Consider the following 52,647-nt stretch of genomic DNA (forward strand, 5'->3'; position numbering starts at 1 on the left):
TTCGCACCGCACGCCGCAAAGAAGGATCAACTGAAACCACCGACACCCGGTTTCTGCACATCTTGACGCACACAACTCTCTCTCACAGTCACCCGCACATACCTTGCGCGATAAGGCGTTGCGGGTAGAAAGCCTCTCGCCCACTCTCGCCTCTACCCGCAAAATTTCACCGTCATATGCGGGTAGAAATGTGGGTAGGGGGTAGAGGTGGCGGGGCGTCAGCTTCATCGATTGGGTGCACTGCAGATCGCGAAAGAAATATCGCCGGGCTATTACGCCGACGGTGGCGGCCTGTATCTTCAAATATCAACAAGCGGTTCACGCTCGTGGATTTATCGCTTCACGATCATGAGTCGCGCTTGAGAGACGTGTGCCGAGATGTCCTCTATGGCGAGGACATGTGTCGCACGGTCATCTCGAACCGTAGGCGAGCGTGCTCGGATTCGTCCGCCCAAATGTCAGGTACCACCCGGCTTTCACGGTCCCAGCCGGAACGAAAACATCGAAATGATTGTTGTTGCTCAAATCATAACGGCGAACACTCCCGATCTCTGTAGTGGAGGGCCCCCCGCCAGAGATGGGGACGAATAGCTTCCCACCAGGGCCAAAGAGAAGGGCCTGGGCATAAACGCGGTGAGCGTCATCGCCTGCGGTATAAAGATTAATTGTATTAACGAGTGAGCCAGGACTCCCATTAGAGGGTCCTTGGAACACGAGAATCTTGTCGCTGTCGGTCTTATCCGCCCGAAAGCTGGTGATATAAAGGTATCCATCAGGCCCGAACACCAAACCCTCGGGCCGGTTCAGGTCATTGCTGCTGTCAATGAAGACATCCTTGAAGGCTCCTCTGCCGTTAAGCGGATCGAACCTAATTACTTGCCCCCGTAGCCCCGAGCCCGTGCAGGTGTAGCTCGAAATGTAAATCAGGCCATCGGGACCTAGTACAAGTCCGCGCGGATGGAATTGACCTGAAACAGGGTTCCCGGGCGGCGGTACTGCGCATGTGCCGAACGATAAGTTGCTCGGGACAAAAGTGTCGACGAGTTTCCCTTCTGCCGTGTATTTCAGAAGGCGACCCGGAGTCGGCGGTTTGCTAGAATTTGGCTCGGTTGTAAAGTCAGCGACGAAAATAAAGTCTTGTTTGGCCCTGGAATCTCTCCAAAGTATGAGGCCGCGCGACGCAACGGGGGAGTCGGGGTCGTTGTGGACGACGAGTTTCTTCAACAGTTGGCCAGTGGCATCGTATTCGAGTATGTCGCTATTGGCCGACGTCCCCGTATTTTGGTCGGATACAATAAGGTCGCCATTCGCTTTAAAAACGAGTCCCATAGGCCCGTGCAAACCGTTGGTCGACTTGACGAATGTGCCGAGAGATTCCCCCTGCAGCCCGAACCGCTTTACCGTGTTATCGCCGTCGTCCGCGACATATAAAGAGTCAGTAGTTTGCGAAAAACCTGGTGCGCTAAAAATGAATTGTGTTGTTAAGACAACTGCTACGAACTGCGCGGCACGCTTGTTCATATTCATGACATGCTCCTCGCTTTCAGAAGACAGGTTTCGGATCTAACTCCTTGGAAGAGACGGGCGCGGGACTTTCAGAAAGCTATGCGACGGTTCTGCGGATTGCAAGGGAAAAATCTTTGCACATAACTGCGAACGCTTTGCGGTTGAAATTCTTTCACTTTACCCGTCCCATCGGCGTGGCCAAACAGTTCTTTCGCCGACAAGATACGAACCGTCGCCGAATACGGAACCAACGGGCGACGCAACCTTAGCGCGCTCGAATCGGCTCACAGCCGGGCGGCTAATTCAGCTAGGCATGTCGGAATGCTTTGCCGACCAAGTGGTCATAATCGGCGGGGTCGCTCTGAACGATCGTCAAGATCATCCGGCCGAACGCGGTATCGGGTACCAATTCGCTCGCCAATACACGTGCGGTACGCAGCGAGACCACGTTGCGTACGGGCTGCGTATTCAGTTCGTCGCTGATCGAAAATATGAATCGATGAAGCTCGTCCGACTCCGGTTCTACGGCTTCGTGAGCAAGGATCGTTGCGTTCACCTGCATCGTGGCTCCTCTGCGCCCTGAAAAGATTGGCTCAGCCGCAGCATAGACGATTCCTGGACATTCCGCGTTTCGGATGGGCGACTGGTCCATGCGAGCGCTCCACGCGGAACAGTTCGAGATCAACGGCGAGCCGTTGCAGATGGATCTCACACGCGCCTGGACGTTGATCCGCTTCAAGAACGCCGGGACTCTCCGGCTCGCGGGCTGCGCGCGCTGGCGCGGCAGGTTCGTCGCGCACAACGGCATATCGCTGCGTCGACGCTCCTAAAGCCATCCCACTGGTGGCATCCGACCGCTTGAGCGGCTAACGTAAGAATGTCGATCAGGCCGAAAGACGGGGTCCTCTTTCTCGCTGCTATGAACTGCTCGGCGAGCGCCGGTGCAATCCGAAGTCTGCACATCGCGGCGAGTTCTCCATACTTAAAGAGCTTCATCATCATGGGCCGGCTCGCCACCAAGCCACTCAACTTACGCGACGGTACTGCCTGCCGAGGGGTCTCCAATTCGTACTCAATCGATCGGTGAACCGAATCTTTCTACGAAGTTGTTACTTCACAATGCTGCTGCGCGAGCTGCTCGGCCGTCACCGGCCGCTGATAGAGGTACCCTTGTGCGAATGGCACCCCCGCTGCCCGCAAAGCCAGATGCTGAGATTCAGTCTCGACGCCTTCCGCAATGACTTGGAGCCCATAGTGCTTCGCGACTGAGACAATGCCCCTGATCAGTTGGGCGTCCCCTCTGTCAACCTGACTCACGAATTGACGGTCGATTTTCACGTAGTCGAACTGGAAGCGACCGAGTAGTTCGAGATTGCTATGCTGAGTGCCAAAGTCGTCGATGGCAAACTTGACTCCCTTGGCCTTCAGTGCGTTGAAGGTCGCCGCCGTACGCCCGCTCTCGCGAAGAAAAAATCGCTCGGTGAGTTCAAGAACGAGAGTGACACCTGCCGGCAGGCGAGCGGTCAGGGCCTGGACCTGGGCGACGAAGTCTCTGCGTTCCAAATCCCGAGAAGCAACATTGACCGCAATGCGTAATGGGATCGCCACCAATCGCTGCGCCATCTCGGCAACGGCCGTCCTCATCACGAATTGCGTCACTGGTCCCAGCATGTCACTGGACTCGACTTCCTCCATGAAGCTAGCCGGACTTATTGGGCCCCATTTCGGGTGGTGCCACCTCAGTAACGCCTCGACGCCGACCAACGAGCGGTTGGAAGTCTCGATAATCGGCTGGTAGACAACATGAAACTCGTTGCGCTCAAGTGCCTGACGCACTGCCTTCAGCAACAATCGTCGCGGGGCAAACGTGAGCAGGTAGCCCGCTGCGAGCAGCGCGTCAAGTAGCAGGCCGAGCGTCAGGCCCGCGACTCGGTACTTCCAGTGCATGCCCGACACGAAGCCTTCGGAGGGCGATACCAGGACCTCAAACGGCCACTTGAGAGATTCAATGCGCGTCGTGTATGCATCGGGCGGCGCAGAAGCTGGCGTGAACGTCCCACGCGCGTCGAGACGGCCCGTATTCGCGACCGATATCGACACGGTCTGCGCCCCGTACCGGAGACCGTGCGCCAGCGCATTCATGAGGTAATCACCTTCAACAATCGACAGTACACCGGCACCGGGCGCCGTCCGGTTGAAAACGACGAGCACCGGCACGCCTGGCTGGTAGCGCGTTTGGGCGAGAAGACCAATGCTGTCGCCACGGCCTATCGAGAGGGAATAATTCGACAGGGGCACGTCGATGCGTCCAAGCGCGGAAGAGCAGTAAAGACGGTCGCCAGAGACCAGCGCGACGGCGCGGACATATCGCAGATAGGTTTCCAGATCGGCCAGCAACGCCCCGACCTGGCTGCAGGGTTTGCCGGCGAGCGCAGCAAGTTCATTTCGGCGTAGCGAACTGACGCTGTCCAAAATCCGGTCAACGGATTGAACCACATCACGACCGATGATTTGCTCATGGTCGGCTATTTTGACCGTCGCCATATGTTCGCTAAACATGATGGCCGCGAGCATGACTGCGGCGCCGCAGACGACGCACAGGAGCAACGACAAGCGCGCTGGCGTCCGATAGATTCGATCAGGCATAGATTTCACCCGGTTTCTGACCCGGCACGATCTCGGCGGACTCGGCCAGCCGTCGGGCTACCTGCATGATCGCGCGTTGCTGCGGTTCAACCTCCGACAGACGCACCGGCCAGAGCGATGCATCAGTGTGATGTTGTCCGGCTGCATCGGGTCGCGGCTGTTCATCGCGCCCGACTCGGATTTTTCAATAGCCGCTACCACGGGGCGAGCGGGCAATTCAATTGACATGAGTCAAACCCGCCTCCGGGACATCGCCAAGCAGGTGATGCAGTGCGCACAATCGCTGCCGGTCGCCGCCCGTGATGTCGGCGCGGCCCAGCTGCCGCTCGACTTCGGCTCGCCAGTAGTCACGGCGGATCAGCCGTGGCCGGCGGACTAGCGTAAGCACCGTCTTTTCAAGTTCTCCAATCTCGTTGTTAGCCCGAGCCATTGCCTTGTTCTCCCTATGTGTCTCTGCCCACGGTTTGGCGACGCTTGGTCGAAAAACGGAAACTCGTCGCGACGGAGCTTGTGATTGAAGCGGTACGTTAATCCGCAAACCGGAATCGTGTAACGTTTGCTTAACGGCGTCTTTAGCGTTTACTTAAACGTGTAAACCCTAATTTGGTGCATTTGCGGATCACCTAATAACGCGATTGCAGCTCGCGCTCCGTTTACATTCGAGGAAACCGCCGAGGAGAAAAAACTACAAGGAAGAACTCGGTGCCGCTCGTCCGTTTTTCGAGAAGGCTGCCCGGGTCGCGGCAGGTGTGGCGTTTTGTCCCAGCGACACTGCTGATCGCCGCCTCAAGTGACCGGTAACCCCGCCGTAAACTGGTGTTTACCCGATCACGACTATGATGAAAAATATTCCTTTCCGGCTGCGCATGTGGATCCCCTTGGCGATCAGCCTCGTATGCCTCACCACGCTTTCCATTTTCGATGCCTTCCAGATGCGCGAGATCAGACTGGAGGAACGTCGCGCCATGCTCCAGGCGGTCACGGACGCCGCTCTCAATACGGTCAAAGACTATGCGGCCAAGGTCCAGACGGGGCAGCTCACGGAGAATGAGGCGCGCAAGCAAGCCGCCGAGCGCGTGCGTGTGATGCGTTACGGCGGCGGTGGCTATTTCGCGATCATCGATCCCAATGTCACGCTCGTGATGCACTCGACCAAGCCGGACATGGAAGGCAAGAGCGCCAGAGACATCCAAGACAAGGACGGCATCCACATGTGGTCCGATGCGGTGACGCTTGCGCAGCGCGACGGCCAAGGCTTCCTTCGCTATAGCTGGCCCAAGCCCGGTGCGACTGAAAGCGTGCCGAAGCTCAGCTATGTTGCCTCATACAAGCCGTGGCAATGGACGATGTTGACGGGCGTCTACCTTGACGATCTTCAGGCGGACTTCACGCGGTCGGTGTATCGCGCGCTTCTGGTGTTCGCCGGCATCGCAACGCTGCTTGCACTGACTACAGTGCTGCTTAACCGTTCTCTGCGACGTACTCTCGGTGGAGAGCCCGAATATGCGGTTCAAATCGCGGACGGTATCGCGAGCAACGACCTGTCGGTGTCCGTGGTGACCGCGCCGGACGATCGCACGAGCCTTCTGTATTCGATCAGCCGCATGCAGCGGCAATTGAAGCAAACCATCACGGCCATTAAGACGTCCGCGGATTCGATCGCGACTGCGTCCCAGCAGATTTCAGCCGGCAACCTCGATCTGTCACAGCGAACGGAGGAACAGGCGGCATCGCTTCAGCAGACTGCAGCGAGCATGGAAGAACTGACTTCGACAGTGACTAACAATGCGAGTAACGCACACGAGGCCAATCGTCTGGCTTCTGAAGCGGCAGACGTCGCCGACCGCGGCGCGAACGTGGTTTCCGATGTCGTGGCGACGATGGAAGCGATCAACATCGATTCCAAACAGATTGCTGAGATCGCCGGAATCATCGAAGGGATAGCGTTTCAGACGAATATCCTGGCGCTGAATGCCGCCGTCGAAGCCGCGCGAGCGGGCGAGCACGGCCGAGGCTTCGCGGTGGTTGCCTCTGAAGTGCGATCCCTTGCGCAACGGTCGTCAGTAGCATCGAAGGAAGTACGCGAGCTGATCGACCGATCCGTGGATAGAGTGCGCACGGGGAGGAGCCACGTCGAGGATGCCGGTGCAACAATGGCGCAGATTACCGGCGCTATCAAGCGAGTCACTGGGTTGATGAGCGAGATCGCCGCAGCTTCCGAAGAGCAGAGCAAGGGCATCGGGCAGGTCAATCAAGCGGTGTCGCAGATGGATCAGGTGACGCAACAGAATGCGGCGCTCGTCGAGGAGGCCGCGGCTGCGACGACTGCGCTTGAGGCGCAGGCTGGCGATTTGCGGGCGTCGACGGGGGTTTTTGTCGTTTGATGGCGTGCCTCTGACAACGCGAGGCTGTCGAGACGCCGCGGATGGCGCAAAAGCGAGCCGGCTGAATGGAGAGCGTTCGGCTTCGACGTGTGAATGCGTGAGCGCGGATGGTCGTCAGGCAGGCGCCACGCGCCGAGCATGACTTCGGAACGAGCGGTCTCGCGATCGGCGGGTCCCGTTGCCCGCTGTGGTCGCACCCGTCTCCCTTTCGTCGCCGATGCTTTTAGAACTGCTCTGCTCGCTTCAACGCTTCCAGGCTGCGGTGGAGAGCGAACAGCAAGTACCGTGACGTTGAGGCAGCCCTTCCAGCTTTCGTCTGTTGCGTAACCCGGTCCGTTTGGGCCGCAATTTGCCGCTGGCACTCCTCGATGGCCGTCTCGACGGCGTTGTGTTCATGGAACTCGAGTTTCATAAGCGCTCCGGCGAGTTCAACACAGTCAGTAGGCGAGTGACGCCTATAGAGTAGGACGTTCTTTTGCCGGCAAAAGGAGTGCGGAACCGATGTCTTTCGTACAGGCCGCGCATCTTGAATCGCCGGACCGCGCGGTTTAAAACGGTAACGTCTCCTCCAGAGACGACTCTCTCGTTGTACCTCACGCCCGCTTCTGCCCCCGGAAAGCGGGCTTTTTTTAGGGAGCGGGCTTTACGCCGCGTCGTCCTCGAATGTCGACGTACTTCGGGTATGGGCCCGCATCCGCTGCAGCCCGCTCGACCTCCAGCGTGGACGGAAAGGCTCCGACGTTGCCAAGGAGCGCCGTCACGCCGACGAGTCGATTCGCGACAGGGTGCTTCACCTCGGCTTCCTTCCGCCAGACGCCATAGACACTGAGCAGCGAAACTCCGAGTGCGCACCCCGGGTTCGTCGCCAAATGCGCACCGTTATCGGAGAAAAGCGGCGCGCGACGTGCGGAAGTGCGCAGTCGCGCGTGACTCGACGTGTTCAGCGCGTCATCAACAAAGCCCGCGCCTCGTCGCTCGAAAGGAGACCGCGGCCCCGGCGGTTCGCAGCACTCGTCGCATAGACTTCCCCACGCGCGTGCGTGATGCCGAGCGGCGCGAAGCCGTTGGCCGGATTGAACGCCATCTTGTCGATGTTCGCTTCGTCCTCGCGCGAAGGCTGCGACGCGATTTCCAGCTCGCCAATCCGAATGACCGGCGACTTCCAGGCAACCGACGCGTCGTTCACCGGGGTCGTGGCTTCATCGACGAAAAGCTGCACGCCGAGCCACCAGCCGACCGGTCCTTCTTCCAGACGGTTGAACAAATCCGCGCGCAGATAGTTCTCGCCCTCGCCCGTGGCCTGCGTGCCAGAGGGCGTCGAATCGAAATGATGCAGCGAATATTTGATCGCCGCCGGGCCAAGCCGCACGACCGATCCCCAGAAATCCTCCAGGGTGACGCTCGCGACCGGATGCAGCCCGACCTGTTTGACGAGAATCGCGACGCTGTCCACGCCCTCCCCGAGATGGAGCTCGCCGGTCCGAAGCTCGTGTAGCGTCTGCCTGAGACCGCCGGCGACGCCGTCCGCGAGTTTCGCGACGATGATGTCGGATACGGCCATGAACTGTTTCGCGTCGCGCGCATGTGAACGGCCGCCTTCGTTGGTCATCAGGAGATCTGTTTCCACGCCGTCGTCGGTGAAGAACTTGATCGCGATGCCGCGCACGTCAGATTCGGTGTCGGCCTGCGGACAAGGCTGACCGTTCGAAATCCGGCACGCGACGCGGTACAGAATCGGTCCGGCCGAGGCATCGCGCTTCGCGAAGGGGCCGAACCTGACCGTATCGGGGATGTCGTCTGCAATGCGAAGCGTGCCGAAAGCGCCGAGCACCTGTTTCTGATGCTGCGCCCGATCGACTTGTCCGCCCAGACCGGTATGCCGGCTGCGGGCGAGTTTCGCCTGCTGCTCGCCGATTTTCGTGACCAGCTTCGTGATGGTGGTCGCGTCGTCCGGCTTGTCTGTCCAACCTGTTCCGTCATTGCCTGCGCTCATGATTCACCTCCGTTGCGCGCCATGAAGGAAGTCCTGCAATTGAAGTCTAGTCGCGTTCCCGAAGATGCCAAGCGCTTGTCGACGAAGCCCTCATCGGCCGTGCGGCGCCGCGCCGGGCGCGATGCTGCCGTCGGCGCGGCCCGCGAAGTAGCGATAGATCGCGTCGATGCGGTCCGCAACCAGCGGCGTGCCACGATAGGCGGGCATGCCCATCGGCGGATTGCCGTCGAGCACGGCGGCGAGGAAGCGCTCGCGGCCTTGCGTGCGCGCAAAGCCGACGATCGACGGCGCGGCCAGTCCCTCGTGATCCTTGCCGTGACAACGGGCGCAATCGGCGATGCGCACCGCGCGCCATGCATCGTCGAGCGATGCATCGGCGGCGGCATTCGGCTGCGCGTGGGCGTATGCGGCAAAGGAGGCGGCCAGCATGAAGGCCGCGCCGCGCACCAGCGATTTCCGCATGGCGAAGCACTCAGTGCTTGCGATCGGCGAGGCGGCCGACGAACTTCCAGCCCTGATCGCGCATCCACACGTAAGTGAAGCCCGTCGGGCCGTCGATGAACACGGTCATCGGTCGCTCCGCGCCGGACGCCCCCTTGGGCGGCTCAGTGGAAGCGGGCGTGATCCGCGCTTCCGTTGGCTTGAGGCTCGCGTCGCGGTCATCGAGCCGCCAGCCGTCTTCATCGATATAAGTCAGGCGCGACGTTCCGCCGGACGGCGCGAGAAGCGTGAGCGTAAGCGGCCCGCCGCCGTCGACGCCGATCGCGCGGGCGTCGGCCGTGTCCGCGCTGGTCGCCGCGACGCCGGACTCGCAGGCCGCGCCGAACATGAGGATGCCGAGCGCGAGGAGCATCGCGCACTTCGTTTGATGGGCTTTCATTTCGAATACCTCCTTCCTGGCCGCGTCGTGGCGGCCGTCCATGTGCCGAGACACGTGAGGCGCAGCGCGCCTGTGTAGTCATACGGAGAAGAGAGCGTTGCCTCGACGAATGTGAGGCCAAGAGAGCCGCAGGCGCGGGCGTTGATGTTTTCGTTGGCCCTTTCGCTGCAGGATGAGTGTTTGTCGTGTGGAGACACCGCCACGCGTGGCCGTTCGAAGGCCGTCTTGTGATGGCTTCACTATGAAGCGAACGGCCGTTGGAAAAAACCACGCATTCGCGGGGAAAACACCCCGCCAAAGGAGGACTGCGTAATGGACGGCGCCCTTGTGCGGGGCGCAGGCACGGCATGCCACCGCGCTGTTCTTCATCACGCATGATCCCAATGTCGTGGGCCATCTGCGCGATCGGATGCTCGTGTTCAAGTCCGGACGCGGGCGTCAGCCGTGCCGCGTGCCGATCTGCGCAATCGCTATGCGCGCTGCCTTGCGCACTTCGGGATCGCCGTCTTTCAGCGCGGCTTCGAGTACCGGAAGCGCATCGATGTCGCCGAGTTCGCCGAGCGCGAGCGCCGCTTCCTTGCGCACGTTGCTGATCGGATAGGTCAAGAGTTCCGCGACCGCAGGCGTGCTCGTCGCATCGCGCAACCGGCCCAGCGCGCGCGTGGCCTGCAACGTCACTTGCCAGTAGTCGTCGGCAAGCGCGCCTTCGAGCGCGGCGCGCGCCGACAAGAGGCGCAATTTGCCGAGCGTGGCCGCCGCTTCCTCGCGCACGCGCCACTCGCCGTCGTGAAGCGCGGAGGTCAACGTATCGAGCACGGTGTCGTCCGTGGCGAAGCCCAGCGCGCCGATCGCGGCATGCCGCACTTCCGGCGATGCATCGTCGCGCGCAAGCGATGCGAGTCGCGGGAGCGCTTGCGCATGACGAAGCCAGCCGAGCACGCCGACCGCTTCGCGGCGCACATTCGCCGATGCATCCGCCAGCGCTTCCAGTGCGGGCGTTGCCGCCGCCGGAAGACGCAGCTCGCGCACGCCGCGCAGCAACGCGGCGCGTGCGTAAGGTTCGTCATCGGCATCGGTGAGATGGTTCAGGACGCGCGCGCCCGCTGCCGCGTCCTTCAACGCCGTGAGGCTTTCCGCCGCCGCATTACGTACGTTCGCGTCGAGCCGCGCGTCCTTGATGGCGTCGCACAACGCATCGACGACATCCGCGGATTCCCATGCCCCGAGCCGCTGTGCCGCTGTGCGCTGCACTGCGGCGTCCGCATCGTGACGAAGCGCGTGGATCAGTGCGGGCAGCCACGCTTCGTCTTCCAGTTCGGCCGCTTCGATCACGGCGAGGCGGCGCACGGCGGGGTCGGCATCAGCGAGCCGAGCGGCGAGAGCGGCATCGTCGGAATCGGTGAATGAATCGAAGAGAGGCGATGCTTGAGTCATGAGGCGGTCTGCACTGAGCGATTGAAACGAACGCTCGCCGTCGCGTGATCGGCGGCGGGCGACGCGATGGGTTGATGGCGAAGCAGCGCGAGGCAACGGCGCTTGAGCGCGATGAATTCCGGCTCCGTAACGAGATCGCGCGTCTCGCCGCGCTCGCGCGGACGCGCGAACGGCACCTGCAAGTCTTCCAGCACCGTACCGGGGCTCGCGCTCATCACCAGGATGCGATCTGCGAGAAAAAGCGCTTCGTCGATGTCGTGCGTGACGAAGACCACGGTCGGCTTGCGCTCGCTCCAGACATCGAGAAGAAGGGCCTGCATCATCGCGCGCGTTTGCGCGTCGAGCGCGCCGAAGGGCTCGTCCATCAGCAGGACGCGTGGCGCAATCAGCATGGCGCGTGCGATTTCCGCGCGCTGCTGCATGCCGCCTGAAAGTTGCGCGGGATAGCGGTCCGCGAAGGCGCCGAGGCCCACGCGCTCCAGTAAGGCGCGTGCCTGCCGATGCCTTTCGCGCTTGCCGATGCCCTGCATCTTCAGGCCGAACGCCACGTTGTCGAGCGTTTTGCGCCACGGTAGCAAGGTATGCTGCTGGAAGACCATGCCGCGCTCGGGATGCGGCCCGTCGATGCGCTTGCCATCGAGTGTCGCCTGACCCGCACTCGTCGCGACATGTCCTGCGAGCGCCGCGAGCAATGTCGACTTGCCGCAGCCGGACGGCCCGAGTATGCAGACGAATTCGCCGGCCTCGATGGTCATGTTCACATCGCGCACGGCGGTGAACGCCTGCGGTCCATCGCCCAGCGTGAGCGCGACGTGCTCGAGCGTTACCCTGCCTGCGCTGCCTTGCGGATTCCGAGAAGTCATGGACGGCTCCCGCTTGTAAGCCACGGTGTCAGACGCCGGCCCGCCGCGCGAACGAGCGCGCTGCTTCCCATTCCGAGCAGGCCGATCAACAGCATGCCGACGACGACCTGCGGATATTGCTGCACCGTGTACGACTGCCACGTGTAATAGCCGATGCCGAATTGCCCGGAGATCATCTCCGCGGTCACGAGACAGAACCAGGAGGTGCCCATGCCGATGGCAAGGCCGGTGACGATGGCGGGTGCAGCGCCTGGCAATACGACTTCACGAAGAATCGTCAAGTTGCTCGCGCCCAGGCTTTTAGCGGACGATACGAGCCGCGGCTCCACGCCTTCGACGCCGTGTATCGTGCCAAGCAGGATGGGAAAGAACGCGCCGGTGAAGGTGATGAAGATCATCGACATTTCTGACGAAGGGAACATCAGGATCGCCAGCGGAATCCATGCGACGGCGGGAATGGGCCGCAATACCTCGAGCGGCGTGAGCAAGCACAGGCGCGCAAACTGCGAGCGTCCGATCGCGACCCCGAGCACAATGCCGCTTGCCGCCGCCACGCCATAGCCCGCCGCGATGCGCCGCAGGCTGCTCGACAAGTCCGCGAAGAGCTTGGGCGAGTGCGCCAGATCGACGATGGCCGCGATGGTATCGGCTGGCGTCGGCACGTTCGCGAACGTGATGAAGCCGAGGTTCCAGCGATGCGTCGTCGCGAGATGCCAGAGCAGCAACGTCAACGCGAGCGATGCCCACTGCACGCCGGCACGCGTGCCGCGATGGCGAAGCAGGGGAACGGAAGAAACGAGCGTCGCCATGCGCGCCTCAGCGATTCGCAAGTGCGGTCGGCTGCCGCGCGGCGGCGAAATCGAGCACTTGTCCACCGTGCTGCGCCGCCCAGGCTTGCGCGCGATCCTTCAGCAGGAATGCGTTCAGTTGCCCGTCACCGCTTCTCGCGAACCACGCCTGATTGCCGAGCAGCTTGATGCCGCTCTCGCGATCCTGCGCATAAAACGCGCGTACTTGCTTCCCTTCGCTTTCCAGCTTGCCCATCTGCTGCACGGCTTCTTCCGGCGACGCGTAGCTGCGCACCCGCGCTTCGCCGCGCACCCAGATCTGTGCGACGCGCTCCGTCCGCGCGATTGGCTTGCCGGTGCGCGCATCATTCGCAACAAGCGGCGTTTGCGCATAGTTGCGCAAGGCGGCGTCGTAATCGAGATGTTCAGCCTTGAAGGCCGCGCGCAGATAGCTGTCGTCGATGAACGTGTTCGCATTCAGATCGCCGTCGGCTCGCTTGAGCAGCTTCAGCGTATCGAACGATGTCTGCACCGCCTTGCGGTATTCGGGCTTCCATGTGAGATCGCGCGTCTGCAGACCGAGCGGCCCGTGGAACAAGTAATCGACTTCGGGCTCGATGCCCGTCACTTTGGCGATCAGTTCACTGTATCGCTCCGGCTCCGCGGCGAGCAGACGGTTCGCTTCGATTACCGCGCGCAGATAGGCGATAACGACTTCGGGATACTTCTGCGCATAGTCCTTCTCGACAAGCGCGCCATGCAGGGTCGGCGCATTGGCTTGCGAGCCGTCGTAGATCTTGCGCGCGAAGCCTCGATACGGAAACAGTTCGGCGAAGGGCACGAAGTCCGCGTGCGCCTCGATCTTGTGCGTCTGCAACGCCGGTCCGGCTACTTCGGGCGGCTGGGCGACGATGTTCACGTCGCGTTCGGGATCCCAGCCTTGGGCCGCGATCGCCCGCAGCAACATGCCGTGCGAGGTCGAGGCGAACGGCACCGAGATAGTCTTGCCCTTGAGTTCGGAGATCGACTGTACCGGAGAGTCGACCGGCACGACGATCCCGTTGCCGCTGCCGCGCACGCTGCCCGAGAGCACGCTGATGAAGACGCTGCTCTTGCCCGCCTTTTGATTCGCGACGCCGTTGAGCACGCCAGGAAAATCCGCCATCGAGCCGAAATCGAGCTTGCCCGCGACCATTTCGTTCGTGATGGGCGCGCCGCTCGTGAAGTTCTTCCATTGAATGTCGTACTGCGCGTCTTTGTACTTGCCGTCGTGCGGCAAGTACTTGTCGAGCAGATGCAGTTCGCGGATTAGCGCGCCGCCCGCAGCCGTGTTGATGGTCGTGTCCTGCGTGCCGATGGCGACGCGAATGGTTTCCGCCTGCGCATGCGCGCCAAACAGCGCGACGGTCAGCGCGAACAAGAGCGTTCGTTTCATTCTGGATTCCTCATCGAAGAAGATACGGTATATCGACATGCACCGCGTTGGTTGGGCAATCGCGTTCGCAAGGCATGCAGTACCAGCATTCGTCGAACTTCATGAAAGCCTTGCCGGTGTCGGGATCGATCGCCAGCAGATCCATCGGACAGACATCGATGCAGACTGTGCAGCCTTTATCGGCAATGCACTTGTCTTCATCGATCATGACGGGAAGGCTCGTGCGCAAATGCGCCTCACGAGGAACGAGGGCCATGCAGTCTCTCCTTAGGCAGCGACCGGTTGCGCGCTGCGGGCGACGCGCAGGCGCGAGTACGCGCCGCGCTCGGTTTCGTCGATGGGAACCACGTAAGGCTCAACGGCCTTCTTGAACGAGGTCATGCGCCCCGATGCATCCTTCTTCAGATGCGCGTGGCAGAACCAATCGTCATCGTTTCGTTGAGGAAAATCCACGCGATGGTGATAAAGCCCCCATCGGCTTTCCGTGCGATACAGCGATGCGCGGGCAGCCATCTCGGCGCAATCGAGGATTGCGGCGACTTCGGCGGCGCGCATGAGTTCATGTGCATCGGCAGCGCGCAGCTGCGCGATGTCGTCGCGAATCTCCGCGAAGCGTTGCAGTCCGATCTCCATGCGGCGCGTGGCTTTGGGCGGCTGAAGATAGTCGTTCACGAAGCGTCGCAGCTTGTATTCGACTTGCGCGGGTGGAAGGCCGCGTTCGCGTTCGAGCGGCGCGAAGACGCGAGCGCGTTCCGCTTCGACTTGCGATGCATCGAGTGACGGCAGCTCCCTGCCTGCCACGTGCGAAGCAGCGTCCTCTCCCGCGAACCAGCCGTAAGTGAACGCGCCGAGCATGTAGTTGTGCGGTACGGCGGCCATGTCGCCTGCTGCATAGAGTCCTTGCACCGAGGTGCGTGCGCTTTCATCGACCCACACCCCCGATGCGCTGTGTCCGCTGCACAAGCCGATCTCCGAGATGTGCATTTCGATCATGCGCGTCCGATAGTCGTTGCCGCGACGCGCGTGAAAGCGCCCGCGGCTCGGGCGCTCGTTCGTATGCAGAATGGTTTCGATGGTCTGGATAGTTTCCTCGGCGAGATGATCCAGCTTGAGGAACACCGGACCGTTGCCGCTCTGGAGTTCCTGATAGAACTCCCACATCATCTGCCCGCTCCAGTAATCGCATTCGATGAAGCGCTCGCCTTTGCCGTTTGCCGTATAGCCGCCAAGTGGTCCTGTCACATACGCGCATGCAGGACCGTTGTAATCCTTGATCAGTGGATTGATCTGGAAACATTCGAGATTCGCGAGCTCGGCGCCCGCGTGATAAGCCATCGCGTAGCCATCGCCGGCGTTGGTCGGATTTTCGTATGTGCCCATCAGATAGCCGGACGCCGGCAGGCCCAGACGACCAGCCGCGCCGCAGCAGAGAATCACCGCCTTTGCGCGAATGACGTAGAAGTGCGCGGTTCGGCAATCGAAGCCCATCACGCCCGCAATCTCACCGTGGGTCCCGGTCAGAAGACGCGTCGCGACGACGCGATTCGTGATCTCGACACGGGTGCGCTTCAATTGCCGGTAGAGCACTTTCTTGACGTCGTGACCTTCCGGCATTGGCAATACGTATGCGCCCATGTGATGCACCTTGCGCACCGCGTAATCGCCCGTCGGGTCTTTCTCGAACTTGACGCCCCAACGATCGAGCTCTTCGATCGTCTTGAAGCTGTGCTTCGCATACGCATGGATCGTGGCCTGGTTGACGATTCCGTCGTTGGCCACGGTGATCTCCTTCACGTACTGCTCGGGCGTCGCATGTCCGGGGATGATGGCGTTATTCAGGCCGTCCATGCCCATCGAGATTGCGCCGCTGCGTTTGACGTGGGCTTTATCGATGAGCAGGACGCGCAGCTTCGGGTCGCGCTGCTTGGCCTTGATCGCAGCCATCGGGCCGGCTGTGCCGCCGCCGACCACGACGATGTCGTATTCGAGTTCGTGTGTCTGCATGCTCGTAAAGACGTGGCGCCACCGCCAGCAGAAGCGCATCGGCCATCTGGCGCAGCTTGTTATGACAAGTTAGGACCAGATTGTATGAGCCGATGTGCGCAGCGGGAATCAATCGTTTCTGCTTTGCTTTCGCGTGCGCCGAATAACGGCTCAGCGGCGTTCAGACGTGCCGACGGCGGGCGGGACTCGCGGCGCGTGCCCGGTCGATGCGCAGGCGGTATTGGAACGTGTCGCCGCGAAAGTAGAGGTATTCGAAATCCACGGGCCGTCCGTTGGCATCGTGCGTGAGGCGCTCGATGCGCAGCAGCGGTTCACCTGCGGCGATGGCGAGTGCTCGCGCGATGCCGGGTTTTGCCGCGACGGCATCGATGGCGAGATCCGCGCTGCCCAGCGGCAGCGCGCAGTCGTTTTCGAGAATGAGGAAAATGTCGCGTGTGACGAGATCCGCGCGTTCGAGTTGACGCCCGAGCAGTTCCGGCAAGTACGTCATCTCATATGAAACCGGTGATCGATTGAGCAAGCGCACCCGATGAATCTCTGCGACTCGCGTTTGCTCCGGCAGCGAAAGCCGCGCGGCCACTTCCGCTGGCGCCGGTACGAATCGAAACTTCACTACACGGTTGATGATCTCGTGACCGCTGCGCGACATCGCTTCGGCAAAGCCCTGCAAGGACGTGATGTTCTGGAAGGCCTTCGGTTGCGAGACGAAGGAGCCTTTGCCGTGCACCTTGAAAATGAGCCCTTCCTTCTGCAGATCTCCGAGCGCCTGACGAATCGTGATGCGGCTGACGTCGAAGATCGTCTGCAGTTCGCTTTCGGACGGCATGCGACTGTGCGGCGGATAGCGACCATCGAGAATGCCCGAGCGTAGGGCGTCCTTGATCTGAGCGTAAAGCGGAACGTGGGAATCGGGGGAAACTTTGAGACGAGGCGGCATGGAGGGCTGTTGCGCGTCAGCCGGCCGGGCAGGGCGCCGTTTGCAGTTTGAATTGCGGAGGATTATAGCCACGCCTCGGCTAGTCCGACGGCGCGATGGTCGCGCAGTCACCGAGATCATGCCGGTCGGGGTTCTCGCCCGCGTTTAGCCGGGCGGCGGCGTGTTCGGCGGATTCACACCGGCTGTCTCGACGTATCTCGTCCACGTCACGCACGACAAGGCCGCACCCGGCAATTGGAAAAGCGGGCCGTCAGATGCAAGTCCGCGCGGCGTGCGTGATCCGTTGTCGATAAAGCGGCGATCGAAGCGCAGCTTCAGGCGGCATCGGTGAAAAACGTCTCGACAATATCGTCCCGCAACTGCGCGACCTTGCGATCCCCGAGCTTCCGCGGCCTCGGCACCGCGACCTCCACCACTTCCCCGATACGCCCCGGCCGCGCCTGCATCACCACGATCCGGTCCGACAGCAGCACGGCTTCCTCCACGTCATGCGTGACGAGCACCATCGTGATGCGCTCATGCTCCCATATGCGCTGCAATTCGAGCTGCAGGCGGCTACGCGTGAGCGCGTCGAGCGCGCCGAACGGTTCATCGAGCAACAGGAGACGCGGCCGGGTCACGAGCCCGCGCGCAATCGCCACGCGCTGCGCCATGCCGCCCGACAACTGATGCGGGTAATGCCGCTCGTGGCCCTTCAATCCGACGAGTTCAATATGCTCCGCCACCGCGCGCGCCTTCTCGGCCTTCGACAGTGGCGCGTTGCGCAATGCCACCGCGACGTTCTGCGCGACATCGAGCCACGGAAACAGCCGATGATCCTGAAACACGATGCCGCGCGACAGATCCGTCGTCACGACGCGCTCACCGCCGAAATCGATCTCGCCGTCGTAATCGCCATCGAGGCCCGCGATGAGCCGCAGCAACGTCGACTTGCCGCAACCGCTCGCCCCGACGATGCTCACGAACTCGCCGCTCGCGATCGACAGATCGATGCGATCGAGCACCGGCGCTGCCGCATCGCCAGCGAAGCGCTTGCTCACATGCCGCAGCGTCAGGCCGCCGTCCTGCACTATTTGTGTCGTCATTTCCGGATTCTCCTCAAGCCACGCGCGACGCGCCGAGCCAGCGCCGCTGCACGCCGCGCGCGAAGGCATTCAACGCCCACCCCGTCAAACCGACCACGATCACGCCGAACACGACGAGATCCATACGAAACTGTTCGCTGCCATCCACGAGCGTATTGCCGATCCCGCTGCCCGCGACGAGCAGATACTCCGCGCCGAGCGTCGCGAGCCACGAATAGATGAGCGCGAGATAGACGCCCGTGAAGATGGACGGCAACGCGGCGGGCAATACGACATAGGCGAGTGTCTGCAGCCTGCCATAGCGATACGCGCGCGCGACATCGAGCCAGCTCGCGGGCACGGCGCGGATGCCGTCGCTCGTATGCATCACGACGGGCACGAGCGCGGCGAGCGAAAGGAACACGACCTTCGCGACATCGCCCAAGCCGAACCACACGGAAATGAGCGGAATCCACGCGAACAGCGACACTTGCTTGAACGTGTTGAAGCTCGGCGCGATCGCACGATTGGCGAGCTTCGATATGCCGAGCAGCGCGCCGAGCGCAAGCCCGAGACTCGTGCCGATCGCAAAGCCCGTCAACTCGCGCGCAAGCGAGGCGGACAACGCACGCGCGAGCGCCCCGCTGCGGACCTGATCGACGGCCGTATTCCACACCTGTGCGGGCGAAACCATCACGCCGCGCCCCACTTGCGCATCGCGCGACACGTACCACCACACGGCGAGCGCGACTATCGGCAACACGAGTCCGCGCCACGATCCCTTGACTGTTCCCGCTTCCCAATCCAGCGTCGACATGGCTCCTCCTCAATTGGCGCGGCCGCGTTGCAGCTTGCGCTCGAATGCATCGAGCAGGCGATCGGCCGCATAGCCGATTGCACCGACGATGAGCACCGCGGCCAGCACGAGATCGAGCTGAAAGAGCTGTCGTCCATACACGATCAGATAACCCAGCCCTTCCGACGACGCGACGAGCTCCACGACCACGAGCGTCAGCCACGCTTTCGTGAACGCGAGCCGCACGCCCGTCCCGATGACGGGAATCGCGGACGGCAAAGTCACGCGCGTGATGACTTGCCAGCGCGTATAGCGATACACCGACGCGACTTCCTGCAACGCGCGCGGCGTGCCGCGAAAGCCTTGCAGCGTCGAGAGCGTGACGGGCACGAGCGCCGCATGCCCGATCAGCAGATACTTCAGGGGCTCGCCGATGCCGGCGACGATCATCAGAAACGGCAGCCATCCGAGCACGGGCACCTGCACGATCGCGTTGAAGCTCGGCAGCACGTAGGCTTCCAGCGTGCGCGACAGACCGAGCAATCCGCCGAGCACGATGCCGAGCAGCACGCCGCCGCCGAACCCGACAGCGGCGCGCGTCGTGCTTGCCAGCAGGTGCGTCCACAATTCGCCGCTCTTCGCGAGCGCGCCGAGCGTTTCGAAAACGAGCGCGGGCGGCGGCAACACTTGCGCGGAGATCCAGCCGTAGTGCGAGCCGAGCACCCACAGCAACGCGCACACGCTGGGCACGAGCCACGGCAACGCAGTCCAGCCGATCGTGCGCCACGTATCCGTCGATGAAATCCCGCGCGCACGATCCGCAGGCTGAACCACACGCGTCAGTGCATTGGCCATTTACCGGTTCTCCGCAAGACGTTCGCCGGAAGGCTTGCCCGCTGCATCGAAACGCGGCCAGTATGCTTCGAGCTTCAGCGACTTCAGCGCCTGATCGAGATACTTCGGCTCGAACCATCCATTCACGCTGACGGGCTGACGAATCAGATTCAGACGCAATGCGTCATCGGCGACGGCCTGATAGCGCGCGACCAGAAACGGATCGATGAGCGGCGACATGCGGTCCTTCATCGGCTGATTCGCAAACTCGGACGACCACGATTCGACGGGCACGCCGCTCTTCGCCCACAACGCGAAAAGCGCATTGCGATTGGCTTCGTCGGAGGACCATTGCGCGGCCTGCACCACGGCGGTCACCACCTTCTGCACCGTGTCGGGATGCGCGCGCTCGTAGTCTTCGAGCACGAGCAGATGCGCTTGCCGCGTGAACTGCACGCCGTCGTCGCGCGATGCGTAGACGATCTTCGCAAGCCCCTGACGTTGCAGCTTGAAGAGCGAGTAGTCGAGGAACACGGCATCGACGCCCTTCGATGCCAGCGCGGCCTGCGCAGCGGCGGTATCGAGATTGATGACGCGCAGATCGCGTTCGCTGAGGCCGTTTTCCTTCAACACGTTATCGGCGACGAGTTGCAGATTCGTGCCGCGAAAGATGCCGACGCGCTTGCCTTTCAGATCCTTGACGCTCTTGATGCCGGAATCCGGCGGCACCGCGAGATACACGCCCGTGCGCACGTTCGACGCGAGCAGCAGATGCGTCTTCAATCCGTTCGCGCGGCCGAGCACAGAGGGCAGATCGCCCTGATACGCGAAGTCGAGCTGCTTGTTCGCGAGCGCCTCGTTGACCGCGGGCCCCGCGCCTTTGAAGAAGATCCACTCGACCTTGATGTGCTCGGGCTGCAACGCATCTTCCACGCGATGCTGCAATAACGCGGTCGCGGCGGGCGATCCGCCGAACGTCGGCGGATCGCCGGTGCCCTGCTGCGCGACGCCGATGCGCACCACGGCCGGATCGGCGGCATGCGCGGGACCGATGAGCGCGGCGAACAGCGTCGCCGCGCCGACGAAGAGCTTGAATCGTAGTGTCATCGTGCAATGAGAAAGAGTGGATCGCCGGCGATGTCACTCGCCGGTGCATGCGGTATCGCGCGACGCGTCACGCCGTGCGCGTTTCCTGTTTGACGATGCGGCTCTTGCGCCCGTCGATGCCTACGGGCACATCGCCGTGCACGGTCGCGCGGCGCACGACGCGATGCGCGTCGGCGTAATCGGCCACCGCGTAATGCTGGGTCGCGCGGTTGTCCCAGATCGCGACATCGCCTTGCGTCCAGCGCCAGCGCACGGTGTTTTCGAGGCGCGTGACGTGATCGTGAAACAGCTCGGCGAGACGATCCGAATCGCGCTGAGAAAGTCCGATGAAGCGCTGCACGAAGTGACCCAGCACAAGCGTGCGTTCGCCCGTTTCCGGATGCACGCGCACGACCGGATGCTCCGTTTCGTAGAGCGTCGATGTGAACTGCTTGCGATACTCGCGTTCGGATTCCGTATCGGGCACGTTGCGCGTCGCGGCATAGTCGTAGGCGTTCGAATGCAGCGCCCAGAGCTTGTCGGCGAGATCGCGCAGCACTTCCGGCAGGTTTGCATACGCGGCGGCCGTGTTGGCCCATACGGTGTCGCCGCCTGCTGGCGGAATCACGACGCCGCGCAGAATCGAAATCTTCGGATAGGCATCGACGAACGTGACGTCCGTATGCCATGAATTCGCGCGCGTGCCGTGCTTCGAATCGAGCTCGAGCAGACGGCTTCCGCTCGAAAGCGACGGCACGGTCGGATGCGCGACGGTCTCGCCGAAACGCGCGGCGAAGGCTTCCTGCGCGGCGTCGTCGAGATGCGACTGACCGCGGAAGAACAGCACCTTGTGTTCGAGCAGCGCATGGTTGATCGCGGCGACGGCGTCATCGTCGAGATCCGCGGAAAGCGTCACGCCGCGCACTTCGGCGCCGATGCGTCCGCCGATCGGGCGCACCTGGAACGGTTCATTCGACGTGACAGGGGCAAGCGTGGACTCGGCGGCGAGCGTGGGAAGTTCGGGCATCGAAAGTCTCCGTTGGTTTGCGTTGGTCGGATGCAGACCGCATTGAATGTGACGGAAACATTGAAGCATCGTCGCGACGTATTACCAACGAAGCGTTTCGGCTATGCATATCGCTGCAATCCCGCGATGCTTTCCCGCAGTTCCCTGCTGGAGCCGCCGTCGGACTGCCGGAATTCGCTCGCAGCTCTGTCTGCCGGAACGCGGGCAACCAGCCGCGCTCGGGTTTTCCCGCGACAACCCTCTCGTGCTCGATGAAAACGTGCACGAGCTACGCGAGATGGTGCGAATACTGAGCCGAAATACAGAAGAAGGGGCGGCGCGGAGCACTGGCGCGTGGGAGTTGAAAGCGAAGCGCAAGTCGGGGCTTCTTGCTAGACGTTGGGACCGCGCGTGCTAGTGGCAAGCGCGGCTCGGATGACCAGTCAGGCGCTCGGCGAGCCGTCCTTGTGGACGAACCGGCCATCGGCGTTGGCGCTCATCATGTCGACATCGGAACAGATCGTCAGATCTTCGTAGACGCGCGCGCCGACTCTGAGATAGACCGCCAATCGCGACGAGCGGTTGATCATGTGATGACCGTTGCCCGTGCCCTTCGCGTTGCGGCACGTTCGCGACATCGATCCTGGGCATGGCGAAGCCTCGCTTTGAGACGCGCACGATGCGCGTTGGTCGCGGCTAGCCTGGCAGACTTTCACGATGAATCGGGCATAAGGCGCGCGACGCGTTCGGCTATGTACCTCTGAGTTGCACCAGCGAGGCGCGCTGCTGGCGTTGCGAATCGAAGTTGTCGTCGGCGAGCCATCGCTCGAAGGCCTGCCTGATGCGCGGCCAATCCTGATCGATGATCGCGTACCATGCGGTATCGCGATTGCGGCCCTTGTAGACGATCGCCTGTCGGAAGATGCCTTCGAATTCGAAACCGAGCCGTTGCGCGGTCTTGCGCGAAGGCGCGTTGAGGCTGTCGCACTTCCATTCGTAACGGCGATACTTCAGATCGTCGAAGACGTAACGCATCAGCAGATACTGCGCTTCGGTCGAGAGGCGCGTCTTCTTGAGCGACGGCGAGAAGGTCACGCTGCCTACTTCGATCACGCCATGCACGGGTTCGATGCGCATCAGCGCAAAGGTGCCGACCGCCTTGTCGTTCGCGCGATCGATGACCGCATAGTGCAGCGGATCGGTGGATGCCGCCGCTTGCACGAGGTAGCGGTCGAATGACTCGCGATCCCTGAACGGCTCGGCGAACAGGTAGGTCCAGTCGCGGCCATCGGCGGCCTGGCCGTATGCGTCATACAGATCCGCTGCGTGACGTGCGACATCGAGCGGTTCGATGCGGCAATGCGCTCCATCGATGACGATGCGTGCGGGCCGCTCGCGTGGCGTCCATCCGTCCACCGGCTCGCCGATGCTTTGCCCGAATCCGTTGGTTCTCGTCATGTTGTGCGGGTTCCTGTCGTAGTGTGCTGTCATTTATTGCTCAAGTCCACCGCGAATCTTCGGCGATTCATTTCCGAAACATCACTTGGTTGGCTTCTCTCAGTACGCCAACGGATAGATACGCCAAAGGGCCTACAGAACGCCTTTCTTGATCAGTTCGATAAATTCGCGAGTCTGCGCAATGTGCGCCTTCATCGTCTCTCGAGCGTCCAGCATGATAGTGAGCAGTCTTCGCGCATCATCGGTCGATAGACCTTTCTCGTCCAAACGCAGCAAGTGCCCCTCTTGGTCATCGATTCGTCGGTTCGCTTCCGCGAGGTGCTCCAGAGCCTTGCCAAGTTGAACTGTCTCGTATTCGAGGTCCATGTTCGTCTCCGTATGGGTGATGCGCTGCGCGTGCAGTGAATGCACACGCAGCGCCATTCCTTGGAACTCGATTTTACGACCGCGCAACCACCCCTGACTGCTCAGGCAAACGGAATCCGGATGGCCAATCCAAACAACACCACCGCGAAAGAGCAGCGTTGAAACCGCTCGGCACGTGGACTGCGCCGTAGACAGGACGACAGGTGCGACGCGCCGGCGACGCAGGCCAGGTCGAAGGCGATTTCCTGTCAGCACGAGGACGGAGCCGAGTTCAGCCGCTTGAGACGAGACGGGGGCTCGCCTTGGGATTCAGCAGGCTGCATAGCATTCCCGTGGCAACCGACGAGCGCAGCGTCGCTGCAGCAGCGCGTTTTACTGCTTCAATCCCCGAGCAGCTTCGGCAACTCAAGCAACGTCCGATGCGCGCCACCTTGCTCGACCGCATCCGCATATGTCGCGCGCACGGCGGCAGCGATCCCGTCGACGGCGCCGTTGTCACCGGCCATCGTCACGTAATAGCCGAGATCCTTGAGTGCGTTCGACATATGAAACGGCATGCCCGACGGATCGCCTTCGATGAGCGACGGACGCAGCCGCTCCAGCGCCGCACCGCCGCCGCCGCCTTTCGCGAGCACGTCGACGAACGTGCGCGCATCCACGCCCGCGCGTGTCGCGCAGGCCGCCGCTTCCGAGATCAGCGCAATCGTCCCGAGCGACACGAAGTTGTGCAGCAGCTTCATGCTGTGTCCCGCGCCAAGGCCGCCGACGAGCGTCACGTTCTCCGCATAGGTGCGCAGCAACGGCTCGATGCGCGCGAACAGCTCGGCTGACGCGCCGACCAGCAGGTTCAGACGTCCTTCGTGCGCTTCCTTCGCGGTGCGCGTCATCGGCGCATCGACGAAGAAGCCGCCTGCTTCCTCCACGAGCGCTGCCATGCGCCGCGTCGATGCGGGCACGGCCGTCGAGCAGTCGATGACGATCGTTTCCGGCCGCAATCCCGCCAGCACGCCATCGGGCGCGGTCAGCACCGCTTCGACTTCGGGCGAACCCGTCACGCACAGAATGACGATGTCCGATTCCCGCGCGAGCGCCGCGCCGTTCGCGACGGTCTTCACGCCGCCCGCAAGAAGTTCGTCGAGCGGCTGATTGCCGGGATGCTCGACCACCGTGAGCGGATAACCATGCTTCATCACGTTGCGTGCGATGCCGTGCCCCATCAGGCCGATACCGATCATGCCGATTCGTTGCTTCATGCGTGTCTCTTCCGTTGTCGTGTTCGAATTGATTCAGCGGTTGACGAGGCGCTTCGGCAGCATCATGGTGAGCACGATGCCGAGCACGAGGCAGCCGACCATCGAGAAAATCGGCAGCGTCATGCCGCCCGATGCCTGCTTCAGAAATCCGACCGCATACGGGCCGAAGAAGCCGCCGAGATTGCCGAAGGCGCTGATCCATGCAATGCCGACCGCCGCCGCGGCCTGCCCGAGCACCGCAGTCGGCATGCTCCAGAAGAGCGGCGGAAACGACAGCAATCCCGCATTGGCGATGCACAGCGCGATCATGCCGAGCCACAGATTGTCATGCCAGATCACCGAGAGCGACAGGCCGGCCGCGCCCATCAGCAGGAGCGCCGCAACGTGCATGCGCCGTTCGCCGCGCCGGTCCGCGCTGCGGCCGAACATCACCATCACGACGACGGCGACCGCGTTGGGCAATGCCGCGAGCGCGCCGATCGCGAAGTCGCCGGAAATGCCCATCGACTTGATCATGGTCGGGGCCCAGAACGTGTAGCCGTAGATGCCGAACACATCGAGAAAATAGATCAGGCAGAACGCCCACACGAGCGCGCTCGTGAAGAGGCCCTTGTGATTCGATTCCGCCGTCACCGCGCGATCCTCGGCGAGCACGCGCGACAGGAACACGCGATCCGTCTCGCTGAAGCGCGGGCTCTTCGTGACGTCGTCGTCGAGGCCTTTCCACGTGTAGACCGCCGCGATGAACGCGGGCAAGGCCTCCACGATGAAGATCCACTTCCAGCCGGCGAGGTGCATGAGGCCGTCGAAGTACTGCATGATGAAGCCGGTCAGCGGCGAGCCGATGAGACCCGCGAGCGCGAGCGCCGCATAGAACATGCTCAGGATGCGCGCGCGCCGGTTGCGCGGAAACGACTGGCCGATATAGAAGATGATCGCCGGAATGAAGCCCGCCTCCGCGACGCCGAGCAGGCAGCGCATCACGTAGAACTGCATCGGCGTGGCGACGAAGGCGGTCAGCCCCGACACGACGCCCCACGAAAGAATGATGCGCGTGATCCATCGGCGCGCGCCGACGCGCTGAAGGATCATGTTGCTCGGCACTTCGAAAACCACGTAGCCGAGAAAGAAGATGCCCGCGCCGAAGCCGAACACGGCATCGGAGAAACCGAGCTGCTGCGCCATTTGCAGCTTCGCGAAGCTCACGTTCACGCGATCGATATAAGACGTGATGTACGCGAACATCAGGATCGGCAGGACCTGCAGCGCGAGACGCCGGAAAATCCGGTCGGCGGTGGCCGCATCATGTGACGGCGCGGGCGATGCCGCGCCGTGCGGCATGTTGGTCGCATCGATTTCCACGTCTGTCTCCGTCTATGTTTTTTGAGTCCGGCTCGCGCGGGACGCGGCGGGACAGGAGAAATGTAGCGGCTGCAGAGCGCGGGTGATATGCGAAATCGCTGAAGCGGGCTTTCGAATACTTCGAACACGCGCTTTCCGGCACGGCGCGCGCCCCGGTCAGGGTTTTCCTGTACTCAAGCGCGACGCGGCGAGCGTAGGCGAATGCCATACTGCGCGGCATGAACTCTTGAGGGGCATCCGGTTTGTTCGATCTCACGTCGCTGGCTCTCTTTCTGCGCGCCGTCGAAATGGGCAGCTTGTCCAAGGCGGCGCAGCAATCGCACATGTCGCTGTCGACGGCGAGCCGGCGCATCGCGCTGCTCGAGCATCACTTTCGCGTGGGGCTCTTGAACCGCACGTCGGCGGGCGTCGAGCCCACGCCCGCGGGCGAAGCGCTCGCGCGTCACGCCACCGATCTCTTGCTCAAGACCGACGCGATCTATAGCGAGTTGTCCGACTATACGAAAGGGTCGGTCGGCCGGGTGCGCGTGTTCGCCAATATCTCCGCGATCAGCCAGGACTTGCCCGATCATCTGCGTGCATTCTCGCAGCGCTATCAGGACATCAAGCTCCATATCAGCGAACTGCGCAGCCTGGATATTCTTCAGGCCTTGCGCGAAGGGCGCGCGGATGTAGGCGTCGTGACATCGCAGAGCGGCATGGAAGGCATTCGCCTCGCCCCGTATTGCACCGACCGCATCAGCGTGGTCGTGCCGGAAGATCATGTGCTGCGCGGCGAAGAGATCGATTTTGCCGCGCTGCTCGAACACGATATCGTCGGCCTCGACGACAAGGCCGAAGTCACGCGCATGCTCGTCAAGGAAGCCGCGCTCGCGGGCCGCACCATCCGCTTTCGCGTGCAGGTGCAAAGCTTCGAGGGCATGTGCCGGCTGATCGCGGCGGGACAGGGCATCGGCGTGCTGCCCGAAGGCGCGGTGCGGCTCTTTCGCGAGCCGATGCGCCTGCGCTTCATCCGCCTGACGAATCCGTGGGCCGAGCGCGTGATGTCCGTCGGCATACGCTCGGGCGCGGCGCCCTTGCCCGCGCGCAAGCTCTTCGATTATCTGAGCGCACTCGCGCCCGCTACGCTCATCGCGCCGGGGGGCGAGCGCTCCGCCACGTGAAGCCTTGCGCATATTCGAAGACTCCCGTTTCCGCATTCGCACTTCCACCGCTTGCGCGCGTCCGCTAGATTGGCCCTCTGAACAGGCGTCGAAAAGAGGAGACATCGCGCAATGGCAACAACGCATCACATCGCCGTCATTCCGGGCGACGGCATCGGCAAGGAAGTCATGGTCGAAGGCTTGCGCGTGCTGAAGGCGGCCGCCGCGCGCTATGACATCGGACTCGATTTCGACGAATTCGCGTCATGGTGCACCGAGCACTACGTGCAGCACGGCACGATGATGCCCGCCGATTGGGACAGGCAGATCGGCAAGCACGACGCGATCTTCTTCGGCGCGGTCGGCACGCCGGACGTCGTGCCGGATCACACGGCCGTGTGGGAATCGATCATCAGGATTCGCCGGGACTTCGATCAATACGTGAACCTGCGGCCGGTGCGCCTGATGCCCGGCGTGCCTTCGCCGCTCGCGAACCGCAAGCCCGGCGACATCGACTTTCTGGTGGTGCGCGAGAACACCGAAGGGGAGTATTCGTCGGTCGGCGGACGCATGTTCGAAGGCACCGAGCGCGAGTTCGCGACGCAGCAGGCGGTCTTCACGCGCACGGGCGTCGACCGCATTCTCGACTTCGCGTTCCAGCTCGCGCAAAGCCGCCCGAAGAAACAACTGACCGCCGCGACGAAGTCCAACGGCATCTCGATCACGATGCCGTATTGGGACGAGCGCCTGGCCGAAGCGGCGAAGCGATACCCCGACATCGCGACGCGCAAGTTCCACATCGACATTCTGTGCGCGCATTTCGTGCAGCATCCGGATCGTTTCGATGTCGTGGTCGCGTCGAATCTGTTCGGCGACATCCTTTCCGATCTCGGGCCGGCTTGCACGGGCACCATCGGCATCGCGCCTTCGGCGAATCTGAATCCGGAGCGGCGCTTTCCGTCGCTCTTCGAGCCGGTGCATGGCTCGGCGCCCGATATCGCGGGCAAGGGCATCGCCAATCCGATCGGGCAGATATGGTCGGCGGCCCTGATGCTGCAGCATCTCGGGCGCGGCGACGCGCGCTATGAAGCAGCGGCGAAGACGATCGTCTCGGCCATCGAAAGCGTGCTCGAAAACGGCCCGCGCACGCCCGACATGGGCGGCACGGCGAACACCATCGAAGTCGGCACGGCGATCGCCGAAGCCGTCACGGAACACGCACTGATCACGGAGTAAGCATGGAATATCGTCACTTCATCGGCAATGCGTGGAGCGCGGGCAATAACGGCGAATCGCTCGATGTCATCGACCCGAGCACCGGCGAGCCGTTCGCGGCGATCGCACGCGGCAACGCCGCCGATATCGCCACGGCCGTCCACGCAGCCCGCAGCGCAATGGGCGACGCGCTCGACGGTCCGTGGGCGAAGCTCTCGCCTGCCGAGCGCTCGAACCTGCTGTTCGCCTACGCGAAGGCCGTGCTCGATCATGCCGACGAACTCGCGCAACTCGAAGCGCGCGACACGGGCAAGGCGCTCAAGACCGCGCGCACCGATGCGGCCGTGCTCGCGCGCTATCTGCAGTACTACGCCGGCTGCGTCGACAAGCTGCACGGCGAAACGCTGCCCTATGCGACCGGCTTCACCGTGCTGACGGTGCGCGAGCCGATCGGCGTGACGGGCCACATCATTCCGTGGAATTACCCGATGCAGATCTACGGACGCAGCGTCGGCGCATCGCTCGCGGCGGGCAACGCGTGCGTCGTGAAACCCGCGGAGGACGCGAGCCTGTCGATCCTGCGTCTCGCCGAAATCGCCGCCGACATCGGCTTTCCGGCAGGCGCGATCAATGTCGTCACGGGACTCGGCAGCGAAGCGGGCGCGGCGTTGTCGGCGAACGAAGGCATCGGTCATATCTCGTTCACCGGTTCGACGGCGACGGGCGCGCTCGTCGGACGCACGGCGGCGGAACGTCATTGCCCGAGCGTGCTGGAACTCGGCGGCAAGTCGCCGCAACTCGTGTTCGACGATGCCGATCTCGACGAAGCCCTGCCCGTGATCCAGAACGCGATCATCCAGAACGCCGGGCAAACGTGCTCGGCGGGCAGCCGTCTGCTGGTTCAGCGCGGCATCTACGAAACCGTGATCGAACGTCTCGCGCAGCGTTTCGAAGCGCTGCGTTCCGGTCCGCCGGCGATGGACCTCGACATGGGCCCGCTCGTCAACGCGAAGCAACATGCGCGCGTGCGCGGCATCGTCGAGCAGGCAGAAGGCGAGGGCATTCGCGTGGCGGCGCGCGGCAAGATCGTGGTGGAGGCATCGCGTAACGGCTTTTTCCAGGAAGCGGTGCTGTTTCGCGACGTGCCGCCGGAAAGCCGGCTCGCGCAGGAAGAAGTCTTCGGGCCGGTGCTCGCGGTGATGCCCTTCGACGATGAAGCCGAAGCCGTGAAGCTCGCGAACGGCACGAACTACGGTCTCGTCGCGGGCGTATGGACGCGCGACGGATCGCGCGGCCTGCGTCTCGCGCGCAAACTGCAGGCGGGTCAGGTGTTCATCAACAACTACGGCGCGGGCGGCGGCGTGGAGTTGCCGTTCGGCGGCGTGAAGGCGAGCGGGCATGGACGCGAGAAGGGCTTCGAGGCGCTGTACGGTTTCACGAGCCTGAAGACCATCGCGATCAGGCACGGCTAGTTCCGCGCGGGTTCACATCGTCATGGCGACTCTCAACATCATCGGCGCGGGGCGTGTCGGCGCGACGCTCGGCAATCTGATCGTCGCGAACCGCGTGCTCGATATCGGCGATGTATCCGACAGCGATATCGCGCACGCGCGCGAAGCGGTCGATTTCATCGGCGCGGGCCGCGCGCTCGGCGATATCGGCGCGATGCGTCCCGCCGATATCTGGCTGCTCTCGGTGCCCGACGCGCGTATCGCGGACGTGGCGCACGTGCTCGCACGGCATCGAAAGAACGACGCGCCTGCGATTGCCGTGCATTGCAGCGGCGCGCTCGATACCGACACGCTTTCGCCCTTGCGCGCGATCGGCTGGAGCGTGGCGAGCGCGCATCCGATGCTGAGCTTCGCCAAGCCGGGCACCGCCGTGTTCCAGTTCGAAGGCACGCCGTGCGGACTCGAAGGCGATCGCGCCGCGCGTGCGGCATGGAGCGAGATTCTCGCGGCCATCGGCGCGCGCTGCTTCGATATCGAGCCGGGCAGCAAGGCGCTCTATCACGCGGCGGCGGTCGTCGCGTCGAACTTTCTGCCGATTCTCGCGGCAATGTCCGTCGAGATGTGGCAGGCGGCGGGCATTCCGCAAGCGCTCATCGATGACATGATGCATACGCTCACGCGCAATGCCGCCACCAACGTCGTTTCGCTCGGGCCGCAGGATGCGCTGACCGGACCGGCGGCGCGCGGCGATCATGCGGTCGTCGAAGCGCAAGCGCAGGCCATCGGCGCGTGGGACGCGGTATCGCGCGATGCGTACGATGCGCTCTCGACGCTCGCCACGCGGCTTGCGCGCACGGGCAAGGTGCGTGAGGTATCGTCCGCGGATGCCGGTCTTAACGTCGCCCCGTCATCGCTTGGCCGTTGATGTGCGCACTTCCCCGCACTCGAGCCTTGACGCACAACCCGGCGAAACTCCAAAAACGCCCGAGCAATCGAGCGGTTTGTGCACTACGATTGCCTCTGCACGTTCCATACGTTGGGTAAGTCAGCCAGGCAGCACGTAACCCACAACGAAGGAGACGCCAGATGAGTGAGCGAGATGCGCTGTTTTGCGCGTGCTGCGGCAGTGTCGAGCATCGGGCAATGAGTCGCCGTACTTTCATGAGCCTCGTCGCCGGCACCGCTGCCGGACTCGTGGTGCCTCCGGCGTTCGCCGACGCTCAGGCCGTGCCGTCGATTGCTTACGACTCGATTGCCGATCCCGTTCATTTGCCCAAGGACATGTATTTCGGCGAGTGCTCCGGTGTCGCGCTCAACTCGCACGGGCACATCTTCGTGCTGTCACGCGGCAACACGATGGGGCCCGCCTATGGCGCCGCCGCGGCACAACTGCTGGAGTTCGCGCCGGACGGACGCTTCGTCCGCGAGATAGGGCACAACCTATACGCGTGGTCGTTCGCTCATACGGTGAAGGTCGATCGGCAGGACAACATCTGGGTGACGGACAAGGGCTCCGACATGGTGATCAAGTTCACGCCGGAAGGCCGCGTCGCGATGGTGTTCGGCCGCAAGCAGGAAGCCGCCGACGAGGAGACCGGCCCGCTGAAGCATCCGAACCCGCCGCTGCGCGCCGAGCCTGGCCGCTTCCGCCAAGTGACCGACGTCGCGTGGGACGTCGCGGGCAACACCTACATCAGCGACGGCTATATCAACTCGCGCGTCGCGAAGGTCGATCGCGACGGCAACTGGATCAAGTCGTGGGGCGATCGCGGTAGCGGCCCGGGTCAGTTCCATACGCCGCATAGCATCGCGGTCGATGCGAACGACAACGTCTACGTCGCGGACCGCAGCAACCGGCGCATTCAGGTGTTCGACACCGAAGGCAACTTCCAGCGGCAATTCACGATCGACGTTCCCGTGCCGCCGGATGCACGTCCGGCGATTGGCAACATGCCGGATGAAGCGGCCATCGCGGCCGGCACGTTCGCGCCGGGCTCGCCGTGGGCCATCTGCATATCGCCCGGGCCGAATCAGGTGCTCTACAGCGCCGATGCATTCCCGGGCCGCATCTACAAGATGACGCTCGACGGCAAAGTGCTCGGCGTGCTCGGGAAAGCGGGCAAGCAGCCGAAGCAGTTCGGCTGGATTCATCAGATGGCATGCCCTTCGGAGAACGTGCTATTCGTCGCCGAACTGCTGAACTGGCGCGTGCAGAAGCTGGTTCTGCACGCTTGATGAGTCGGCTATCGAGCAAGTCGCGGCGACCTGGCACATCACGCCGGTATGTCGCGCGTAGCGTGCGTATCGAGCGGGCGAGCTTGCAGGTCAGATGACACGGTCGAACGGATCACGGGCCGCAAGCCGATGACCGTGCGCAATTACGTCCTCGAGAATCGCGAGATTTTCACGCCTGCAGCGGGATAAATCGGTCCGTGTGCGGGCGCGTGTTGAACCGGTACAACTCCGCAGGATTATCGGTGAGTATCTTGCGGCGAACGCCGTCGCTTTCCACGAGCCGCATCGTCCAGTCGAGCATGCGGGCGTCGTCCGGCACCGGCTTGACGTTGGGATGCGGCCAGTTCGACGCCCACACGCCGCGCTCGGGAAAACGCGCGGACAGCGTGCGCACGAGCCAGGACACGTCGTCGAAATCCGGCGCGCCGGTGCGGGAGCTTTCATACGGCGCGGACAGCTTGATCCAGCAACGCGGTCCATCGAGCAGGCGGCACAGCGACGCGAATCCTTCGCTTTGCGGCGTGACCGGCGCGAGAAACTTGCCGAGATGATCGATGACGAGATTCGACGGCAGACGCGCGAGCATTGCTTCGTGCTGCGGCAGCGTGTGGCCGTCGAGCTGAAGGTCGATATTCCAGCCGAGCGGTGCGATACGCGCTGACTTATCCGCGAGCGCATCCCACGGCAGCACGCCGCCCGGCAGCATCATGAAGCGCACGCCGCGAATGCCGGCATCGTGCAGGCGCTGGAGTTCGTCATCGCCGATATCCGGCGGCACCACCGCGATGCCGCGCGCGCCGTCGCCCAGTTGCGCGATGGCCGCGAGCGTGCAGCGGTTGTCGAAGCCATAGCCCGTCGGCTGCACGACGATCGCCCGCGAGAAACCGAGCGCGCGCTGCACCTCCCGATACGCCGATGCGGGCGCGGGCGGCGGCGCGAACGTCGCGGTCTTCGCGAGTGGATAGCCTTCTTCGTAGACGTGAATGTGGCAGTCGCAAGCGCCTTCGAGGTTCATCGCGCGTCCGCCTGCATGTCGAAGCCGACGAGACGGAACGCGTGCGCCGCGTTCACCGCGCCTGCGGGAACGACGCCGTCGAAGAGCGCTCGCGTTTGCGCGACCGTTTCCATCGACTGATGCTCGATCGCGCCGGGCGTCAACCCGCCGACATGCGGCGCCGCGATCACGCGCGGATGTGCCGCGAGCGCCGGCGCGGGCATCTGATCCGCCGCGCGTCCGACATCGAGCGCGCATCCCGCGAGATGACCGCGCTCGAGCGCGTCGAGCAGCGCGTCATCGTCGACGAGTTCGCCGCGCGCGGCGTTGATGAAGTACGCGCCGCGCTTCATCGCGGAGAAAGCGCGCGCGTTCATGAGATTCGCCGTCTGCGCATTGGCGGCCGCGAGACACACGACGAAATCCGACTGCGCGAGCAAGTCGTCGAAGCCGGTCTGATGAAGGCGCGTATCGTCGATCGTCGCGAAAGGATCGGACACGACGACGCGCATGCCGAATGCCAGTGCGAGATCGCATAGATAGCGCGAAATCTGTCCGTAGCCGATCACGCCGAACGTGCTGCCGCGCAATTCGCGGCCCATCATCGGCGCGGGCGCTTCATGGCGATGAAAGGCCTCTGCATACGCGGTCGTCCCGCGCGCGAGATCGAGCATCGCGCCGATCACCCACTCCGACACGGACGGCACGAAGCCCGCGCTCGCCTGCGTGACGAGCACGCCGAACTCGCTGGCGGCATCGACATCGACGGTGCGGATATCGACCGCGCAGCGCACGAACGCGGCGAGCTTCGGCAACGCCTCGAACAAGGCGCGCGGCGCGGGCGTCTGACGGTACGCGATGATGACATCGGCATCGCGCGCGGCCTCGATGAGTTCGGCGGTCGTCAGCTCGCGATCTTCGCGGTTGTACGCGACGTCCGCGAACGCCGCGAGCGCAGCCGATGCGCGTGCGCCGAAGTAATGATCCAGCATGTGCCGGGGATGACTCACGAATACCTTGTTCATGTCCTCGTCCTGATTCGTTTCGCGGGCGCGGCGACCGACTCGCGCTCCACCAGCGTGATATTCGTGAACAGCGCCTGCTCCGATGCAGGCATGGGTTCGTCGTGCGGACGCATCGCGCGCTCGACCATCGCGGCGGCCATCGCGGGGACGGGAAGCTGCACGGTCGTGAGCGCGGGGTTCGAGATCGCCGCGAGAAAATGCCCGTCCATGCCGACGATCGATACGTCTTCCGGCACGCGCAGGCCGCACTCGCGCAAACCGGCCATCAAGCCCAGCGCCATCAGATCGTTGACGGCGACGATGCCGGTCGGGCGCGCGTCGTCCTTCGCGAGCAGACGCGCGAGCGCGCGGCCGTTTTCGGCGATCATCGAATCGCCGTATTCGTTCACCGGGCCACTGTCGAGCACGCGCGCCGTCTGCGTGAGACCCGCCTCGTCGGCGGCGGAAAGAAAGCCGTTGATCTTGTCGCGCCGGCTCATCGTCACGCCGGTCAGCGTGGCGAATGCGAGCCGCGTATGGCCGTGCGCGATCAGATGCCGTGTCGCGATGCGCGCCGCTTCGAAGTTGTCCGGCGTGACGTGCTCGACACGCGTCGCTTCGCCTTCGGTCGCGCGGCGGTCGTAACTGACGACGACCATGCCGCGCTCGACCGCGGTTTCCAGATGCCGCTCGTTCGCGAGCGACGAAATGACGATCACGCGGCGCACGCCTTGCGAGAGCAGATCCTCGAAGAACGATGCCTCCTTCGCCGGATCGCGATACGTGTTGCCGATCATCACCCGATAGCCGTAGCGCTCCTGCGCACAGGTTTCGACTTCGCGCGCGATATAGCCGTACATCGGATTGGCGATCGACGGCACCAGCAGTCCGATCAGCGGCGTCTGCCCGGTCTTCAACTGACGCGCGAGCGTGCTCGGACGGTATTGCAGCGCGTTCATCGCGGCCTGCACGCGTGCGAGCGTTTCCTGGCGCATCTGGTCGGTGCGGCCGTTCAACACGTTGGATACCGTGCTCACGGACACGCGGGCCTCGCGGGCGACATCCTGAATGGTGCTCATAAGGTTTGACATCTGCCGGCTACAGGCCGAGCCGGGTCGGCAACCACAACGAAAACGACGGCACGAGAATCAGCGCCACCAGTGCGATGAAAAGCACCAGCAAGTATTTGAGCATAGGGCGTGCGACAGCCTTCATTTCCGTGCCGGTGATGGCGCAGGTCGCGAAGAGCCCGAGCCCGACCGGCGGGGAGAACAGGCCCAGGCCCATCGCGACGACGATCACCGTGCCGAAGTGCAGCGGGCTGATGCCGAGCTGCGTCGCGATCGGCGTGAGGAGCGGCCCGAAGATGATGAGCGCGGGCGCGCCTTCGAGCACCGCGCCGAACACGATCATGATGAGCACGGACAGCAGCAGGAACATCGTGGGGCCGTACTGATGCGCGAACGCGATCATCGAATCGGACACGAGCGCGGGAATCTGCTCGATGGTCAGCGCGAACGACACGCTGGAAGCCGCCGCCACGATGAACAGAATGCTGCTCGCCATCGACGCCGAGCGCACGAACACGCGCACGACCGACTTCAGCGTGAGTTCGCGAAACGCGAGCCATCCGACGATCAACGCATACACCACGGCGAACGCCGACACTTCCGTCGATGTCGCGATGCCCGAAGTCACGCCTTTGCCGATCATCGTGATCATGACGAGCGCGACCAGCGCGCCCCCGGCGAGCGGCAGCCACGCGCGCGGATTCGTGAGCGCATCGGCGAGATTGATGCGCCGGCCGAAGATGACCGCGACGATCGCGAGCGCCACCGCCAGCACCGCCGCCGGCACGACGCCCGCGAGAAACAGACCCGCGATCGATATGTTCGCGACGAAGCCCATGATGATCATGTTCACGCACGGCGGAATGGTCTCCGCCATCACGGCGCTGCAGGCGAGCAACGCCGCCGCCTCGTTCGGATCTTCCTTGCTCTGGCGCACGGCGGGCATGACCACGCCGCCGACCGCCGCGATATCCGCGAGCTTGGAACCGGACACGCCGGAGAAGAACGCCGTCGCCATGATCGTGATGAGGCCGAGTCCGCCGCGCACGCGCCCGAAAATGCGCAGCAGCAGTTCGATCAGGCGCGACGACATGCCGTTGGTTTCCATCAGCAGGCCGGCCAGCACGAAGAACGGAATGGCGAGCAGCACGAAGTGGTCGGTGCCGGCCATCACTTGCTGCGAGTAGACGAGCATCGGCAGCGACGGTTCGGCGAGGAAGTAGAGCAGGGCCGAGAACGCGAGCACGAAGCCGATCGGCACGCCGAGCACGAGTCCGCCGATGAAACCGGCCAGCAGCAGGAAGCCGGGCTTCATCGCGTGAGCGGGCACCAACGCGTTCCACGCGAACACGGCTGCCGCGAGCAGCACGCAGCCGGCGAGCGTGCCGAGCACGATCTTGCGCGCGCCGTTCAGGGCATTGGCAAGCGCGAAGACCGTAATGAACACGCTGCCTATCACGAGCGGATACACGTTGATCCACGCGGGCAGGCCGCTCGGCGTCATCTGGCCATACGAATCGACGAGCAGAAGACACGACGACACGCACAGATTCCCCGCGACGCCCGCGATCACCCAATGCCCGACGTGCACGAGCGCGGGTTGCCAGCGTCCCGGCAACATGCCGCGAAACAGGTCGACGCCGACGTGCTGGCTGCGTCCGAGCACGGTGGCCGCGCCGAAGAACACCAGCACGATCATCAGCGCGCCGGCGACTTCCTCGGCCCAGTCGAACGGATCGTGCAGGAAATAGCGATAGATCACCGAGAGGAACACCACGATCACATCGGCGGCGAGCACGGCCGCGCAGAAGTATTCGATCCAGTGCATGAGGCGCGCGAGGCCGCGCGCAAGCACGGTCTCATGGCCGAATCCGGGCGCGGCGAGTTGCGCCTCCGGTCCGGGCGTCGCGGAGAAAGTGGTCATGGTGTCGGCCTCTTTGACGTCGTTCGCGTGGCTTTAGCCGCGCGCGGCGGCGATGGCGGTGAAGAGCGGCGCGGTCGCCGGATACTGCTTCGCGAAGCTCGCATACAACTGCGACTGCATTTCGGCGCGCGCGGTGTCGCGATCGGCCTTCGACATCGGGTAGAAGGTCATGCCTTTCTTCTTCAGTTCCTGCTCGGCCCCGGCGGCGGTCTGGATGGCCGTGGCGCGCTGCTTCGCGGTCGCGTCCTGCGCCGCTTTCTGGAACGCGGGCCGCAGATTTTCCGGAATCTTCGCGAGCGCGCGGCGGCCCATCACGACGACGAGCGGGCTGAACACGTGCTGCGTCTGCCAGCACGACTTCACGACTTCGTCGTACTTGCTCGCGAGAACCGTCGCGCAGTCGTGCTCGAAGCCATCGACGACGCCGGTCTGCGCGGCCATATACAGTTCGCCGATGGGAATCGGCGTCGGCACCGCGCCCATCAGCCTGAAGGTCTCCATGAAGGCGGGCGTGGGCAGCACGCGCAGCTTCACGCCCTTGATGTCGGCGAGCGATTGCGTGGGCTTCTTGGTGAACACGTTGCGCGCGCCGAAGGAATAGCCCCATGTGAGCACCGAGCAGCCTGCGCGCTGTTGCAGCAGCGTGTCGAACGACTTGCCGACGGTGCCGTCCATCGCGCGGCCGACGTGATCGAAGTTGTCGAACACATAGCCGAGATCGAGCATGCCGAGTTCGGGAAGCGCGGTGGCCCAGATCGACGAGCCCGTGACCATCATGTCGACCGCGCCGACTTTCACCTGCTGCACGACGTCGCTTTCCTTGCCGAGCTGGTTGTTCGGGAAGAAGTCGATGCGAATCTGATCGCCGACGCTCGCCTTCAGGTTCGCGGCGAAGTTCTGGTACCACACGTAGTGCGCGGCGTTTTCGTTCGGCGGCATCGAGGACGACAGCCGCAGCGTCGCGGCGGGCTGGGCGCGCACGATCGCGGGAAAGCCCGCGCCCGCGGCCGCGAGCGTCGTCGCCGAGGCAGCCTGAAGGAACCGTCGGCGGGAAAAGCCTGAAGCGAATTGCATGGTGTTGTCTCCTGGGTGCCGCTCTGAGCGCGGGCGGTTATATGAAGCGCGACAGCATACGAACGACGCGCTGTAACGATTTAGTGTATCGATACAGTAGAACGGAGCGCGCGCGAATCCTATCGACGTAAACCCGGGAGCAAGCAGTGCATTCGACGATAAACATCGTTCGTCACCGTCGCGCCGGCGCTCTCCCGCGATTTGGGACTGTCGGCTGACGAGGCGTCGTCGTCCCATGTCGGTGGACGCGAAGAGCAGGCATGTTGCGGTCAGTGATGCGCCCGTCCGCCGAGGATCTTCACGATGAATGCCGCCGCGCTTCGAACGCGTTTGCGTGTTTTGGATCGATCGATCTAGAATGAAGCGACATTGGCCACGGCACGGAGACAACCTGCATGATCGATTTCTACTTTCACCCTACGCCCAATCCCGCGAAGATCGCACTGTTTCTCGAGGAATCCGGACTGCCTTACGAACTGAAGCCCGTGGATACCAGCAAGGGCGAGCAGCATTCGCCCGAGTTCCGCGCGATCAACCCGAATGGCAAGGTGCCCGCCATCGTGGACAGTGAAGGGCCGGGCGGCAAGCCCGCTTTCGTGTTCGACTCCACCGCGATCCTGCTTTATCTCGCGGACAAGACCGGCCAGTTTCTCGGTGCGCCGGAAGATCGTCCGCAGCTTCTTTCGTGGCTCATGTTCGTCGCGAGTGGTCTCGGGCCGTTTTCGGGGCAGGCGGTGCATTTCCAGTACGCGGCGCCGGAAGGGCTCGACTACGCGGTGAACCGCTATCGGCGAGAAGCGGACCGTCATTATCAAGTGCTCAATGACAGGCTGAAGGGCCGCGAATTCATCGTCGGCGAAAGCTATACGATCGCGGACATGTCGGCGTGGGGCTGGGTCGATCGGGCATCGCGCGTGTTCAAGTCGAGTGAAGATCCGCTCGGGCCGTATCCCGAACTCAAACGCTGGTTCGCGAAGATCGACGCGCGGCCCGCTGTCGAACGCGCGCGCGGCGTGAACAAGAAGCACGCCTTCAAGACGGTGAACGACGACGAGACCAGGCGCGCGCTGTTCCCGTCGAACTATCCGAAGACGGCCTGAAGGGAGTCGCATGCCGCGTCCGCGTGAGTTCGACGAGGAGGCCGTGCTCGATGCGGCCATCGCGCAATTCTGGTCGCATGGTTACGAGGCGACTTCCGTGCGCGATCTCGCCTCGACCATGGGTCTGGCGGCGGCGAGTCTCTACAACACGTTCGGCGACAAGCGTGCGCTCTATGAACGCGCGCTCGAAGCTTACGTGGAGCGCGGCTTTCGCGAGCGGGTGAGGCGTCTCGAACATCACATGCCGCCGCGCGAGGCGATCGCCGCGTTCTTCGACGAAATCATCCGGCTTTCGGTGAACGATCCGCATCGCAAGGGATGCCTCATCGTGAACTCGGCGATAGAACTGGCACCGCACGACAGCCATTTTCATCGTGCCTTGAATGGCGTGCTGAAGGACATGGAAGGGTTCTTCTCGCGTTGCGTGGCGGCGGGTCAGGCGGACGGATCGATTCCATCGGAACTGAACACCTCCGACACGGCCAAGGCGCTCCTCGCCTCGCTGCTGGGCCTGCGCGTGCTCGCGCGTGTCAATCCGAAGCGCGAACTGCTCGAAGGCGCGGCGAGGCCGGTGCTCGCGCTCATCGGCGTGAAACCTCGCGCGCGCCGCAAGTCCTGATTACCGGCGCACGTGGCCGCTTTCGCGAACGGCGCGGCAATACGCTTCTACGACCTCAACGACGTCTATGCAGGCAAGGAGATCGGCCACCCGAGCGACAACATCGCCGCGTGTCTCGCGCAAGCCGAAGCAGAGGGCGCGAGCGGCCGCGATCTCATCGTCGCGATCGCGCTCGCCTACGAGATCGATTGCCGGTTGATGGATGCCGCGTCGATCAGCCAGCACGGCTGGGATCATCCGAACTTCAGCCTTCCCGCCGCCGCGCTGGCAGCGGGCAAGCTCATGAAGCTCGACGAAGCGAGACTCACGCAGGCAGTGAATCTCGCCATCAACGGTCACGTCGCGCTGAATCAGACGCGCGTGCAAACCATCTCCGACTGGAAAGGACTCGCCGATGCCGACGCGGCGCGCAACGGCGTGTTCGCAGCGGCGCTCGCGCGGGAGGGCATCACCGGCCCCTCGCCGATGTTCGAAGGCGATGCGGGCTTCTTCAAGCTGGTTTCAGGGCCTTTCACGCTCGACGTCGCGAAGTTCGGCGGTCGCGGCCGTCCGTTTCGCATCCGCGATTGCTCGGTGAAGTACTACCCGGCGCAGGCGCTCACGCAGACCGCGATCGATGCGGGCATCGACGTGGCGCGGCAAGCCGGTGGCGTCGACAGGATCACCGCGGTCGAGATACGCACGTCGCACGAAGGATGGTTCTCCGCCGGCAAGGATGCGGAAAAGTGGGCGCCGGAAACGAGCGGCACGGCGGACCACAGCCTGCCGTACGTGACTGCGCGCGCCATGTTCGACGGCGACGTCACGCTCGCCAGCTACAGCAAGGATGCGTTGCACGACCCGAAGCTGCGCGCGTTCATGAAGAAGATCAAGGTGATCGACGATCCCGAGATGTCGAAGCTGTATCCGAAATACTGTGCGACCGTCGTCACGGCGACACGCGACGACGGCAAGGCGTTCACGAAGCGCATCGACGACATTCCCGGCTCCGCCACGCGGCCGATGCAGCGCACCGACTTCGCCGCGAAGTTCAGGAAGAACGCAGCGCCGGTGCTGGGTGCATCGGCGGCCGACGAAGCGCTCGGCGTGCTATGGAGTCTCGAACAGCGCGCCCACGTCTCGGATGTTTTCGCGCCGCTCGTGCTGCGCGGCTAGCGCATCCACGCGAAGGCGGCGAGCGCGATCATGACCGTGATCGCGCCGCCGAGTCCGGTCTGCGTCGCGGTGACGATGGCCGCGTGGTTGAGCCCGCGGCCAGCACCGGACTGACGTCGAACCGACGTCGAACTTCACGGCGCCTCAGACGAAGATCAAGAGCGCCGCGCCATACACGATCAAGCCGAGCGCGAACGTCATCACCGTGAAGCCGAGCACGCGCTGCACGCCGACGCCTGCCATCGCGACCACGGGCGCGGCCCAGAACGGCTGCAACATGTTCGAGACCTGCTCGCCCATCGCGACGGCCATCGTGGTGGCGGGGACGGACGCGTGCAGCGCGACCGCGGCGGGCACGACGAACGGTCCCTGAACGGCCCAGTGGCCGCCGCCGCTCGGAATGAAGAAGGTGACGATCAGCGAGCACACGTAGCTCCAGAACGGCAGCGTGTGCGCATTCGAAATGGCGATGAAGAAGTGCGAGATGGTATCGGGCAGGCCGGTCGCGTCCATCATCCCCATGATGCCGCCATAGAGCGGGTACTGGAGCATCATCGAGCCGGTCTGCTTCGCGGCGTTCTTGATGGCGTCCGCATACGCGAGCGGATAGCCATGCAGAATCACGCCCGCGATGAACATCACGAAGATCACCGCGTTCACGCCGGAAAACGGGATCTTCTGGAATTGCGTCAATACGATCAGCGCCACGCCCACCACGCCGATGAACGCGCTGCCGATCCACGAATGCTCGATCCGGCGCGCGAAGCTCTGCTTGCCTTCGGGTCTCTCGCGCATGGGCGCGTCGGGAAACTTCTCCGTGTCGAGCGCGACGACATCTTCGTCGCGCGGCTTGAGCCAGATCAGCACGAAGGGCATCGCGAACAGCATGACGAGCGTCGGCACGAGGTTGAAGCGCGTGAACACGGTTTCGCCGAACGGCAGCACCGCGCCCGTCAGCTTCTGCACGACGTTCATGGAACTGCCGGGCGTCGATTGCGCCAGCGCGATGGAACTGGAAATGCCGCTCGCCCACACGACCCAGCCCGAAAACCCCGCCGCCACGATCCACGCGAAATCGACGCGCAATCGCTTCGCGACTTCACGCGCGAGCAGCGCCGCGACGACGAGACCCATGCCCCAATTGAAGAACGACGTCACCGCGACGAGCACGAAGGTCAGCGTGGCCGCCTGCGCGGGCGTGCGCGCGATCGAGACGAGCGCCTTGAAGATGCGCTGCACCGGCGGCGCATGCGCGAACGCGTGGCCGGTCACGAGAACGAGCGTGATCTGGAAGGCGAACGTGAAGATGTCGAAGAAGCCTTTGTACCAGCCGCCGATCATCTTCGGCACGGTTGCGTGCGGCGCGAAGATGAACGACAGCGCCGCGACGATCGCCGTGATCAGAATCGCCAGCACGAAGGGATCGGGGATAGTGCGCTCGAAAAGCTGAATGGTCGCTTCGGTGAAGCGTCTTTTGCGCACGGGGGGCGGCGCGGCGGCGGTTTTCATGCGGTGTCTCCGGGAAAGTCTTGTTCTTTTAGAGTGCGAAGCCGTAGAGCACGGCGGGATTCGTGACGAGGATGTGTTCGCTGGTCGCGTCGTCCTCGGTCCATTCGGCGAGCAGGTCGAGCAGGAAGGCGTCGTCGGGCTTCTCGGTCTCCGTCACGTGCGGCCAGTCGCTGCCCCACACGAGCCGTTCAGGAGCGGCCTGGACCCATGCGCGCGCCATCGGCGTGACATCCGCGTAGCGGTGCTTCAGCCCGACGGCCGAGTCGAGATAAGGACCGGACAGCTTGACCCACGCGCGGCCCGCATCGGCGAGACGGCGCACGATATCGAACGCCGCGTGATGCTCGCCGGCTTCGAGCGGCAGACGCGCGCGATGATCGAAGACCATCGTTGCGGGCATGCGCTCAAGCATCGCCTGATGCTCGACGATCTGCTCGGCAGTCCAGTGCAATTGCACGTGCCAGCCAAGCTCGGCGACCCGGTGCGCAAGCGGCTCGACCATCTCGAAGCCGACGGCCGCGTTCTTCGCCGTATAGAGCGTGAAGCGGATGCCGCGAATGCCGCCTTGATGCAGCGCGGCCAGTTCTCCGTCGGTGACGTCCGGATTCAGCACGGCGACGCCGCGCGCATTGTCGATGCCGAGCTGACGGATGGCATCGACGGTGACGGCGTTATCCGTGCCGTACACGCGCGGCGTCACGATCACCACGCGCCCGGTGCCGATCTTCGCCTGCACCTTGCGGTAGGCATCGACATCGGCGTTCTCTTGAAAGGCCGCCGCGTCGCCTTGCGTGAGGAACGCGCGGTCATAGATATGGATGTGCGAGTCGCAATTCATCGCTATAAGTCTCCTCCGTTCTTGTGTGCGGTGAGCCGGTCAGAGCACGGCGGCCTTCGCGCGCAATGCTTCGATCTGCATGTCGCTCAAGCCCGCTTCGCGCAGCAGGGCATCGCTGTGCTGCCCGAATGCGGGCGCGGCGAAAGGCTCGGGCAGCGGCGTCGCGCCGAAGCGCACCGGATGCTTGAATCCGCGATATCCGCCGACGCCCGGATAGTCGAACCGCGCGACCATGTCTTCGGCGAGCACTTGAGGATCGTCGAACATGTCCTCGATGCTGCGCGCGGCGGCGCACGGGACGGCATCGCCGAAAAGCGCTTCCCATTCGAGCGCCGAACGCCGTGCGAGCGCCGCGTGCAGCTTCGGCACGATTTCATCGCGATGAATCGCGCGCTTGCGCACGGTGTCATAGCGTTCGTCGGTTGCGAGCGCATCGAGGCCGGTCAGCCCGCAGAGCGACTTCCAGAAGTGCGGCGTATTGGCGGAAAGGTACAGATAGCCTTCGCGCGTCGGATGAATGCCGGTGATGCCGCCCGAGCGCATGTCGCGGCCCACGTCCTTCGGTTCGCTGTCGGCCCAGATCATGCGCGCGGATTGCATCGTGAGCGCGCTGCGCAACAGCGATACGCCGACGTACTGGCCTTCGCCGCTCTTCTCGCGCGCGAACAGCGCCGACGAGACGCTCGACGCCACCAGCGCCGCCGCGTAGTAATCGACCACCGATCCGTAAAGCACTTCGGGCGGACCGCCGGCGGGGCCTTGCAGCGCGCACATGCCGGTCATCGTTTGCAGAACCTGGTCGTAACCGGCCTTGTCCTTGTTCGGACCGGCTTCGCCGTAGCCCGTCACGGCGCAATAGACGAGACGCGGATTCACGTCGCGCAACTGCTCGTACGCGATGCCGAGCCGCGCCGGCACGCTCGGGCGGAAATTGTGGACGAGCACGTCGGCTTCCTTGACGAGCGCCAGCAGCACGTCGAGCGCCTCCGGTTGCTTGAGATCGAGCACGAGGCCGCGCTTGCCGCGATTCACGCCGAGAAACGCGCGGCTTTCGGCTTCGAGCGTCGACGGATACTTGCGCAGATTGTCGCCCGTGGGCGGTTCGATCTTGATGACTTCCGCGCCCTGATCCGCGAGCAGCGTGCAGCCGTACGGCCCGGCGATATAGGCGCTCAGATCGAGCACACGGACGCCCGAAAGCGGTCCGCCCCGTCCTGCCTGTTGTCCCATCTGACTTCTCCTTTCTCAAATGCCTGCGCAGGCGCGCTGTTCTTCCGAGAGCAGGCCGAGCCGCGCCGCGTCCGCGACGAGCGAGCGCGCCCGTTCGACGAACGGCGGATCGATCATCGTTCCATCGACGACATACGCGCCGATGCCTTGCGCGTCCGCGTCGCGCGCCGCCTGCACCACGCGCACGGCATGCGCGATGTCGTCATCGGACGGACGGAACACCTCGTTGGCAATCGCGATCTGGCTCGGATGAATGCAGCTCTTGCCGATGAAGCCGAACGCGCGCGCCATCTGCGCTTCGGCGCGAAAGCCGTCGATGTCCTTGATGTTGGCGAATGCGGTGTCGTAGGCGAACACGCCGGCTTCGCCCGCCGCGACGCGCAGCGCGAACATCGCCTGCTGGATCGCGGCGGTTTCCCGGCGCGCGATCGAAAGCGGCTCGAAGAGATCGCCGAGGCCGAGTTGCAGTCCGGCGACGCGCGGATGCGCGAGCGCCAGTTCCGCCGCGTGGCGCAATGCACGGGGCGATTCGACGTTCAGCAGCAGCCCGATCGGCGCGGTGACGCCGTTCGCGCGCTCCGCCGCTTCGAGCGCGGCAGCGGCGGCGCGGACGTCGTCGGGATGTTCCGGCTTCGGCAGGTTGACGAGCGATACGCCGTTGCGCGCGACCGCTTCGATGTCGGCGGCGAAATACGGTGTCGAGAGCGCATTGACGCGCACGATCAGCGTCTTGCGGCTCGCGCGGGCGTCGTCGGCGGCGAGCAGCGCGCGCAGATCGGTGCGCGCCTGCGGCTTGCGCTCCGGCGAAACGGCGTCTTCCAGATCGAACGACAGGGCGTCGGCGGCGCTGGCGAGCGCCTTGGCGAAGAGTTCCGGGCGCGAGGCCGGGACGAAGAGCTTGCTTCTCATACGTCTCCCTTGCTTTAGTATGCCGGTCAGTCTACGTTCGCTCACGTTTTAGATAAACTATCCGCGTCTATCTTAAAACGAAAGAAAAGCTAGCTTATGGAGACGGCATTCCTGTCCAACCTCCTGCTCGTCGTCGATACAGGTTCGATGGCGGAAGCCGCGCGGCGCGTCGGCGTGACGCCGGCTGCCATTGCACAGCAAATGTCGGCGCTCGAACGCGAGCTGGGTGTCGCGCTCCTGACGCGATCGGGCCGCACGGTGATGCCGACGGAGGCGGGATATCGCGTGATCGAGCGGGCGCGCGGCCTCGTCGCCGATCTCGCGGAATTGAAGGCGCACGCGCTGGAAGGCGAGGCGACGGGGGAATTGCGTATCGGCACCATCACGACGGCGCTTTTGAGCCTGCTGCCCGATGTGCTTGCCAACTTCGCACGCGCGTTCCCGCGCGCGAAGCTGCTGATTCGGGCGGGTACGTCGATGGAGCTATACGACACGCTTCAGCGCGGCGACCTCGATGTCGCCATCTGCCTCCATCCGGCTTTCGCGCTGCCGAAGGCGTACGACTGGCACCTGCTGCGAGAAGAGCCGCTGGTCGTGCTCGCGCCCGCGCGGCTCGCCGGCGAGGACCCGCACGAACTGCTTCAGCGTGAGCCGTTCATCCGCTACGACCGCACGCTCGGCGGCGGCAAGCAGGCGGATCAGTACTTGCGTGCCGCGCGGATCGTGCCGAACGAACTCTTCGAACTGAACTCGCTGATGGCGATTGCGATGATGGTCGATCGCGGACTGGGGGTATCGCTCGTGCCGGATATCGTCTCGCCGATGACGTCCGCGCTGTCGGTCGTGCAGCTCGCGTTGCCGGTCCGGGCGGAGCCGCGCCGCTTCGGCATGGTCTGGCAGCGGGCGTCGCCGCGCGCGCGGCTCATCTACGGCCTGATGCAATGCGCCGATGAAGTGATCGCGGCGAGCGTGGTCAACGGTGGCTGACCGTGGCCTCCCTGGATGCGCCGGCCTGAGAGCCTCGCGCTCAGTTTTCCCGCGCGCCGCTTGCATTTAGTTCGACGATCGCGTCGAGCGCACCGCTCACCATCCCGCGCACGACCGGCTCCACTTTCCGCGCGACCTCGGGCAGATAGTCGAACGGTGCATCCTCGCTCATGTAGGTGGACTGGCACATCTCCAGCTGCACCGCATGCACGCCGTCCTGCGGCGCGCCGGCGTGCCGCGTGATGTAGCCGCCTTTGAAGCGGCCGTTCGCAATCCACGTGAACGGGCTCGCGGCGGCGGCGCGCTGCACCGCTTCCTGCACCGGGGGCGCGGCGGTGCGGCCATCCTGCGTGCCGATGTTCAGATCCGGCAGCTTGCCTTCGAACAGGCGCGGCAGCACGCTCGCGATCGAATGCGCTTCCCACAGCAGCACGTTGCGATGCTGGCTGCGCAGGCGCGTCAGTTCATCGCGAAGGGCGTCGTGATACGGCTGCCAGTACGTGGCCACGCGGCGATCGCGCTCGGCCGCGTCGGGCGCGCAGCCATCGCGATACAGCGGCGCGCCGCGAAACGTTTCGGTCGGGCACAGCGACGTCGTGGTCTGCCCGGGATAGAGGCTCTCGTCGTTCGACGGCCGGTTCAGGTCGATCACGTAGCGCGACACGCGCGCGCCGAGGATCGTCGCGCCGAGCGCGCGGGCGAATCCGTAGAGGCGGTCGAGATGCCAGTCGGTATCCGCGACCGTCAGCGCGACCTCCGTGTACCGGTCGCGCAAAGCGTCGGGAATGTGCTTGCCGAGATGCGGAATGGAGATCATCAGCGGCGCATCGCCGCGTTCGAGTGAGAAGAGATCGGTCATGATGGCTGGGATCGGATGACGGTTGCGTTCAGGCGTCGGCGAGAAGCTGCGCCAGCGCCCGGCGATAGTCCGCGTAATGCCTGGCTTCGTCGCGATGACGGCGCTCGTGGATCACGCGCTCGCCGCCGACGAAGACATCGCGCACCGGCGTTTCGCCGTGTTCGCAGAAGACGGCGGACGAGAGCCAGGTCGCGCTGGTCTGTTCGGCGAGAGCGGGATGGTCGGAATCGAGCACGATCCAGTCCGCCCGCGCGCCTTGTTCGAGCGCGCCGACGGCACGGCCGGCCGCGCGCGCGCCGCCCGCGAGCGCGCCCCGGAACAGGCGGTCGGCGACATGCGAAGTCTGCGGCGAAGCCAGCACGTTGCGCTGACGCCGCGCGAGCCGCTGGCCGTATTCCAGCAGGCGCAGTTCCGCGCGCCAGTCCACGCCGATATGGCTGTCCGAGCCCACGCCGAACGCGCCGCCCGCATCGAGATAATCGAACGCGGGGAACAGGCCGTCGCCGAGATTGGCTTCGGTCGTGAGGCACAGGCCCGCAATCGCGCCGCTCTTCGCGAGCGCGAGCGTTTCGCGTTCGTCGACGTGCGTCGCATGCACGAGGCACCAGCGCGCGTCGACGTCGAAACGATCGAGCAGCCATTGCACGGGCCGCGCGCCGAGCGCCGCGAGGCAGGCATCGACTTCCGCTGTCTGCTCCGCGACGTGGATGTGCACCGGCGCGCCGGGCGACATCGCATCGAGCCCTTCGAGCGCGGCGCGCAACGTCTCCTCCGACACGGCGCGCAACGAATGCGGCGCGATGCCGTAACGCAGCGCGCCGTGCTCCGGACGCGCCGCGCGCAGCGTGGCGAGAAGCTCGAGGAAGGCGTCGGTCGTGTTGATGAAGCGGCGCTGGTCGGCGCGCGGCGGCTCTGCGCCGAAGCCGCTGTACTGGTAGAGCACCGGCAGCATCGTCATGCCGATGCCCGTTTCGCTCGCGGCGTCCACGACGCGCTCCGCCATCTCGGCGGGATGCGCGTGGCGGCTGCCGTCCTGCGCGTGATGAACGTAGTGGAACTCGCACACGGACGTATAGCCCGCCTTGAGCATCTCGACGTACAGCCAGCGCGCAATCGCGCCGAGCGTCTCGGGCGTGATGCGCGCGGCGAAGCGGTACATCAGGTCGCGCCAGCTCCAGAAACTGTCCGTCGGGTTGGCGCGATATTCGGTGAGGCCGGCCATCGCGCGCTGAAACGCGTGCGAGTGCAGGTTCGGCATGCCGGGCATGACCGGCCCCGCCGCACGCGCGGCATCCGGCGGCGCGGCAGGCGTATCGGGCGTGACGGCGACGAGCGTGCCCGCATCGTTCCATTCGAGCAGCACGTTGGTGCGCCAACCGTCCGGCAACAGCGCGTGCGCGGCGAACAGCGATTTCGTGGATGAATTCATGAGTCGGCTTCCGTATCCAGCGACGCGCACACCAGCACGCCGTCTCCTTGTATATCGATCTCGACGGAATGCGCCCCGTCGATGCGCAGCGTGTCGAATCGGCTCAGCGCGATGCGCGTCTCACCGGCCCGCACGTCGAACGAACCCTGAGCGCAAAGCAGCAACGCCGTGTCGGTGCCGAGCGCCCGGCGGCCCGGCGTGCGCAGGCGTTCGACCGAAGCGCGCGCGGCGCCGCGATACGTCATCAGGTTGAACACCCGCACCGGGCCGCTCGCGAGTTGTGCCGCAATTGGCGCGTCGCCGGCGAAGCGGGCAACGTCGAATGCACGCAGCACGCCGTGGCTGCCGAGCGTCACGCCTGCGCCGTCGAGCACCATCAACAGGCGGTCGATGCCGTCGAAGCGGGAGAACGGCCCGTCGCGATCGATATCGGCGATGCTCGCGCGCCAGGCGTTCGCGCGGGACGCGACTTCGCGCGTGACGCCGCCGCCGTTCTTCCACGGCGACGCCACGAGCGCGTCGCCGCGTATCAAGGTCAGGTTCATGCGCGCGACAGCACGGCCTGCAGGAAAGAGCGCGTGCGGGGCTGCGAGGGAGCCGAGAAAATCTGCGCGGGCGGTCCCGCTTCGACGATCTCGCCGCCGTCCATCACGACCACGACATCCGCCACTTCCTTCGCGAAGCCCATCTCGTGCGTGACGACGAGCATGGTCATGCCTTCGGAGGCGAGCAGCTTCATCACCTGCAGCACTTCGCCCACGAGCTCGGGGTCGAGCGCCGAAGTCGGCTCGTCGAAGAGCATGACGCGCGGCTGCATCGCCAAAGCCCGCGCGATGGCGACGCGCTGCTTCTGGCCGCCCGACAGGCTCGCGGGCATGGCATCCGCCTTGTGCTCCAGACCCACCTTCTTGAGCAGCGCGAGCGCGGCGGCTTCCGCGTCGGCTTTCGATGCGCCGCGCAGCATGCGCGGACCCACCGTGATGTTGTGCAGCACCGAGAGATGCGGGAACAGGTTGAACGACTGGAACACCATGCCCACTTCGGTGCGCAGCGCGTTGAGCGAGCGCTCCTTGAGCATCGCGCCGTGATCGACGAGCCGTTGGCCGCAGATATCGATCGTGCCGCGCTCGGGCTGCTCCAACCCGTTGCAGCAGCGCAGGAACGTGCTCTTGCCGGAACCGCTCGGCCCGATCACGACCACGACCTGGCTCGGCTGAATGTCGAAGTCGATGCCGTTCAGCACGCGATGCGGCCCGAACGACTTCGTGAGTTCGCGAATGCTGACGATAGGTTGAGCGCTGCTCATTGCACCATGCCTCCTGCGCGCAGCCGGCGCTCGACGCGATGAAGAATGAAGTTGGTCGCCTGCGTGAGCACGAGGTAGACGAGCGCGATCACGATATAGACCTCCAGCGACCGGTACGACACGCTGATGATCTTCTGGCCTTCGTGCATGAGATCGTGAATGGTCAGGAGCGACACCAGCGCCGAGTTCTTGATGAGCGCGATGAACTCGTTGCCGAGCGGCGGAATCATGCGCACGATGGCCTGCGGCAGAATGATCGCGCGCATGGCCTGTCCCGACGACATGCCGATGGAGCGCGCCGCTTCCATCTGTCCGCGATCCACGGACTGAATCGCGCCGCGCACGATCTCCGACACGTAGGCCGCCGAATACAGCCCGAGCCCGAGCATGCCGCACACGAACGCGGGCAGCAGGATGTCGAATTGCGGCAAGCCGAAGAACAGCAGGAACAACTGCACGAGCAGCGGCGTGCCGCGAAAGAAGATCAGGTAGCCGGTGCAAAAGCCGTAGACGAGCCGCCGCTGCGGATGGAGCCGGCCGATGCCGATCAGGAGGCCGAGCAGGCACGAGAGCACGAGCGCGGCGGCGGTCACTTCCACCGTGACCAGCGCGCCGTGCGCGATATCGGCCCAACCGGCGAAGGCCGGTGTGAAGTCGAGTTGCATGAGTCGGATTCGCCGGATTACTTCGCGCTTGCCGTGGTGCTGGCGCTCGTGCTGAACCACTTCTTGACGATGGTGTCGTAGGTGCCGTCCGCCTTGATCTTCGCGAGCGCGGCATTCATCTGGTCGCGCAGTTGCGGTTCGTCCTTGCGCACCGCGATGCCATACGCTTCGGTCGTCAGCTCCTTGTCGAGCACGCGGAAGCCGGGGCGCGTGCGCACGAACTGGTACGCGGCGGGCTTGCCGGTGACGGCGGCGTCGGCACGGCCGATACCGACGAGATCGAACATCTCCTGGTTCTTTTCCACTTCCACGCGCTGCACTTGCGGATAGTTGTCGCGCAGGAAATTGACCGACTTCGTGCCGACCTGCACGGTCACTTTCTTGCCGTTGAGATCGGCGAGCGTCTTGATCGGCGAGTCCGCCTTGACGAGCGCGGAGAGACCGCCCGCGAAATACGACTGCGTGAAATCGACGACCTGCGCGCGCTCCGGCGTGATGTAGATGCCCGAGATCGCCGCGTCGAAGCGCTTCGCCACGAGACCCGGAATCAGACCCTTGAAGTCGATGTCCGTCCACTGGACCTGCTTGCCCATTGCCTTGGCGAGCGCGTTCATGATGTCGATGTCGAAGCCGGTGCGCTGGCCCTTGTCGACGAATTCCATCGGCGGGAAGGTCGCGTCGGTCGCGACGTTGAGCACGTTCGAATCCTGCGCGGATGCCGTGCCGGGCGCGATCGCCGTCAGCAGCGCCATGCCGAGGCTCGCAGCAGAAAGAAGGCTTTTCAGTTTCATGGTGTGGGCTCCAGAGTGTGTGGTCGTCGTTGAGTGAGTCAGGCGGATTGCAGCCGGGCGGAGATGCTGTTGGCCGTGCGCACGGTCCAGTCGGCGAGTTGCCGCTCGCGGCCCGCGGCGCGCGAGGACGGGGCCATCAGCGTGATCGATGCGGTCGCGCCCGCGCCGCGCGACACGCGGCGGAACACGGGTGCGCTCACGCCCCAGACGCCGGGATCGACTTCGCTGTCGCTCACGGCGTAACCGCGCGCGCGGATGCGCTCCAGTTCCGCTTCGAGCGCGCCGCGCGCGGCGGGGTCGTCGGCGAACTGGCGATCGAGCGCTTCGTTGCGCGTTTTCTCGGACATGAACGCGAGCAGCGACTTGGCGGATGCGCCCGCGCGCAGCGGCACCGCGCGGCCTTTTTCGAACGAGCAGCGCAGCGAGTGGGTGCTCTCGATCATTTCCAGGCAGATCACCTGATCGTTGATGGCGACGATGAGTCCGACGCTCTCCTGCGTCGCGCGCGAGAGCTGCACCATGCCGTCGCGGCTCGCTTCGACCAGCATCGAATTGACGTCGAAGCCGAGCGCGAGCTGCAGGCTCACGGGGCCGGGCGCATAGTAGCCCGCGTCCTCCGTCACGAAGCCCCAGCGCTTGAGCAGCGCGACCTGGCGATAGAGCGTGCTTTGCGCGAGACCGGTCGCGCCGAGCATGTCCTTCACGGACATGGCCTTGCCGTGGCTCGCGAGCGCGGTGAGCACGAGCAGCAGGCGCTCGGCGCCGATAACGGTGGATTCCTGTGTCACGTTGAGTGTTGCCTGAAGGGAAGCGATCGCGATAACGCAGAATGCCACGTCACTCCCGCCGGACAAAAATAGGATTCCCGGCTGGTGAGAATAAGGGGCTAGGGTTTGCACTGATGGTTGTTGGGGGCGTGAGGGGAGAAGCACTTTGGTGAAGCGCGATTGCTTCAAGGGCGACGCTGACTAGACATCGGTGCGCCGCGAGAAGCGGTAATCGGCCATCGCACTGACCTGATTCCAATGTGGAAGCCCGCCGCCGCC

General features: G+C 64.0%; 51 protein-coding genes and 3 pseudogenes. 13 read left to right on the forward strand and 41 right to left on the reverse strand.

Features of this window, described 5'->3' with window-relative positions; all coding sequences use genetic code 11:
• Positions 1–207: 207 nt before the first annotated feature.
• Positions 208–360, forward strand: a pseudogene (locus AWB72_RS29575) (Arm DNA-binding domain-containing protein); the annotation flags it as partial.
• 51 nt (positions 361–411) lie between these two features.
• On the opposite strand, the gene AWB72_RS26520 reads toward AWB72_RS29575, so the two are convergent.
• Both AWB72_RS26520 and AWB72_RS26525 read right to left on the reverse strand, forming a co-directional pair.
• Positions 412–1,527 (reverse strand): NHL repeat-containing protein, encoded by a 1,116-nt coding sequence (locus AWB72_RS26520; RefSeq protein ID WP_208863189.1) that lies wholly within the window; start codon positions 1,525–1,527, stop codon positions 412–414.
• 286 nt (positions 1,528–1,813) lie between these two features.
• Positions 1,814–2,158 (reverse strand): hypothetical protein, encoded by a 345-nt coding sequence (locus tag AWB72_RS26525; RefSeq protein WP_167550982.1) that lies wholly within the window; start codon positions 2,156–2,158, stop codon positions 1,814–1,816.
• Between AWB72_RS26525 and AWB72_RS26530 the strand changes: the two genes are divergently transcribed.
• Positions 2,157–2,336, forward strand: a complete 180-nt coding sequence (locus AWB72_RS26530; protein ID WP_244285764.1) for a FlhC family transcriptional regulator — start codon at positions 2,157–2,159, stop codon at positions 2,334–2,336. The genes AWB72_RS26525 and AWB72_RS26530 overlap by 2 nt on opposite strands.
• A gap of 268 nt (positions 2,337–2,604) precedes the next feature.
• On the opposite strand, the gene AWB72_RS26535 is transcribed toward AWB72_RS26530, so the two are convergent.
• The 3 genes from AWB72_RS26535 to AWB72_RS26540 all read right to left on the reverse strand — a co-directional run bounded on the left by AWB72_RS26535 (position 2,605) and on the right by AWB72_RS26540 (position 4,582).
• Positions 2,605–4,080: an EAL domain-containing protein gene (locus tag AWB72_RS26535; protein ID WP_244285765.1), complete on the reverse strand. Its 1,476-nt coding sequence runs from the start codon at positions 4,078–4,080 to the stop codon at positions 2,605–2,607.
• A gap of 64 nt (positions 4,081–4,144) precedes the next feature.
• Positions 4,145–4,258, reverse strand: coding sequence for a hypothetical protein (locus tag AWB72_RS29730; RefSeq protein WP_280174610.1), 114 nt, complete (start codon positions 4,256–4,258; stop codon positions 4,145–4,147).
• A 111-nt stretch (positions 4,259–4,369) separates the two neighbouring features.
• The gene (locus AWB72_RS26540; protein ID WP_084593144.1) at positions 4,370–4,582 is read right to left on the reverse strand and encodes a hypothetical protein; all 213 of its coding nucleotides are present in this window, start codon (positions 4,580–4,582) and stop codon (positions 4,370–4,372) included.
• 406 nt (positions 4,583–4,988) lie between these two features.
• Here AWB72_RS26540 and AWB72_RS26545 point away from each other — a divergent pair, with 406 nt between their 5' ends.
• Entirely contained in the window at positions 4,989–6,536 is a 1,548-nt protein-coding gene (locus tag AWB72_RS26545) for a methyl-accepting chemotaxis protein (protein ID WP_342066318.1), read from the forward strand.
• 940 nt (positions 6,537–7,476) lie between these two features.
• On the opposite strand, the gene AWB72_RS26555 is transcribed toward AWB72_RS26545, so the two are convergent.
• The 10 genes from AWB72_RS26555 to AWB72_RS26600 all read right to left on the reverse strand — a co-directional run bounded on the left by AWB72_RS26555 (position 7,477) and on the right by AWB72_RS26600 (position 16,870).
• The gene (locus AWB72_RS26555; protein WP_040053558.1) at positions 7,477–8,529 is read right to left on the reverse strand and encodes a catalase; all 1,053 of its coding nucleotides are present in this window, start codon (positions 8,527–8,529) and stop codon (positions 7,477–7,479) included.
• 90 nt (positions 8,530–8,619) lie between these two features.
• Positions 8,620–8,991, reverse strand: coding sequence for a c-type cytochrome (locus tag AWB72_RS26560; protein ID WP_244285766.1), 372 nt, complete (start codon positions 8,989–8,991; stop codon positions 8,620–8,622).
• Between the two features lie 10 nt (positions 8,992–9,001).
• Positions 9,002–9,409 carry a hypothetical protein gene (locus tag AWB72_RS26565; RefSeq protein WP_040053559.1) on the reverse strand — a complete coding sequence of 136 codons (408 nt, stop codon included), beginning with the start codon at positions 9,407–9,409 and terminating at the stop codon, positions 9,002–9,004.
• A gap of 438 nt (positions 9,410–9,847) precedes the next feature.
• On the reverse strand, positions 9,848–10,843 hold the full coding sequence (locus AWB72_RS26570; RefSeq protein WP_040053560.1) for a HEAT repeat domain-containing protein: 996 nt from the start codon (positions 10,841–10,843) through the stop codon (positions 9,848–9,850).
• The gene (locus tag AWB72_RS26575; RefSeq protein ID WP_040053561.1) at positions 10,840–11,706 is read right to left on the reverse strand and encodes an ABC transporter ATP-binding protein; all 867 of its coding nucleotides are present in this window, start codon (positions 11,704–11,706) and stop codon (positions 10,840–10,842) included. Before AWB72_RS26575 ends, AWB72_RS26570 begins: the two co-directional genes overlap by 4 nt.
• Positions 11,703–12,515 carry an ABC transporter permease gene (locus tag AWB72_RS26580; RefSeq protein WP_052450165.1) on the reverse strand — a complete coding sequence of 271 codons (813 nt, stop codon included), beginning with the start codon at positions 12,513–12,515 and terminating at the stop codon, positions 11,703–11,705. The genes AWB72_RS26575 and AWB72_RS26580 overlap by 4 nt, the downstream gene beginning before the upstream one ends.
• A gap of 7 nt (positions 12,516–12,522) precedes the next feature.
• Positions 12,523–13,929: an ABC transporter substrate-binding protein gene (locus AWB72_RS26585; RefSeq protein WP_040053562.1), complete on the reverse strand. Its 1,407-nt coding sequence runs from the start codon at positions 13,927–13,929 to the stop codon at positions 12,523–12,525.
• Between the two features lie 10 nt (positions 13,930–13,939).
• Positions 13,940–14,185: a 4Fe-4S dicluster domain-containing protein gene (locus AWB72_RS26590; protein ID WP_014251881.1), complete on the reverse strand. Its 246-nt coding sequence runs from the start codon at positions 14,183–14,185 to the stop codon at positions 13,940–13,942.
• Positions 14,186–14,196: 11 nt separating this feature from the next.
• Positions 14,197–15,933: a fumarate reductase/succinate dehydrogenase flavoprotein subunit gene (locus AWB72_RS26595; protein ID WP_040053563.1), complete on the reverse strand. Its 1,737-nt coding sequence runs from the start codon at positions 15,931–15,933 to the stop codon at positions 14,197–14,199.
• Between the two features lie 160 nt (positions 15,934–16,093).
• On the reverse strand, positions 16,094–16,870 hold the full coding sequence (locus AWB72_RS26600) for a GntR family transcriptional regulator (protein ID WP_040053564.1): 777 nt from the start codon (positions 16,868–16,870) through the stop codon (positions 16,094–16,096).
• An 86-nt stretch (positions 16,871–16,956) separates the two neighbouring features.
• Here AWB72_RS26600 and AWB72_RS29855 point away from each other — a divergent pair.
• Positions 16,957–17,114, forward strand: a pseudogene (locus tag AWB72_RS29855) (citrate-proton symporter); the annotation flags it as partial.
• A 70-nt stretch (positions 17,115–17,184) separates the two neighbouring features.
• Here the strand turns inward: AWB72_RS29855 and AWB72_RS26605 are convergent.
• The 10 genes and pseudogenes from AWB72_RS26605 to AWB72_RS26650 form a co-directional block, all read right to left on the reverse strand.
• Positions 17,185–17,955 (reverse strand): ABC transporter ATP-binding protein, encoded by a 771-nt coding sequence (locus tag AWB72_RS26605; protein ID WP_040053705.1) that lies wholly within the window; start codon positions 17,953–17,955, stop codon positions 17,185–17,187.
• Positions 17,956–17,968: 13 nt separating this feature from the next.
• Entirely contained in the window at positions 17,969–18,751 is a 783-nt protein-coding gene (locus AWB72_RS26610) for an ABC transporter permease (RefSeq protein WP_040053565.1), read from the reverse strand.
• A gap of 9 nt (positions 18,752–18,760) precedes the next feature.
• Positions 18,761–19,585 carry an ABC transporter permease gene (locus AWB72_RS26615; RefSeq protein ID WP_040053566.1) on the reverse strand — a complete coding sequence of 275 codons (825 nt, stop codon included), beginning with the start codon at positions 19,583–19,585 and terminating at the stop codon, positions 18,761–18,763.
• Positions 19,586–20,671 carry an ABC transporter substrate-binding protein gene (locus AWB72_RS26620; protein ID WP_040053567.1) on the reverse strand — a complete coding sequence of 362 codons (1,086 nt, stop codon included), beginning with the start codon at positions 20,669–20,671 and terminating at the stop codon, positions 19,586–19,588.
• 67 nt (positions 20,672–20,738) lie between these two features.
• Complete coding sequence (locus AWB72_RS26625; protein ID WP_040053706.1) at positions 20,739–21,677, reverse strand: TauD/TfdA dioxygenase family protein; 939 nt, start codon at positions 21,675–21,677, stop codon at positions 20,739–20,741.
• A gap of 422 nt (positions 21,678–22,099) precedes the next feature.
• Positions 22,100–22,294, reverse strand: coding sequence for a cupin domain-containing protein (locus AWB72_RS26630; RefSeq protein WP_342066322.1), 195 nt, complete (start codon positions 22,292–22,294; stop codon positions 22,100–22,102).
• A 121-nt stretch (positions 22,295–22,415) separates the two neighbouring features.
• Positions 22,416–23,114: pseudogene (locus AWB72_RS26635) on the reverse strand (GNAT family N-acetyltransferase); the annotation flags it as partial.
• Between the two features lie 132 nt (positions 23,115–23,246).
• Positions 23,247–23,480 carry a hypothetical protein gene (locus AWB72_RS26640; protein ID WP_143754687.1) on the reverse strand — a complete coding sequence of 78 codons (234 nt, stop codon included), beginning with the start codon at positions 23,478–23,480 and terminating at the stop codon, positions 23,247–23,249.
• A 380-nt stretch (positions 23,481–23,860) separates the two neighbouring features.
• The gene (locus AWB72_RS26645) at positions 23,861–24,733 is read right to left on the reverse strand and encodes an NAD(P)-dependent oxidoreductase (protein ID WP_040053569.1); all 873 of its coding nucleotides are present in this window, start codon (positions 24,731–24,733) and stop codon (positions 23,861–23,863) included.
• A gap of 33 nt (positions 24,734–24,766) precedes the next feature.
• Positions 24,767–26,095 (reverse strand): MFS transporter, encoded by a 1,329-nt coding sequence (locus AWB72_RS26650; RefSeq protein WP_040053570.1) that lies wholly within the window; start codon positions 26,093–26,095, stop codon positions 24,767–24,769.
• 242 nt (positions 26,096–26,337) lie between these two features.
• Between AWB72_RS26650 and AWB72_RS26655 the strand changes: the two genes are divergently transcribed.
• The 5 genes from AWB72_RS26655 (at position 26,338) to AWB72_RS26675 (ending at position 32,138) form a co-directional block, all read left to right on the forward strand.
• Positions 26,338–27,258, forward strand: coding sequence for a LysR family transcriptional regulator (locus AWB72_RS26655; protein ID WP_040053571.1), 921 nt, complete (start codon positions 26,338–26,340; stop codon positions 27,256–27,258).
• A 111-nt stretch (positions 27,259–27,369) separates the two neighbouring features.
• Positions 27,370–28,473: a tartrate dehydrogenase gene (locus AWB72_RS26660; RefSeq protein ID WP_040053572.1), complete on the forward strand. Its 1,104-nt coding sequence runs from the start codon at positions 27,370–27,372 to the stop codon at positions 28,471–28,473.
• Between the two features lie 2 nt (positions 28,474–28,475).
• Entirely contained in the window at positions 28,476–29,924 is a 1,449-nt protein-coding gene (locus AWB72_RS26665) for an aldehyde dehydrogenase family protein (protein WP_040053573.1), read from the forward strand.
• 22 nt (positions 29,925–29,946) lie between these two features.
• Positions 29,947–30,828: a Rossmann-like and DUF2520 domain-containing protein gene (locus AWB72_RS26670; RefSeq protein WP_052450166.1), complete on the forward strand. Its 882-nt coding sequence runs from the start codon at positions 29,947–29,949 to the stop codon at positions 30,826–30,828.
• Positions 30,829–30,989: 161 nt separating this feature from the next.
• The gene (locus AWB72_RS26675) at positions 30,990–32,138 is read left to right on the forward strand and encodes a peptidyl-alpha-hydroxyglycine alpha-amidating lyase family protein (protein WP_040053574.1); all 1,149 of its coding nucleotides are present in this window, start codon (positions 30,990–30,992) and stop codon (positions 32,136–32,138) included.
• A 169-nt stretch (positions 32,139–32,307) separates the two neighbouring features.
• Here the strand turns inward: AWB72_RS26675 and AWB72_RS26680 are convergent, their stop codons facing one another.
• Genes AWB72_RS26680 through AWB72_RS26700 form a run of 5 tightly spaced genes read right to left on the reverse strand, consistent with a single transcriptional unit; the run spans position 32,308 to position 38,204 of the window.
• A complete protein-coding gene (locus tag AWB72_RS26680) occupies positions 32,308–33,153 on the reverse strand; it encodes an amidohydrolase family protein (RefSeq protein WP_052450167.1) in 846 nt (281 codons plus the stop codon).
• A complete protein-coding gene (locus tag AWB72_RS26685) occupies positions 33,150–34,157 on the reverse strand; it encodes a hydroxyacid dehydrogenase (protein WP_040053575.1) in 1,008 nt (335 codons plus the stop codon). Before AWB72_RS26685 ends, AWB72_RS26680 begins: the two co-directional genes overlap by 4 nt.
• The gene (locus AWB72_RS26690) at positions 34,154–35,215 is read right to left on the reverse strand and encodes a LacI family DNA-binding transcriptional regulator (protein ID WP_040053576.1); all 1,062 of its coding nucleotides are present in this window, start codon (positions 35,213–35,215) and stop codon (positions 34,154–34,156) included. The genes AWB72_RS26685 and AWB72_RS26690 overlap by 4 nt, the downstream gene beginning before the upstream one ends.
• A gap of 19 nt (positions 35,216–35,234) precedes the next feature.
• On the reverse strand, positions 35,235–37,130 hold the full coding sequence (locus AWB72_RS26695) for a TRAP transporter large permease (protein WP_040053577.1): 1,896 nt from the start codon (positions 37,128–37,130) through the stop codon (positions 35,235–35,237).
• Between the two features lie 33 nt (positions 37,131–37,163).
• Entirely contained in the window at positions 37,164–38,204 is a 1,041-nt protein-coding gene (locus AWB72_RS26700; protein ID WP_040053578.1) for a TRAP transporter substrate-binding protein, read from the reverse strand.
• Positions 38,205–38,599: 395 nt separating this feature from the next.
• Between AWB72_RS26700 and AWB72_RS26705 the strand changes: the two genes are divergently transcribed.
• The 3 genes from AWB72_RS26705 to AWB72_RS26715 are packed head-to-tail and all read left to right on the forward strand — an operon-like array spanning position 38,600 to position 41,078.
• Positions 38,600–39,304, forward strand: coding sequence for a glutathione S-transferase family protein (locus AWB72_RS26705; RefSeq protein WP_040053579.1), 705 nt, complete (start codon positions 38,600–38,602; stop codon positions 39,302–39,304).
• A 10-nt stretch (positions 39,305–39,314) separates the two neighbouring features.
• A complete protein-coding gene (locus AWB72_RS26710; protein WP_040053580.1) occupies positions 39,315–39,923 on the forward strand; it encodes a TetR/AcrR family transcriptional regulator in 609 nt (202 codons plus the stop codon).
• A 12-nt stretch (positions 39,924–39,935) separates the two neighbouring features.
• On the forward strand, positions 39,936–41,078 hold the full coding sequence (locus AWB72_RS26715) for an MmgE/PrpD family protein (RefSeq protein WP_052450168.1): 1,143 nt from the start codon (positions 39,936–39,938) through the stop codon (positions 41,076–41,078).
• Positions 41,079–41,222: 144 nt separating this feature from the next.
• Here the strand turns inward: AWB72_RS26715 and AWB72_RS26720 are convergent, their stop codons facing one another.
• From AWB72_RS26720 to AWB72_RS26735, 4 genes are read right to left on the reverse strand one after another with little or no spacing between them, the layout of a single operon-like run.
• On the reverse strand, positions 41,223–42,587 hold the full coding sequence (locus AWB72_RS26720; RefSeq protein WP_087128973.1) for a short-chain fatty acid transporter: 1,365 nt from the start codon (positions 42,585–42,587) through the stop codon (positions 41,223–41,225).
• Between the two features lie 28 nt (positions 42,588–42,615).
• Positions 42,616–43,425, reverse strand: a complete 810-nt coding sequence (locus tag AWB72_RS26725) for an amidohydrolase family protein (protein WP_040053583.1) — start codon at positions 43,423–43,425, stop codon at positions 42,616–42,618.
• A gap of 39 nt (positions 43,426–43,464) precedes the next feature.
• Positions 43,465–44,655, reverse strand: a complete 1,191-nt coding sequence (locus AWB72_RS26730; RefSeq protein WP_040053584.1) for a CaiB/BaiF CoA transferase family protein — start codon at positions 44,653–44,655, stop codon at positions 43,465–43,467.
• A 15-nt stretch (positions 44,656–44,670) separates the two neighbouring features.
• The gene (locus tag AWB72_RS26735) at positions 44,671–45,564 is read right to left on the reverse strand and encodes an HpcH/HpaI aldolase/citrate lyase family protein (protein ID WP_040053585.1); all 894 of its coding nucleotides are present in this window, start codon (positions 45,562–45,564) and stop codon (positions 44,671–44,673) included.
• Between the two features lie 96 nt (positions 45,565–45,660).
• Between AWB72_RS26735 and AWB72_RS26740 the strand changes: the two genes are divergently transcribed.
• Positions 45,661–46,551 (forward strand): LysR family transcriptional regulator, encoded by an 891-nt coding sequence (locus AWB72_RS26740; RefSeq protein ID WP_040053586.1) that lies wholly within the window; start codon positions 45,661–45,663, stop codon positions 46,549–46,551.
• 40 nt (positions 46,552–46,591) lie between these two features.
• Here AWB72_RS26740 and hutG read toward each other — a convergent pair whose 3' ends face one another.
• Genes hutG through AWB72_RS26775 form a run of 7 tightly spaced genes read right to left on the reverse strand, consistent with a single transcriptional unit; the run spans position 46,592 to position 52,389 of the window.
• Positions 46,592–47,410 carry an N-formylglutamate deformylase gene (gene hutG / locus AWB72_RS26745; protein ID WP_040053587.1) on the reverse strand — a complete coding sequence of 273 codons (819 nt, stop codon included), beginning with the start codon at positions 47,408–47,410 and terminating at the stop codon, positions 46,592–46,594.
• A gap of 28 nt (positions 47,411–47,438) precedes the next feature.
• Positions 47,439–48,839: a formimidoylglutamate deiminase gene (locus AWB72_RS26750; RefSeq protein WP_040053588.1), complete on the reverse strand. Its 1,401-nt coding sequence runs from the start codon at positions 48,837–48,839 to the stop codon at positions 47,439–47,441.
• Positions 48,836–49,384, reverse strand: a complete 549-nt coding sequence (locus AWB72_RS26755) for a HutD/Ves family protein (protein WP_087128975.1) — start codon at positions 49,382–49,384, stop codon at positions 48,836–48,838. Before AWB72_RS26755 ends, AWB72_RS26750 begins: the two co-directional genes overlap by 4 nt.
• Positions 49,381–50,145: an amino acid ABC transporter ATP-binding protein gene (locus AWB72_RS26760; protein ID WP_040053590.1), complete on the reverse strand. Its 765-nt coding sequence runs from the start codon at positions 50,143–50,145 to the stop codon at positions 49,381–49,383. The genes AWB72_RS26755 and AWB72_RS26760 overlap by 4 nt, the downstream gene beginning before the upstream one ends.
• Positions 50,142–50,810, reverse strand: a complete 669-nt coding sequence (locus AWB72_RS26765) for an amino acid ABC transporter permease (protein WP_040053591.1) — start codon at positions 50,808–50,810, stop codon at positions 50,142–50,144. Before AWB72_RS26765 ends, AWB72_RS26760 begins: the two co-directional genes overlap by 4 nt.
• A 17-nt stretch (positions 50,811–50,827) precedes the next feature.
• Positions 50,828–51,601: a transporter substrate-binding domain-containing protein gene (locus tag AWB72_RS26770; RefSeq protein ID WP_040053592.1), complete on the reverse strand. Its 774-nt coding sequence runs from the start codon at positions 51,599–51,601 to the stop codon at positions 50,828–50,830.
• Between the two features lie 38 nt (positions 51,602–51,639).
• The gene (locus AWB72_RS26775; RefSeq protein ID WP_040053593.1) at positions 51,640–52,389 is read right to left on the reverse strand and encodes an IclR family transcriptional regulator; all 750 of its coding nucleotides are present in this window, start codon (positions 52,387–52,389) and stop codon (positions 51,640–51,642) included.
• Between the last annotated feature and the right edge of the window lie 258 nt (positions 52,390–52,647).

The organism is Caballeronia concitans (assembly GCF_001544615.1).
Lineage (GTDB): Bacteria > Pseudomonadota > Gammaproteobacteria > Burkholderiales > Burkholderiaceae > Caballeronia > Caballeronia concitans.

What these genes read in the sequence shown, in the direction of transcription:
- AWB72_RS26520 (WP_208863189.1), bottom strand. Translation starts at nt 1,527, where the DNA reads ATGAATATGAACAAGCGTGCCGCGCAGTTCGTAGCAGTTGTCTTAACA.
- AWB72_RS26530 (WP_244285764.1), top strand. Translation starts at nt 2,157, where the DNA reads ATGCGAGCGCTCCACGCGGAACAGTTCGAGATCAACGGCGAGCCGTTG.
- AWB72_RS26525 (WP_167550982.1), bottom strand. Translation starts at nt 2,158, where the DNA reads ATGGACCAGTCGCCCATCCGAAACGCGGAATGTCCAGGAATCGTCTAT.
- AWB72_RS26535 (WP_244285765.1), bottom strand. Translation starts at nt 4,080, where the DNA reads ATGCTCGCGGCCATCATGTTTAGCGAACATATGGCGACGGTCAAAATA.
- AWB72_RS26540 (WP_084593144.1), bottom strand. Translation starts at nt 4,582, where the DNA reads ATGGCTCGGGCTAACAACGAGATTGGAGAACTTGAAAAGACGGTGCTT.
- AWB72_RS26545 (WP_342066318.1), top strand. Translation starts at nt 4,989, where the DNA reads ATGATGAAAAATATTCCTTTCCGGCTGCGCATGTGGATCCCCTTGGCG.
- AWB72_RS26555 (WP_040053558.1), bottom strand. Translation starts at nt 8,529, where the DNA reads ATGAGCGCAGGCAATGACGGAACAGGTTGGACAGACAAGCCGGACGAC.
- AWB72_RS26560 (WP_244285766.1), bottom strand. Translation starts at nt 8,991, where the DNA reads ATGCGGAAATCGCTGGTGCGCGGCGCGGCCTTCATGCTGGCCGCCTCC.
- AWB72_RS26565 (WP_040053559.1), bottom strand. Translation starts at nt 9,409, where the DNA reads ATGAAAGCCCATCAAACGAAGTGCGCGATGCTCCTCGCGCTCGGCATC.
- AWB72_RS26570 (WP_040053560.1), bottom strand. Translation starts at nt 10,843, where the DNA reads ATGACTCAAGCATCGCCTCTCTTCGATTCATTCACCGATTCCGACGAT.
- AWB72_RS26575 (WP_040053561.1), bottom strand. Translation starts at nt 11,706, where the DNA reads ATGACTTCTCGGAATCCGCAAGGCAGCGCAGGCAGGGTAACGCTCGAG.
- AWB72_RS26580 (WP_052450165.1), bottom strand. Translation starts at nt 12,515, where the DNA reads ATGGCGACGCTCGTTTCTTCCGTTCCCCTGCTTCGCCATCGCGGCACG.
- AWB72_RS26585 (WP_040053562.1), bottom strand. Translation starts at nt 13,929, where the DNA reads ATGAAACGAACGCTCTTGTTCGCGCTGACCGTCGCGCTGTTTGGCGCG.
- AWB72_RS26590 (WP_014251881.1), bottom strand. Translation starts at nt 14,185, where the DNA reads ATGGCCCTCGTTCCTCGTGAGGCGCATTTGCGCACGAGCCTTCCCGTC.
- AWB72_RS26595 (WP_040053563.1), bottom strand. Translation starts at nt 15,933, where the DNA reads ATGCAGACACACGAACTCGAATACGACATCGTCGTGGTCGGCGGCGGC.
- AWB72_RS26600 (WP_040053564.1), bottom strand. Translation starts at nt 16,870, where the DNA reads ATGCCGCCTCGTCTCAAAGTTTCCCCCGATTCCCACGTTCCGCTTTAC.
- AWB72_RS26605 (WP_040053705.1), bottom strand. Translation starts at nt 17,955, where the DNA reads ATGACGACACAAATAGTGCAGGACGGCGGCCTGACGCTGCGGCATGTG.
- AWB72_RS26610 (WP_040053565.1), bottom strand. Translation starts at nt 18,751, where the DNA reads ATGTCGACGCTGGATTGGGAAGCGGGAACAGTCAAGGGATCGTGGCGC.
- AWB72_RS26615 (WP_040053566.1), bottom strand. Translation starts at nt 19,585, where the DNA reads ATGGCCAATGCACTGACGCGTGTGGTTCAGCCTGCGGATCGTGCGCGC.
- AWB72_RS26620 (WP_040053567.1), bottom strand. Translation starts at nt 20,671, where the DNA reads ATGACACTACGATTCAAGCTCTTCGTCGGCGCGGCGACGCTGTTCGCC.
- AWB72_RS26625 (WP_040053706.1), bottom strand. Translation starts at nt 21,677, where the DNA reads ATGCCCGAACTTCCCACGCTCGCCGCCGAGTCCACGCTTGCCCCTGTC.
- AWB72_RS26630 (WP_342066322.1), bottom strand. Translation starts at nt 22,294, where the DNA reads ATGTCGCGAACGTGCCGCAACGCGAAGGGCACGGGCAACGGTCATCAC.
- AWB72_RS26640 (WP_143754687.1), bottom strand. Translation starts at nt 23,480, where the DNA reads ATGGACCTCGAATACGAGACAGTTCAACTTGGCAAGGCTCTGGAGCAC.
- AWB72_RS26645 (WP_040053569.1), bottom strand. Translation starts at nt 24,733, where the DNA reads ATGAAGCAACGAATCGGCATGATCGGTATCGGCCTGATGGGGCACGGC.
- AWB72_RS26660 (WP_040053572.1), top strand. Translation starts at nt 27,370, where the DNA reads ATGGCAACAACGCATCACATCGCCGTCATTCCGGGCGACGGCATCGGC.
- AWB72_RS26665 (WP_040053573.1), top strand. Translation starts at nt 28,476, where the DNA reads ATGGAATATCGTCACTTCATCGGCAATGCGTGGAGCGCGGGCAATAAC.
- AWB72_RS26670 (WP_052450166.1), top strand. Translation starts at nt 29,947, where the DNA reads ATGGCGACTCTCAACATCATCGGCGCGGGGCGTGTCGGCGCGACGCTC.
- AWB72_RS26675 (WP_040053574.1), top strand. Translation starts at nt 30,990, where the DNA reads ATGAGTGAGCGAGATGCGCTGTTTTGCGCGTGCTGCGGCAGTGTCGAG.
- AWB72_RS26680 (WP_052450167.1), bottom strand. Translation starts at nt 33,153, where the DNA reads ATGAACCTCGAAGGCGCTTGCGACTGCCACATTCACGTCTACGAAGAA.
- AWB72_RS26685 (WP_040053575.1), bottom strand. Translation starts at nt 34,157, where the DNA reads ATGAACAAGGTATTCGTGAGTCATCCCCGGCACATGCTGGATCATTAC.
- AWB72_RS26690 (WP_040053576.1), bottom strand. Translation starts at nt 35,215, where the DNA reads ATGAGCACCATTCAGGATGTCGCCCGCGAGGCCCGCGTGTCCGTGAGC.
- AWB72_RS26695 (WP_040053577.1), bottom strand. Translation starts at nt 37,130, where the DNA reads ATGACCACTTTCTCCGCGACGCCCGGACCGGAGGCGCAACTCGCCGCG.
- AWB72_RS26700 (WP_040053578.1), bottom strand. Translation starts at nt 38,204, where the DNA reads ATGCAATTCGCTTCAGGCTTTTCCCGCCGACGGTTCCTTCAGGCTGCC.
- AWB72_RS26705 (WP_040053579.1), top strand. Translation starts at nt 38,600, where the DNA reads ATGATCGATTTCTACTTTCACCCTACGCCCAATCCCGCGAAGATCGCA.
- AWB72_RS26710 (WP_040053580.1), top strand. Translation starts at nt 39,315, where the DNA reads ATGCCGCGTCCGCGTGAGTTCGACGAGGAGGCCGTGCTCGATGCGGCC.
- AWB72_RS26720 (WP_087128973.1), bottom strand. Translation starts at nt 42,587, where the DNA reads ATGAAAACCGCCGCCGCGCCGCCCCCCGTGCGCAAAAGACGCTTCACC.
- AWB72_RS26725 (WP_040053583.1), bottom strand. Translation starts at nt 43,425, where the DNA reads ATGAATTGCGACTCGCACATCCATATCTATGACCGCGCGTTCCTCACG.
- AWB72_RS26730 (WP_040053584.1), bottom strand. Translation starts at nt 44,655, where the DNA reads ATGGGACAACAGGCAGGACGGGGCGGACCGCTTTCGGGCGTCCGTGTG.
- AWB72_RS26735 (WP_040053585.1), bottom strand. Translation starts at nt 45,564, where the DNA reads ATGAGAAGCAAGCTCTTCGTCCCGGCCTCGCGCCCGGAACTCTTCGCC.
- AWB72_RS26740 (WP_040053586.1), top strand. Translation starts at nt 45,661, where the DNA reads ATGGAGACGGCATTCCTGTCCAACCTCCTGCTCGTCGTCGATACAGGT.
- hutG (WP_040053587.1), bottom strand. Translation starts at nt 47,410, where the DNA reads ATGACCGATCTCTTCTCACTCGAACGCGGCGATGCGCCGCTGATGATC.
- AWB72_RS26750 (WP_040053588.1), bottom strand. Translation starts at nt 48,839, where the DNA reads ATGAATTCATCCACGAAATCGCTGTTCGCCGCGCACGCGCTGTTGCCG.
- AWB72_RS26755 (WP_087128975.1), bottom strand. Translation starts at nt 49,384, where the DNA reads ATGAACCTGACCTTGATACGCGGCGACGCGCTCGTGGCGTCGCCGTGG.
- AWB72_RS26760 (WP_040053590.1), bottom strand. Translation starts at nt 50,145, where the DNA reads ATGAGCAGCGCTCAACCTATCGTCAGCATTCGCGAACTCACGAAGTCG.
- AWB72_RS26765 (WP_040053591.1), bottom strand. Translation starts at nt 50,810, where the DNA reads ATGCAACTCGACTTCACACCGGCCTTCGCCGGTTGGGCCGATATCGCG.
- AWB72_RS26770 (WP_040053592.1), bottom strand. Translation starts at nt 51,601, where the DNA reads ATGAAACTGAAAAGCCTTCTTTCTGCTGCGAGCCTCGGCATGGCGCTG.